The 56,753-nt window shown below is 63.8% G+C and carries 56 protein-coding genes (1 of these 56 running past the window's edge); 37 read left to right on the top strand and 19 right to left on the bottom strand.

Features of this window, described 5'->3' with window-relative positions:
- Window positions 1–260 precede the first annotated feature (260 nt).
- The gene (locus PI87_RS01840; protein ID WP_039595969.1) at window positions 261–443 is read right to left on the bottom strand and encodes a hypothetical protein; all 183 of its coding nucleotides are present in this window, start codon (window positions 441–443) and stop codon (window positions 261–263) included.
- Window positions 444–561: 118 nt separating this feature from the next.
- On the bottom strand, window positions 562–1,215 hold the full coding sequence (lexA, locus tag PI87_RS01835; protein ID WP_039595968.1) for a transcriptional repressor LexA: 654 nt from the start codon (window positions 1,213–1,215) through the stop codon (window positions 562–564).
- Window positions 1,216–1,458: 243 nt separating this feature from the next.
- Between lexA and PI87_RS01830 the strand changes: the two genes are divergently transcribed.
- The 9 genes from PI87_RS01830 (at window position 1,459) to PI87_RS01790 (ending at window position 8,300) form a co-directional block, all read left to right on the top strand.
- Entirely contained in the window at window positions 1,459–2,235 is a 777-nt protein-coding gene (locus PI87_RS01830) for a ferredoxin--NADP reductase (protein ID WP_039595967.1), read from the top strand.
- A 135-nt stretch (window positions 2,236–2,370) separates the two neighbouring features.
- Window positions 2,371–3,366: an asparaginase gene (locus tag PI87_RS01825; protein ID WP_198139497.1), complete on the top strand. Its 996-nt coding sequence runs from the start codon at window positions 2,371–2,373 to the stop codon at window positions 3,364–3,366.
- A gap of 93 nt (window positions 3,367–3,459) precedes the next feature.
- Entirely contained in the window at window positions 3,460–3,828 is a 369-nt protein-coding gene (gene rpsF / locus PI87_RS01820; RefSeq protein ID WP_039595966.1) for a 30S ribosomal protein S6, read from the top strand.
- 44 nt (window positions 3,829–3,872) lie between these two features.
- Window positions 3,873–4,199 carry a primosomal replication protein N gene (gene priB / locus PI87_RS01815; RefSeq protein ID WP_039595965.1) on the top strand — a complete coding sequence of 109 codons (327 nt, stop codon included), beginning with the start codon at window positions 3,873–3,875 and terminating at the stop codon, window positions 4,197–4,199.
- 12 nt (window positions 4,200–4,211) lie between these two features.
- Complete coding sequence (gene rpsR / locus PI87_RS01810) at window positions 4,212–4,490, top strand: 30S ribosomal protein S18 (protein ID WP_039596430.1); 279 nt, start codon at window positions 4,212–4,214, stop codon at window positions 4,488–4,490.
- A gap of 24 nt (window positions 4,491–4,514) precedes the next feature.
- Window positions 4,515–4,967: a 50S ribosomal protein L9 gene (rplI, locus tag PI87_RS01805; RefSeq protein ID WP_039595964.1), complete on the top strand. Its 453-nt coding sequence runs from the start codon at window positions 4,515–4,517 to the stop codon at window positions 4,965–4,967.
- 143 nt (window positions 4,968–5,110) lie between these two features.
- Window positions 5,111–6,499, top strand: coding sequence for a replicative DNA helicase (locus tag PI87_RS01800; protein ID WP_027677550.1), 1,389 nt, complete (start codon window positions 5,111–5,113; stop codon window positions 6,497–6,499).
- Between the two features lie 149 nt (window positions 6,500–6,648).
- Window positions 6,649–7,275 carry a DUF47 domain-containing protein gene (locus tag PI87_RS01795; RefSeq protein ID WP_039595963.1) on the top strand — a complete coding sequence of 209 codons (627 nt, stop codon included), beginning with the start codon at window positions 6,649–6,651 and terminating at the stop codon, window positions 7,273–7,275.
- A 14-nt stretch (window positions 7,276–7,289) separates the two neighbouring features.
- A complete protein-coding gene (locus PI87_RS01790) occupies window positions 7,290–8,300 on the top strand; it encodes an inorganic phosphate transporter (RefSeq protein WP_039595962.1) in 1,011 nt (336 codons plus the stop codon).
- Between the two features lie 70 nt (window positions 8,301–8,370).
- Here the strand turns inward: PI87_RS01790 and PI87_RS01785 are convergent, their stop codons facing one another.
- The 12 genes from PI87_RS01785 to PI87_RS01730 all read right to left on the bottom strand — a co-directional run bounded on the left by PI87_RS01785 (window position 8,371) and on the right by PI87_RS01730 (window position 20,171).
- Entirely contained in the window at window positions 8,371–9,087 is a 717-nt protein-coding gene (locus PI87_RS01785; protein WP_039595961.1) for a C40 family peptidase, read from the bottom strand.
- Between the two features lie 151 nt (window positions 9,088–9,238).
- Window positions 9,239–9,664, bottom strand: a complete 426-nt coding sequence (locus PI87_RS01780; protein WP_039596429.1) for a hypothetical protein — start codon at window positions 9,662–9,664, stop codon at window positions 9,239–9,241.
- Between the two features lie 119 nt (window positions 9,665–9,783).
- Complete coding sequence (locus PI87_RS01775; protein WP_039595960.1) at window positions 9,784–11,502, bottom strand: PhoH family protein; 1,719 nt, start codon at window positions 11,500–11,502, stop codon at window positions 9,784–9,786.
- 431 nt (window positions 11,503–11,933) lie between these two features.
- On the bottom strand, window positions 11,934–12,398 hold the full coding sequence (locus PI87_RS01770; RefSeq protein ID WP_039595959.1) for a peroxiredoxin: 465 nt from the start codon (window positions 12,396–12,398) through the stop codon (window positions 11,934–11,936).
- Window positions 12,399–12,491: 93 nt separating this feature from the next.
- On the bottom strand, window positions 12,492–13,385 hold the full coding sequence (locus tag PI87_RS01765) for a 4-deoxy-4-formamido-L-arabinose-phosphoundecaprenol deformylase (RefSeq protein ID WP_039595958.1): 894 nt from the start codon (window positions 13,383–13,385) through the stop codon (window positions 12,492–12,494).
- Between the two features lie 22 nt (window positions 13,386–13,407).
- Entirely contained in the window at window positions 13,408–14,466 is a 1,059-nt protein-coding gene (locus PI87_RS01760; RefSeq protein ID WP_052321361.1) for a bifunctional UDP-4-keto-pentose/UDP-xylose synthase, read from the bottom strand.
- A 16-nt stretch (window positions 14,467–14,482) separates the two neighbouring features.
- Window positions 14,483–15,412, bottom strand: coding sequence for a formyltransferase (locus PI87_RS01755; protein ID WP_039596427.1), 930 nt, complete (start codon window positions 15,410–15,412; stop codon window positions 14,483–14,485).
- Window positions 15,413–15,420: 8 nt separating this feature from the next.
- Window positions 15,421–16,416, bottom strand: coding sequence for a glycosyltransferase (locus tag PI87_RS01750; protein ID WP_039595957.1), 996 nt, complete (start codon window positions 16,414–16,416; stop codon window positions 15,421–15,423).
- The gene (locus PI87_RS01745; protein WP_039595956.1) at window positions 16,416–17,576 is read right to left on the bottom strand and encodes a DegT/DnrJ/EryC1/StrS family aminotransferase; all 1,161 of its coding nucleotides are present in this window, start codon (window positions 17,574–17,576) and stop codon (window positions 16,416–16,418) included. Before PI87_RS01745 ends, PI87_RS01750 begins: the two co-directional genes overlap by 1 nt.
- A 43-nt stretch (window positions 17,577–17,619) precedes the next feature.
- Window positions 17,620–17,991, bottom strand: coding sequence for an EamA family transporter (locus PI87_RS01740; protein ID WP_039595955.1), 372 nt, complete (start codon window positions 17,989–17,991; stop codon window positions 17,620–17,622).
- 124 nt (window positions 17,992–18,115) lie between these two features.
- Window positions 18,116–19,786 (bottom strand): glycosyltransferase family 39 protein, encoded by a 1,671-nt coding sequence (locus PI87_RS01735; RefSeq protein WP_039595954.1) that lies wholly within the window; start codon window positions 19,784–19,786, stop codon window positions 18,116–18,118.
- A gap of 4 nt (window positions 19,787–19,790) precedes the next feature.
- Window positions 19,791–20,171, bottom strand: coding sequence for an Mth938-like domain-containing protein (locus PI87_RS01730; protein ID WP_039595953.1), 381 nt, complete (start codon window positions 20,169–20,171; stop codon window positions 19,791–19,793).
- A gap of 92 nt (window positions 20,172–20,263) precedes the next feature.
- Here PI87_RS01730 and PI87_RS28940 point away from each other — a divergent pair, with 92 nt between their 5' ends.
- The 11 genes from PI87_RS28940 (at window position 20,264) to clpB (ending at window position 32,913) form a co-directional block, all read left to right on the top strand.
- The gene (locus tag PI87_RS28940; RefSeq protein WP_157003045.1) at window positions 20,264–20,479 is read left to right on the top strand and encodes a hypothetical protein; all 216 of its coding nucleotides are present in this window, start codon (window positions 20,264–20,266) and stop codon (window positions 20,477–20,479) included.
- Window positions 20,445–21,686, top strand: coding sequence for a pyridoxal phosphate-dependent aminotransferase (locus PI87_RS01725; protein WP_039595952.1), 1,242 nt, complete (start codon window positions 20,445–20,447; stop codon window positions 21,684–21,686). The genes PI87_RS28940 and PI87_RS01725 overlap by 35 nt, the downstream gene beginning before the upstream one ends.
- Window positions 21,687–21,789: 103 nt before the next feature.
- A complete protein-coding gene (locus PI87_RS01720; protein ID WP_039595951.1) occupies window positions 21,790–23,115 on the top strand; it encodes a homoserine dehydrogenase in 1,326 nt (441 codons plus the stop codon).
- 15 nt (window positions 23,116–23,130) lie between these two features.
- Window positions 23,131–24,576: a threonine synthase gene (gene thrC / locus PI87_RS01715; RefSeq protein WP_039596426.1), complete on the top strand. Its 1,446-nt coding sequence runs from the start codon at window positions 23,131–23,133 to the stop codon at window positions 24,574–24,576.
- 125 nt (window positions 24,577–24,701) lie between these two features.
- Window positions 24,702–25,319, top strand: a complete 618-nt coding sequence (locus PI87_RS01710) for a uracil-DNA glycosylase family protein (protein ID WP_039595950.1) — start codon at window positions 24,702–24,704, stop codon at window positions 25,317–25,319.
- Between the two features lie 81 nt (window positions 25,320–25,400).
- Window positions 25,401–26,660: a molybdopterin molybdotransferase MoeA gene (locus tag PI87_RS01705; protein ID WP_039595949.1), complete on the top strand. Its 1,260-nt coding sequence runs from the start codon at window positions 25,401–25,403 to the stop codon at window positions 26,658–26,660.
- 12 nt (window positions 26,661–26,672) lie between these two features.
- Window positions 26,673–26,930, top strand: a complete 258-nt coding sequence (gene moaD, locus PI87_RS01700; RefSeq protein ID WP_039596425.1) for a molybdopterin converting factor subunit 1 — start codon at window positions 26,673–26,675, stop codon at window positions 26,928–26,930.
- A gap of 16 nt (window positions 26,931–26,946) precedes the next feature.
- The gene (locus PI87_RS01695) at window positions 26,947–27,447 is read left to right on the top strand and encodes a molybdenum cofactor biosynthesis protein MoaE (protein ID WP_039595948.1); all 501 of its coding nucleotides are present in this window, start codon (window positions 26,947–26,949) and stop codon (window positions 27,445–27,447) included.
- A gap of 15 nt (window positions 27,448–27,462) precedes the next feature.
- Window positions 27,463–27,843 (top strand): fluoride efflux transporter CrcB, encoded by a 381-nt coding sequence (gene crcB, locus PI87_RS01690; protein WP_039595947.1) that lies wholly within the window; start codon window positions 27,463–27,465, stop codon window positions 27,841–27,843.
- A 145-nt stretch (window positions 27,844–27,988) separates the two neighbouring features.
- On the top strand, window positions 27,989–30,166 hold the full coding sequence (locus tag PI87_RS01685; RefSeq protein ID WP_039595946.1) for a 3-hydroxybutyrate oligomer hydrolase family protein: 2,178 nt from the start codon (window positions 27,989–27,991) through the stop codon (window positions 30,164–30,166).
- Between the two features lie 158 nt (window positions 30,167–30,324).
- Window positions 30,325–32,913 (top strand): ATP-dependent chaperone ClpB, encoded by a 2,589-nt coding sequence (clpB, locus tag PI87_RS01680; RefSeq protein ID WP_039595945.1) that lies wholly within the window; start codon window positions 30,325–30,327, stop codon window positions 32,911–32,913.
- Window positions 32,914–32,987: 74 nt separating this feature from the next.
- Here clpB and PI87_RS01675 read toward each other — a convergent pair whose 3' ends face one another.
- On the bottom strand, window positions 32,988–34,016 hold the full coding sequence (locus PI87_RS01675) for a helix-turn-helix domain-containing protein (RefSeq protein WP_039595944.1): 1,029 nt from the start codon (window positions 34,014–34,016) through the stop codon (window positions 32,988–32,990).
- A 210-nt stretch (window positions 34,017–34,226) separates the two neighbouring features.
- Between PI87_RS01675 and PI87_RS01670 the strand changes: the two genes are divergently transcribed.
- Genes PI87_RS01670 through PI87_RS01650 form a run of 5 tightly spaced genes read left to right on the top strand, consistent with a single transcriptional unit; the run spans window position 34,227 to window position 38,521 of the window.
- Window positions 34,227–34,571, top strand: coding sequence for a hypothetical protein (locus PI87_RS01670; RefSeq protein ID WP_039595943.1), 345 nt, complete (start codon window positions 34,227–34,229; stop codon window positions 34,569–34,571).
- On the top strand, window positions 34,561–35,214 hold the full coding sequence (locus tag PI87_RS01665) for a Dabb family protein (protein ID WP_039595942.1): 654 nt from the start codon (window positions 34,561–34,563) through the stop codon (window positions 35,212–35,214). Before PI87_RS01670 ends, PI87_RS01665 begins: the two co-directional genes overlap by 11 nt.
- A gap of 4 nt (window positions 35,215–35,218) precedes the next feature.
- Entirely contained in the window at window positions 35,219–36,097 is an 879-nt protein-coding gene (locus PI87_RS01660) for an SDR family NAD(P)-dependent oxidoreductase (RefSeq protein WP_039595941.1), read from the top strand.
- A gap of 17 nt (window positions 36,098–36,114) precedes the next feature.
- Window positions 36,115–37,092 carry a quinone oxidoreductase family protein gene (locus tag PI87_RS01655; protein WP_039596424.1) on the top strand — a complete coding sequence of 326 codons (978 nt, stop codon included), beginning with the start codon at window positions 36,115–36,117 and terminating at the stop codon, window positions 37,090–37,092.
- 49 nt (window positions 37,093–37,141) lie between these two features.
- Window positions 37,142–38,521 (top strand): DUF1329 domain-containing protein, encoded by a 1,380-nt coding sequence (locus tag PI87_RS01650; RefSeq protein ID WP_039595940.1) that lies wholly within the window; start codon window positions 37,142–37,144, stop codon window positions 38,519–38,521.
- Between the two features lie 60 nt (window positions 38,522–38,581).
- Here PI87_RS01650 and PI87_RS01645 read toward each other — a convergent pair whose 3' ends face one another.
- Entirely contained in the window at window positions 38,582–40,000 is a 1,419-nt protein-coding gene (locus tag PI87_RS01645) for a sensor histidine kinase (protein WP_039595939.1), read from the bottom strand.
- The gene (locus PI87_RS01640) at window positions 39,993–40,673 is read right to left on the bottom strand and encodes a response regulator transcription factor (RefSeq protein WP_039595938.1); all 681 of its coding nucleotides are present in this window, start codon (window positions 40,671–40,673) and stop codon (window positions 39,993–39,995) included. The genes PI87_RS01645 and PI87_RS01640 overlap by 8 nt, the downstream gene beginning before the upstream one ends.
- A gap of 169 nt (window positions 40,674–40,842) precedes the next feature.
- On the opposite strand from PI87_RS01640, the gene PI87_RS01635 reads away from it, so the two are divergent.
- From PI87_RS01635 to PI87_RS01625, 3 genes are read left to right on the top strand one after another with little or no spacing between them, the layout of a single operon-like run.
- On the top strand, window positions 40,843–41,988 hold the full coding sequence (locus PI87_RS01635; protein ID WP_039595937.1) for an efflux RND transporter periplasmic adaptor subunit: 1,146 nt from the start codon (window positions 40,843–40,845) through the stop codon (window positions 41,986–41,988).
- The gene (locus PI87_RS01630; RefSeq protein ID WP_039595936.1) at window positions 41,981–45,097 is read left to right on the top strand and encodes an efflux RND transporter permease subunit; all 3,117 of its coding nucleotides are present in this window, start codon (window positions 41,981–41,983) and stop codon (window positions 45,095–45,097) included. Before PI87_RS01635 ends, PI87_RS01630 begins: the two co-directional genes overlap by 8 nt.
- Entirely contained in the window at window positions 45,097–46,572 is a 1,476-nt protein-coding gene (locus tag PI87_RS01625) for an efflux transporter outer membrane subunit (RefSeq protein ID WP_052321359.1), read from the top strand. Before PI87_RS01630 ends, PI87_RS01625 begins: the two co-directional genes overlap by 1 nt.
- 356 nt (window positions 46,573–46,928) lie before the next feature.
- Here the strand turns inward: PI87_RS01625 and PI87_RS01620 are convergent, their stop codons facing one another.
- Together PI87_RS01620 and PI87_RS01615 are read right to left on the bottom strand one after the other, a co-directional pair.
- The gene (locus PI87_RS01620; protein ID WP_039595935.1) at window positions 46,929–47,882 is read right to left on the bottom strand and encodes a hypothetical protein; all 954 of its coding nucleotides are present in this window, start codon (window positions 47,880–47,882) and stop codon (window positions 46,929–46,931) included.
- A 524-nt stretch (window positions 47,883–48,406) separates the two neighbouring features.
- Window positions 48,407–48,646 (bottom strand): hypothetical protein, encoded by a 240-nt coding sequence (locus PI87_RS01615; RefSeq protein WP_157003044.1) that lies wholly within the window; start codon window positions 48,644–48,646, stop codon window positions 48,407–48,409.
- A gap of 213 nt (window positions 48,647–48,859) precedes the next feature.
- Here PI87_RS01615 and PI87_RS01610 point away from each other — a divergent pair, with 213 nt between their 5' ends.
- The 9 genes from PI87_RS01610 to PI87_RS01570 form a co-directional block, all read left to right on the top strand.
- The gene (locus tag PI87_RS01610; protein ID WP_039595933.1) at window positions 48,860–49,879 is read left to right on the top strand and encodes a sulfate ABC transporter substrate-binding protein; all 1,020 of its coding nucleotides are present in this window, start codon (window positions 48,860–48,862) and stop codon (window positions 49,877–49,879) included.
- A gap of 35 nt (window positions 49,880–49,914) precedes the next feature.
- Window positions 49,915–50,535 (top strand): NADPH-dependent FMN reductase, encoded by a 621-nt coding sequence (gene ssuE / locus PI87_RS01605; RefSeq protein ID WP_039596422.1) that lies wholly within the window; start codon window positions 49,915–49,917, stop codon window positions 50,533–50,535.
- 118 nt (window positions 50,536–50,653) lie between these two features.
- A complete protein-coding gene (locus PI87_RS01600) occupies window positions 50,654–51,658 on the top strand; it encodes a sulfonate ABC transporter substrate-binding protein (RefSeq protein WP_039595932.1) in 1,005 nt (334 codons plus the stop codon).
- A 5-nt stretch (window positions 51,659–51,663) separates the two neighbouring features.
- Window positions 51,664–52,686, top strand: coding sequence for a sulfonate ABC transporter substrate-binding protein (locus tag PI87_RS01595; RefSeq protein ID WP_039595931.1), 1,023 nt, complete (start codon window positions 51,664–51,666; stop codon window positions 52,684–52,686).
- A gap of 25 nt (window positions 52,687–52,711) precedes the next feature.
- Complete coding sequence (gene ssuD / locus PI87_RS01590) at window positions 52,712–53,887, top strand: FMNH2-dependent alkanesulfonate monooxygenase (protein WP_039595930.1); 1,176 nt, start codon at window positions 52,712–52,714, stop codon at window positions 53,885–53,887.
- An 18-nt stretch (window positions 53,888–53,905) separates the two neighbouring features.
- Window positions 53,906–54,712, top strand: coding sequence for an aliphatic sulfonate ABC transporter permease SsuC (gene ssuC / locus PI87_RS01585; RefSeq protein WP_039595929.1), 807 nt, complete (start codon window positions 53,906–53,908; stop codon window positions 54,710–54,712).
- A gap of 18 nt (window positions 54,713–54,730) precedes the next feature.
- Window positions 54,731–55,585, top strand: a complete 855-nt coding sequence (locus tag PI87_RS01580; RefSeq protein ID WP_039595928.1) for an ATP-binding cassette domain-containing protein — start codon at window positions 54,731–54,733, stop codon at window positions 55,583–55,585.
- Window positions 55,586–55,658: 73 nt separating this feature from the next.
- Window positions 55,659–55,874 (top strand): TOBE domain-containing protein, encoded by a 216-nt coding sequence (locus PI87_RS01575; protein ID WP_024975856.1) that lies wholly within the window; start codon window positions 55,659–55,661, stop codon window positions 55,872–55,874.
- Window positions 55,875–55,915: 41 nt separating this feature from the next.
- Window positions 55,916–56,753, top strand: the 5' portion of a protein-coding gene (locus PI87_RS01570) for an EAL domain-containing protein (protein WP_039595927.1). Its footprint extends 65 nt past the window's final position; the window shows 838 of its 903 coding nt (coding positions 1–838); it begins with the start codon at window positions 55,916–55,918; the stop codon falls past the right edge of the window.

Here is a 56,753-nt window from a genome sequence, read left to right as displayed (position 1 = left end):
CAATTGCCCCTGAGGGCACTAGCAATACTACTGTCACGCACGCCAAACAAAATCCGGGTAAACGTCCGTTTTGCCAGCGAAACACATCGCGAATGTGGCGCTGCGTCAACATGTGGACAGAAAAAACAGCCCGCTCAAATGGCGGGCCGAAAATCAGTTGAAGAAAGCCCTGTCCTCAGGGCCCGGCCAGTGTATGAAATCAGTTGCGGCGGCAGCATTGGGGAATGCCCTGATCGGTGCCACCATCTGATGCATTGGTGTCAACAACGCTCGGCACCCGCCGGGCGCGCGGCTGCTGGAATGGCGTCCAGCATGCGGCAGATCGCGGCCATGCTGCCGACCATCGTACGGCGTTGTTCCCCTTGATAGATGCGCACGCCTTGGGTTTGGCGATAGGGCACCGGATGTACCGGGCGGCGGGAAGACATCGATCCGAGTCGCATGGCAGACCTCGTGAGTTCAGGTGAAAAAGCGGGCGGCAAGACGCCGCCCCGGCGAGCCAATGGCTCACCTCCGGGTAGCACAAAACAGCGAAGGAAACGGCGCGGGTGCGCCTGAGACTTACGGGGCGGCTGGCCGGATCAGGCCAACAGCCAAGCCTTCCAGGTGGAACTCATCGCGATCCAGGTCGACGTGGATCGGCTCAAAATCCGGGTTCTCGGCAATCAGCTCAACATGACGGCCTTTGCGCTGGAAGCGCTTGACCGTGACGTCGTCGCCCAGGCGCGCGACGATGATCTTGCCGTTGGCGGCTTCGGTAGCGCGCTGCACGGCCAGCAGGTCGCCATCCAGAATGCCAGCGTCGCGCATACTCATGCCGCGCACCTTCAGCAGGAAGTCGGGCTGGGTAGAGAACAGCGACGGATCGACCTGGTACTGCCGATCAATATGCTCGGCAGCCAGGATCGGGCTGCCTGCAGCCACGCGGCCAACCAGCGGCAGCGTCAATTGCATCAACCCCATCGACGGCAGCGAGAACTGATGCTGGGTGGCATCGGCGCCTGTCGCCCGCAACCGGATGCCGCGCGAGGCCCCCGGTGTCAGTTCGATCACGCCCTTGCGCGCCAGTGCCCGCAGGTGTTCTTCGGCGGCATTGGCCGACGAGAAACCGAACTCCGCGGCAATCTCGGCGCGGGTGGGCGGAAAGCCGGTGCGCTGGATTGTCTGGCGGATCAGGTCGTAGATCTGTTGCTGGCGGGGGGTGAGGGTGGCCATGGATGCACTGTATATCTGAACAGGTGCTGTGATTTTATACAGTGATGCGGGAAGCGCAAGTGATTTCGTTGTGACGTGTTGCGCGAGCACGCCGTCACCTCTGATCCACGTCAAAACCTATGCGGCTGGTTAGAAGCTTATGCGCAATCGATGCAGGCGCAGGCGGAGCGAATCGCATAAAATCAAGGCCTTGACCGATTTTGCACCGCCATAAAGCCTCCTTGGGCTGGCCCGAACGTCACTATGTCCGCTTTCAATCAAGAGACCGTTCTGAGCGTCCATCACTGGAACGACTCGCTGTTCAGCTTCAAGACCACGCGCGACCAGGCGCTGCGCTTCCATAACGGCCATTTCGTCATGATCGGTCTGGAAGTCGAGGGCAAGCCGCTCATGCGCGCTTACAGTATCGCCAGCCCGAACTATGAAGAGCATCTGGAGTTCTTCAGCATCAAGGTGCAGAACGGCCCGCTCACGTCGCGCCTGCAGCACCTGAAGGTGGGCGACAAGCTGCTGGTGAGCAAGAAGCCGGTCGGCACGCTCGTGCTGGACGACCTGCTGCCTGGCAAGAACCTCTACCTGTTCGGCACCGGCACCGGTCTGGCACCGTTCATGAGCATCATCCAGGACCCCGACACCTACGAGCGCTTCGAAAAGGTTGTGCTGCTGCACGGCGTGCGCCAGGTGAGCGAACTCGCCTATGCCGACTTCATCACCAGCGAGCTGCCGAACAACGAATTCTTCGGCGACCAGGTGCGCGACAAGCTGATCTATTACCCGACTGTTACGCGCGAGCCGTTCCGCAACATGGGTCGCCTGACCGACCTTGTCGACAACGGCAAGCTGTCCGCCGACATCGGCCTGCCGCCGATGGACCCGGCCGTGGATCGCGCCATGATCTGCGGCAGTCCGGCTATGCTGGAAGACACCTGCAAGCTGCTCGACGCGCGTGGTTTCAAGATTTCTCCGCGCATGGGCGAAGCCGGTGACTATGTGATCGAACGCGCCTTCGTCGAGAAGTAAGCGACGCTGCTTGTGCTGCAAACGCCGGCCTGTGTGCCGGCGTTTTGCTTTGGTGCTCGCCCAAGGGCAATCCCGCGTCGGCAAAGGCGGGGCGCGCGGATACAATGCGCGCCTTGCCCACAACGCATGTCCGCAATGATGTCCTTGCCTACCATTGCCATCCTCGCCACCGGCGGCACGATCGCCGGATCTGCCGATGATGCCGGCTCCGCTGCCCGCTACCGTGCGGGCGCCGTGCCCATCGATCAGCTGCTTGCTGCCAGCAAGCTTGGCTTGGAGCGCATCGCCAATGTGCGTGCCGAGCAGGTCGCGCAGATCGACAGCAAGGACCTGACCTTCGATGTGTGGGAAAAGCTGGTCACGCGGATCCGTCACTGGATCGACGTTGAGCGCGTGGATGGCGTGGTCATCACGCACGGCACGGATACGCTCGAAGAGACGGCCATGCTGCTGCACCTGACGCAGCAGGGCGATACGCCCATCGTCGTGACGGCGGCGATGCGTCCGTCGACATCGCTGTCGGCGGATGGCCCGCTGAACCTGCTGAATGCTGTGCGTTTGGCGGCCAATCCGGGCTCGCGCGGGCGCGGTGTGCTGGTGGCGCTCAACCAACGCGTGCACGCGGCACGTGACGTACAGAAGGGGCATACCTACGCGGTGGAGGCGTTTGTCTCGCCGGACAGTGGCCCGGTGGGTTTTGTGCTGGACGCGCAGGTGCAGTTTTCGCGCGCGACTCAGCGTCCGGCTGCGGCCGATGTGTTACCGATGCCGTCGGCGGGTCAGTGGCCGTGGGTGGAAGTGCTGGCGAGCTACGCGCAGCCGGATGCGCGGCTGGTCGATACGTTGGTTGCGGCGGGCGTGAGGGGGCTGGTGATTGCAGCCACCGGTGCAGGCTCCATCCACGCGAATCTGGAGGCCGCGCTTGAGCGCGCCAGCCAGCAAGGTGTTTTTGTGCTGCGCTCGACGCGTACAGGCGCGGGTGTCGTGCCGGCGCAACCCGGCGGGCAGGGCTGGGCATCGAGTGGCGCGCTCAATCCGTATAAGGCGCGGGTGCTGCTGATGCTGCTCATCGCAGCTGGGCGTGCTCAGGCAGAAACTGCCTCCCTGCAGCAAGTCATTGATCGGTATTGAAAAAATCGTCCAAGCCTGCGTATAATGGCAGGCTAACCAACCTTGCTGCACCGGAGTGTGACGCCCGGGCGGCTTAATCCACAAGGAGCGTCAATGCGTCATTACGAAATCGTATTCATCGTCCATCCGGACCAGAGCGAGCAAGTGCCCGCGATGATCGAGCGCTACAAGAGCACGGTCACCACGCAAGGCGGCCAAGTGCACCGCGTCGAGGACTGGGGCCGTCGCCAACTGGCCTACATGATCCAGAAGCTGGCCAAGGCTCACTACGTGTGCATGAACATCGAATGCGGCAAGGAAACCCTGGCCGAGCTCGAGCACGCGTTCAAGTTCAACGACGCTGTGCTGCGTCACCTCATCGTTCAGACCAAGAAGGCTGAAACGGCTCCGTCGCCGATGATGAAGGAAGTGGCACGCGAAGAGGCCAAGAAGGCCGCCGCTCAAACCGAACAGGCCGCCTGATGTCGCGCGGTGCGGCGCGTAGCTAACCCACGCCCACCGCGAGCATGAACGGAAGTCACGGGGACAACGCCATCAACCATCTGCAGCTCGTCGCCACACTGGTCGAGCGTGAGGTGATGCGATACACCCCAGCCGGCGTGCCCATCGTCAATTGTCTGCTGACCTACAGCGGGCAGGCGATGGAAGCGCAGACAGCGCGACAGGTCGAGTTTTCGATCGAAGCGCTGGGCGCCGGCAAGATGGCCTCCGTTCTGGACCGCATTGCACCAGGCACTGTCCTGGATTGCGTCGGATTCCTGGCTCGCAAGCACCGCAGCAGCAAGACACTGGTCTTTCACATCTCCGGATGTAACGTATTCGTAAAGGATTGAATCATGGCATTCATGAACAAGAAGCAGCGCGACGCGAAGAACAAGAAGCGCTTCCAGCAGCAAAACCCGCTGTTCAAGCGCAAGAAGTTCTGCCGCTTCACCGTGGCAGGCGTTGAGCAAATCGACTACAAGGACGTCGATCTGCTCAAGGACTTCATCGGCGAGAACGGCAAGATCACTCCGGCCCGCCTGACCGGCACGCGCGCGATCTATCAGCGCCAGCTCGATACGGCCATCAAGCGCGCGCGTTTCCTCGCGCTGATGCCGTACACCGATCAGCACAAGAAGTAATCGGCGCGGATAAGGAGAAAAACGATGCAAGTCATTCTGCTGGAAAAAGTCATCAACTTGGGTAACCTGGGCGACGTGGTGCGTGTGAAGGACGGTTACGCCCGTAACTTCCTGATCCCGCAAAAGCAAGCACGCCGTGCAACGGCGTCGGCGATCAAGGAATTCGAAGCTCGCCGTGCTGAGCTGGAAAAGCTGGCCGCTGAAAAGCTGGCTGCTGCACAAGCCGAAGGCGAAAAGCTGAACGGCCTGACGCTGCAACTGTCGCAAAAGGCTGGTGTGGATGGTCGCCTGTTCGGCTCCGTCACCAACCACGACATCGCTGACGCGCTGAACGCACAAGGCTTCAAGGTCGAGAAGGCGCAAGTGCGTCTGCCGAACGGCCCGCTGAAGACCACGGGCGATCACCCGGTTGTCGTGTCGCTGCACACCGATGTGGCAGTCGACGTGAACGTGTCGGTGCAGGGCGAGACCGTCTAAGTACGTACGCTGCACCTCGCGGCTCCCGGGGCTTCCGGCTGGCGCGAGTCAAGAAGGCAGGGACGAAAGTCTCTGCCTTTTTTTGTTGTCCTTTGTGTCAGGGGTTCAGATTGAAGACCGAGCAGCGCCGCTATAATCCCGCCATGAATGCGCCCTCCGATCCCCAGCTCGATTCCCTCAAAGTGCCGCCGCATTCCATCGAGGCCGAACAATCGGTGCTCGGTGGCCTGCTGCTGGACAACGCCGCCTGGGATCGCATCGCCGACTTCATCAACGAGCACGATTTCTACCGCTACGACCACCGGCTGATCTTCCACAACATCGGCAAGTTGATCTCGCAGGCCAAGCCGGCCGACGTGATCACGGTGTACGAGCAGTTGCAGGCGGCGGGCAAGGCGGAAGAGGTGGGTGGCTTGGCCTACCTGAACGCACTGGCGCAGAACACGCCGAGCGCGGCCAACATCCGCCGCTATGCGGAAATCGTCCGTGACCGTGGTGTGCTGCGCCAACTGGTAACGATTGCCGACGAGATCTCCGCCGGCGCCTTCAACCCGCAGGGCCGTGACGTACGCCAACTGCTGGATGAAGCGGAATCCAAGGTGTTCGCGATTGCCGAAGAGGGCTCGCGCGGGCAGAAGGGCTTCCTGGAAATCCAGCCGCTGCTGACGCAGGTGGTCGAGCGTATCGACGAGTTGTACCACCGGGACAACCAGAGCGACATCACCGGTGTGCCGACGGGCTTCGTTGACCTCGACCGTATGACCAGCGGGATGCAGGGCGGTGACCTGATCATCGTGGCCGGCCGTCCGTCGATGGGTAAGACCGCGTTCTCGCTGAACATCGGCGAACACGTTGCGGTGGAGCAGGGGCTGCCGGTGGCGGTGTTCTCGATGGAAATGGCGGGCACGCAGCTCGCGATGCGTATGCTGGGTTCAGTCGGTCGGCTGGACCAGCACCGTCTGCGCACGGGCCGCCTGCTCGACGAGGATTGGCCGCGCCTGACGCATGCCATCCAGAAGATGAACGACGCGCAGCTCTTCATCGACGAAACGCCCGCGCTGAACCCGATGGAGCTGCGTGCACGCTCACGCCGGCTGGCGCGCCAGTGCGGTCAACTCGGCCTGATCGTCATCGATTACCTGCAGCTGATGTCGGGCTCGGGCGGTGGCGAAAACCGCGCGACGGAAATCTCGGAAATCTCGCGTTCGCTCAAGGGCTTGGCGAAAGAGCTGAATTGCCCGGTGATTGCGCTGTCGCAGTTGAACCGAAGCCTGGAACAGCGCCCGAACAAGCGCCCGGTGATGTCGGACTTGCGTGAATCCGGCGCTATCGAACAGGATGCTGACGTGATTCTGTTCATCTATCGCGATCAGGTTTACAACCCCGATTCTCCGGACAAGGGCACTGCCGAAATCATTATCGGTAAGCAGCGTAACGGCCCGATCGGTACTGTTCGGCTCACGTTCCTGGGCGAATATACGAAGTTCGATAATTTCACCGGTGGCAACGCCTTCTTCGACAACGACACGTAACGCATTTTCGTGTCGGCCTGCCACAACGTGCCACGCATGATGCGCGCTCGGTTCCGGTAAAATATTGCGTTTTGATGACAGCGCCCGCGGTGATCCCGTCCGGCGCTGTTTTTACGACTCTCCTGCGTTTTCCGTTTTCAAGGATCATCATGTTCGGTCGCTTCATGCCCACCGAAGGCAAGTTTTTCGAATACTTCAACCAGCACGCCGAGTGCGCCGTCAAGGCAGCCCATGCGCTCAAGGAGCTGGTCAACGACCTGCCCAATGCAGAAATGCATGCGCGCAACGTGCAGAACTTCGAGAAGAAGGCCGATCGCATCACGCATGACACGATCGAGCTGCTGCACAAGACTTTCATCACGCCGCTCGATCGCGACGAGATCCACAAGCTGATCACGACGATGGACGACATCCTCGACCTCATGGAGGACGTGTCGCTCACCATCTCGCTGTACGACGTCACCAACGTGACCGACGAATCGCGCCAGCTCGCAACGATCTGCGTGGCTTGCTGCGAGGAAGTCCGCAAGGCCGTGGCGCTGCTCAGCGACATGAACAATGGCCGCCAGATCCTGACCATCGCACAGGAAATCGACCGCCTCGAATCGGAAGCCGACCGCGTGATGCGCGCCGCCATGGCCAAGCTGTTCCGTACCGAAAACGACATCAAACTGCTGATCAAGTTGAAGGCGATCTACGAGCAACTGGAGAGCGTCACCGACCGTTGCGAGGATGTCGCCAACATCATCGAAGGCATCGTGCTCGAAAACGCCTGACGAGACGACGCCTCATGCATACGCTTCAGATCAGTCTCTGGGTGGTCGTCCTGCTGGTGGGGCTGGCCATCGTGTTCGATTTCATGAATGGCTTCCACGACGCGGCCAACTCCATCGCCACGGTGGTGTCGACCGGCGTGCTCAAGCCGCAGCAGGCAGTGGCAATGGCCGCAGCCTGCAACGTGATCGCCATTTTCATCTTCCACCTCAAGGTTGCCACCACGGTTGGGCGCGACACCATTGATCCGTCGATCGTCGACCACTACGTCATTTTCGGGGCGCTTGTCGGGGCCATCGCGTGGAACATCATCACGTGGTACTACGGCATCCCGTCGAGCTCGTCGCACGCGCTGATCGGCGGCCTGATTGGTGCGGCCGTGGCCAAGTCCGGTACGGGTTCGCTGGTGGCGAGCGGTCTGCTCAAGACGGTGGCCTTCATCCTGATTTCTCCGCTGCTGGGCTTTATTCTCGGGTCGATCCTGATGGTGGCGGTGTCGTGGTTGTTCTTCCGAACGCCGCCATCCAAGGTGGACCGGTGGTTCCGGCGGCTGCAGTTGCTGTCGGCCTCGCTGTATAGCCTGGGTCACGGCGGCAATGACGCGCAGAAGACCATCGGCATCATCTGGATGCTGCTGATCGCGGGTGGTTACGCTTCGGCCACGGCGGATGCACCCCCAGTGTGGGTCATCGTCTGCTGCTATGTGGCGATCGGCCTGGGCACGCTGATGGGCGGCTGGCGCATCGTGCGCACCATGGGGCAGAAGATCACCAAGCTCAAGCCGGTGGGCGGTTTCTGCGCTGAAACCGGTGGTGCGCTGACGCTGTTCCTCGCATCGGCGCTGGGTGTGCCTGTGTCGACGACACATACGATTACCGGTGCCATCGTCGGGGTGGGCTCGGCACAGAAGGCTTCCGCCGTGCGCTGGGGCGTGGCGGGCAACATCGTGTGGGCGTGGATTCTGACGATTCCGGCGTCCGCATTCATGGCTGCGATTGCCTGGTGGATCGGCCGGCACGTGCTGTAAGCCGATTCCCAACGCGGAAAGCGAAACGCCCACCAATCGGTGGGCGTTCTGTTTTGGGATTGCCGATGCGCTATTGCGTGGCGAAACGGGCGATAGGGTCGTCGTCCACAGGCATGGCGGCCGGCGTGTTGCGCGCGCGGGCGAGGGCGCCAAGCGGATCGTCGTCGAGCGTCCGGGCCGGTGCGGCAGGCGTTGCCAGGGCCGGGGTGACGGCGGGAGCAGGCTCATCCGGCAGGTTGCTGACGGCCACCACGCGGCGCGCGCCCATGTAACGACGGGCCCAGTACGACTTGGTCATGTCTTCCAAGCGCACCGTGCCGCCAGTCGCCGGTGCATGCACAAAGCGGTTCTGGCCAACGTAGATGCCAACGTGCGAGTTTGGTTGACCAGTGGTGTTGAAGAAGACGAGGTCGCCCGAGGCCACATCGCGGCGTTCCAGCGAGGTGCCGCGCCGCCCCATTTCAGCGGCAGTACGGGGCAGATTGACGGAGGCGGCGCGCTGTACGACGTAGCGCACGAGCCCGCTGCAGTCGAAGCCGGTGTCAGGCGTATTGCCGCCGTAGCGGTACGGCGTACCGACCAGCGCCATCGCCTCAATGGAGATTTCTTCCAGCCCCGCGCTCGGATCGTTGATCGTGGCGCCGCGCGTGCGCAGCCCAGTGGTGTCGCGCGAGGCGGTGGAGCGGGTAGGCGTTGACGAACAGGCGGACAGCAGGCACACCAGGGCCAGCAGGGCAGCGCCTGCCAGTCGGGTATTGCCATGAGGAAAGCTGTGCCGCGTCAGCATGCGCCATCAGGAAAGTCCGGATAGCTCGCATGCTATGCGCTCGGCGCCATAAAGCCAAACCAGGCCAGATGGCGTGTTGGTGAGGCGCAACGCCAAGCGGGGCGCGGGTCTGTGGAATTGGCCCCGATGGCGTCGCGGTTTGCGGGCGGTGTTACCAGCGCAACTGCACGTTACGCGTGCTGCCGGTCTGCACCGTAGCGCGCTTGGTCGTGCCTTCGTAGGTGGCGATGACGTTGTAGCTGGCCGGCGGCGCCTTGATCAGACAACGCGGACCATCAGCGCGGAAGCTCGCGACTTCCTTGCCGTGTCGGGTGATTTGAACGTCAACGTCGGCGAGGTATTCGCCGCGCGGCCCCTGTGTGAACAGCAGGGACAGGTTGTAGTTGCGCGCTTCGTCGTTCAATGCTTGTTGTTCATCCTGGGCAACGCCACCACAGACGTAGCTGATCTGACCGGCGGTCTGCGGCGTGAGGTTGTTGCCAAGCGCGGTGGACGCGCCGGCGGACAACAACATCGCCAGCGCGACCCAGGGGAGTGTCGAGCGCGTACGGAACTGCGGATTTCGCTGCATGAACATCATCGAGCCTCCGGCAGGTGAATGATCGGCAACGAGTACGCAGCAAGAAAAAGGCCGCGCAATCGCGCGGCCTTGTGGCACATCGGTTTGCGGCGGGTGAAACTGCCGCGGTGTGACGGTTACAACACGTCGGACGCGTGATCCGCGAGTCGCGAGCGCTCGCCGCGCGCCAGCGTAATGTGACCGCTGTGGCTCCAGCCCTTGAAGCGATCCACCACGTAGGTCAGACCGGACGAGCCTTCCGTCAGGTACGGCGTGTCGATCTGCGCGATGTTCCCCAGGCAGACGATCTTGGTGCCCGGGCCCGCACGCGTGACCAGCGTCTTCATCTGCTTGGGCGTGAGGTTTTGCGCCTCGTCGATGATGAGGAACTTGTTGACGAAGGTGCGACCGCGCATGAAGTTCATGCTCTTGACCTTGATGCGCGAGCGGATCAGCTCCTGCGTAGCGGCACGGCCCCATTCACCCGCGTTGTCGTCGGACTTCTGCAGGACTTCGAGGTTGTCGTCGAAGGCGCCCATCCACGGCTGCATCTTTTCCTCTTCCGTGCCAGGCAGGAAGCCGATGTCTTCACCCACGGGCACCGTTGCACGCGTGATGATGATTTCGTTGTAGAGCTTCTGGTCCAGCACCTGCTCCAGACCTGCGGCCAGCGCCAGCAGCGTCTTGCCCGTGCCGGCCGAGCCCAGCAGCGTGACGAAATCCACCTCCGGATGCATCAGCAGGTTGAGCGCGAAGTTCTGCTCGCGGTTGCGCGCGGTCACACCCCAGACGTTGTTCTTCTGGTGCGTGTAGTCCTTGAGCGTCTGCAGCACGGCGGTCTTGCCGTTGAGCTCCTTGACCTGCGCGTACAGCGGCAGGCTGCCGTCATTCGGCTCCAGGAAGACAAACTGGTTGACCAGGAACGACGGCACCAGCGGGCCCGAGAGGCGGTAGAACGTGGTGCCCGTCTTCGGATCCTGCCAGCTTTCGATGTTCTTGCCGTGCTTCTGCCAGAAATCTGCGGGCAGGGCCATCACACCGCTGTAGAGCAGGTCGGTGTCCTCCAGCACGCGGTCGTTGAAGTAATCCTCAGCCGGCAGGCCGAGGGCGCGCGCCTTGATCCGCATGTTGATGTCTTTCGACACCAGCACGACATGGCGATCCGGCCGCTGCTGCTGCAGCGCCGCCACCACGCCCAGGATCTGGTTGTCGGCCTTGCCCTGCGGCAGGCCGTCGGGCAGCTTGATGTCGTTCAGGCGCGTCTGGAAGAACAGGCGGCCTTGCGCATCGCGGTTGCCGAGTTTCTCGAGCGGCAGGCCGTCGTCCATCACGCCGTCGGTGCCGGCAACCAACTGGTCGAGCGTGCGGCTGACCGTACGGGCGTTGCGCGCGACTTCGCTCATGCCCTTCTTGTGGTTGTCCAGTTCTTCCAACGTCATCATTGGCAGATAGACGTCGTGTTCTTCAAAGCGGAAGAGGGACGACGGATCGTGCATCAGCACGTTGGTGTCGAGCACGAACAGCTTGGTCGGGCCGTCGTCGCGGCGGGCGCGCCGGCGAGCGGCGGTTTCAGTTGATTTGTCGGACGCAGGCACCTTGTCGACCGTCTTGGCGACAACGGTTGGGCGCTGGCGAGCGTCTTCCTTCGCCATCGGCGGGGCTTCGCCCGAGCGGGCGCGGGCCGTGCTGCGCTTGGGTTGTGCACGGCCGGTTTCGGACAGCGCCTCGCGCTCCAGCGCGGGCACCGGTTTTCGAGGTTCCTGACCCGCCTTCGGCTTTCCGGCTTTGCCGAAAGGCTTGAATTCAGCCGGGTCTAGCAATTGGGCTGGCTGGGTGGGCATGGTCGGCAGCGGCATGCTTCGATTACCTCTCTGGAGGGAACAACGACGAAACACCGCACCCGCTCATGGCGGGGCGATGCTGATGGAAAACGCTGAGGGACAGGCGAGCACGTCTTACGGACGACGGCCACAAAAAAGCCGCCATGACCTGCGAGAGGTGGGGCGGCCTAGATGAACGCCACGACAAGCTGCACGATTCGGGCGTTCTGCCCAGCCTGTTTGCCGGGAAAAACGCCGATGCGGTATCAGGCCAACTTGGCCGCCGGTACCGTCGTGGGCAATCGGAATGGCATCCGGATTTCGTACTCATCGGTTCCGACTTTATCGGAAGCTTTTGTGATTTGCAATCTGTCACATGTGACGTCTGGTGGCGCGTTGCTGTCACGCGAAACTGACAGAAAAGCAGGCGCCGGCGTGCCCTGCGCGGCGCTTTCGTGCTTGACTGGTTACAGCGCGCGCACTGCCGTCAGAACGTCATCCACATGATTAGGCACCTTCACGCCACGCCATTCCTTGCGCAGCACGCCCTTGCTGTCGATGAGAAATGTGCTGCGCTCGATGCCGCGCACGTCCTTGCCGTACATCTTCTTCATCTTGATGGTGTCGAAGAGGTTGCAGACGGCTTCGTCGGTGTCGGAGATCAGCTCGAACGGCATCTCGAGCTTGGCCTTGAAATTCTCGTGCGATTTCAGGCTGTCGCGCGAAATGCCGAATACCACGGCGCCAGCAGCTTCAAAGGCGTCGTACTGGTCGCGGAAGTTCATTGCCTCGGTGGTGCAACCGGGCGTGTTGTCCTTCGGGTAGAAATACAGCACGACGACCTTGCCGTGCAGCGACGCCGGCGAGAACGTGACGCCGCTGGTGGCCGGCGCGGAGAAATCGGGAAGGGGCTTGTCGAGAGAGACGGGCATGGTGGTGTTCCGGAAAACCGCGGAGAGAGACGGGGAACGCTTGAACGGGCAAAACGTGCAGCACGCCGCCCGTCGTACAACCGGGTCGGACGATCAAGCCGGCTGGACGATCAGGCTGCCGCTGCGGCCAGCAATTTCGCCCCACGTGACGGGCTGTACAGGCAGGGTGCTGCGGTCCAGCGTCGCGTAGTAGTCGCCCATCGACGCCAGTCGATGGCCCTGCGCGCGCCAGCCTTGCAGCAACTCGCGGAAGATCGGGGCGAGTTTCTGTCCTTCAAGCTCCGCATGCAAGGTAAACACCTGATCGCGGTCAGATTCGGTCATCTTCAGGATGTGCCGGGCGACGGTTTCTGTCGTCAGGCCATCCACGCCGATAAGTTCGTCCAGCGTCGGCAGCGTGGTCGGCAACTGCACGTGGTTCAGTGCCTGGCCATCAACGCTCGGGATGTATGGATGCGTGCCGCGGCCGTCAGAGGCGTAGGCCATGCCCCAAGCGTCGATCTGGCGGAAGGCGTGGTCGTTCATCTGCCAGCCGGCGGCGCCGTGCGTGGCAGGCGCGTGGCCGAATATTTCGGCAAAGCGCTTGTGCGAGGCGCCCATCTGGCGCGCGGTCCAGGCGGCATCGCGCTCGCGAACGTTGTCTTGCCAGAGCACGTGGTCCCACGTGTGGATGCCGGTCTCGAAGCCTGCCTCGGCAATGGCGCGCATTTCTGCGGCAGCTTTGCGGCCGATGTCGGGGCCGGGCAGCAGCACGCCGTACATCAGCGTGCGCAAGCCGTAATGCTCAACGACTGATGTGCGGGAAACCTTTTTCAGGAAGCCGGGACGGAACGCCCGGCGCAGCGCCCACCCGGTGTGATCCGGGCCGAGGCTGAAGAGGAAGGTCGCGCCTGCCTCGTGCTCACGCAGCATGCGCGAGAGATTGGGCACGCCTTCGCGAGTGCCGCGCAGGGTGTCGACGTCGATCTTAAGGACGATGAGGGCCATGAACCTGCGCGGGTATTGCTGCTTACTTGTTGCCGTTGCCTTCTTCGACCAGGCTGCGGGCGTCGGCCACGTGCGTGCGATACGCTTCGAAGATCTTTGCCAGCGCGTCCTTCATCACGGTGGTCGGCTTCCAGCCGAGCTCTTCCATGGTGTTGGCGATCTTCGGCACGCGGTTCTGCACGTCCTGGTAGCCGTTGCCGTAGTAGGCGCCCGAAGTGGTTTCCACCAGGTTGACTTGCTTGGCGGTGTCCTTGTACTCGTCGATGTTGGCAGCCTGCTCCAGCATCATGTTGGCGAGTTCGCGTACCGAGTAGTTGTTCGACGGGTTGCCGATGTTGTAGATCTTGCCCGACGCCACGCCATCCTTGTTGGCGATGATGCGCACCAATGCGTCGATGCCGTCATCGATGTACGTGAAGGCGCGCTTCTGGCTGCCGCCGTCGACGAGCTTGATGTTCTCGCCGCGTACGATGTGGCCGAGGAACTGCGTCACGACGCGCGACGAACCTTCCTTTGGGGTGTAGATCGAGTCCAGGCCCGGGCCAATCCAGTTGAACGGGCGGAACAGCGTGAAGTTCAGGCCTTCCATGCCGTAGCCCCAGATCACGCGGTCCATCAGCTGCTTCGAGCAAGCGTAGATCCAGCGCGGCTTGTTGATCGGGCCGTACACCAGCGACGAGGCTTCCGGATCGAATTCCGAATCGCTGCACATGCCGTAGACCTCGGAGGTCGACGGGAAGACCAGGTGCTTGCCGTACTTGGCAGCCGAACGCACGATCGGCAGGTTGGCTTCAAAGTCCAGCTCGAACACACGCAGCGGGTCTTTGACGTAGGTCGACGGCGTGGCGATGGCCACCAGCGGCAGGATCACGTCGCACTTCTTCACGTGATACTCGACCCACTCCTTGTTGATGGTGATGTCACCCTCGAAGAAGTGCATGCGCGGGTGGTTGACCAGATCGCCCAGACGCTCGGTCTGCATGTCCATGCCATAGACCTCCCAGTCGGTGGTCTCCAGGATGCGCTTGGACAGGTGGTGGCCGATGAAGCCGTTGACGCCGAGAATCAGTACTTTTTTCATGAAGGCAAACTCAAAATCAGGAGGTGGCGAGCTGGTTGGCGAGCTGCTGCGCGGTCACGGTAACCGTGCCGTTGGCAGCTTGGGGCTCGACGCGCCAGAGCTCGTGGATGGCGATGGCTCCCCCATCGCCGCACACGCCGAACATCGCATTATCCACGACGTGCAAGCCCGGGGGCAAATTCGTGAAGGTTTGATGCGCCAGACGGGCGCGCGCGACGATGTAGCGCGTGCTGCTGGCATCGGTAAAGGCGCCGGGGTAGGGTGGAGCGACGGCGCGGATCAGGTTGTAGACCTGCTGGGCAGGTTTCGACCAGTCGATGCGGCCGTCTTCGGGCTTACGGCCGCCGAAATAGCTGCCGTTGGCGAGCACATTCGGGTGCTGCGGGATCTGTCCGGCAATCATTGCGGGCAGTGCACGCCACAAGGTTTGCTCGGCCGCCACGGTGGTCTTCTCAAACACTTCGTGCGCGGTGTCGTCCGGCAGGATCGGAACGATGGTCTGGTCGACGATGTAGCCGGCATCCGGCTTTTCGACCATCTCGTGCAGGGTGGCGCCGGCTTCGGTCTCACCATGCAGCACGGCCCAATTGGTGGGCACGCGGCCGCGGTACTTCGGCAGCAGTGAGCCGTGCATGTTGAACGCGCCAAACTTGGCGAGGCTCAACAGCGACATCGGGATCATGTGCCGGTAGTAGAACGAAAAGATGAAATCCGGCGCGATGGCCGCGATGCGGGCGTGCAGGTCGTCACCGTTGGCGTTGTCCGGCGTGATGAAGGGGATACCCAGTTCTTGTGCCGTGGCGCGCACGCTGCCGAACCAGATGTTCTCGGTGGCGTTGTCCTCGAGTGTGACGACGAGTTCGACCTGGATGCCGCGCGCAGCCAGCACGCGCAGGCAGCGCACGCCGACGTTGTGATAGGCAAAGACGACAGCGCGGCGCTTGATGTCACCATTCATGCCACACCTCGCTGCGAGCCATTCTTCAGGTCAGCCGGGCCGGCTTCGTGCAGATGGGGTGTGTCTTCCAGCACGCCCTGCACCAGATAGCGCGGACGCTCGCGCACCTGCTGATAGATGCGGCCGATGTATTCGCCAAGCAGGCCGATGCCGAACAGCAGCACGCCCATCAGGAAGAAGGTGATGGCGAAGAGCGTAAACACACCCTGGACTTCCGCGCCCAGCACAAAGCGGCGCACCACCAGCAGAATGAACAGGATGGCCGAGGCCAGCGACAGCAGCATCCCGATCGCCGAGAACCACTGCAGCGGCACCACCGAGAAGCCCGTCACCAGGTCGAAGTTCAGACGCACCAGCTTGTACAGCGAGTACTTCGACTCGCCCGCAAAGCGCTCTTCGTGATCGACCTCGATTTCGGTCGGGTTCTTGCTGAAGGTGTAGGCCAGCGCCGGGATGAAGGTGTTGACTTCGCGGCAGCGGTTGATGGTGTCGACGATGGTCCGGTTGTAGGCGCGCAGCATGCAGCCCTGATCGGTCATCTTGATGTGCGTGATGCGCTCGCGCAGCGAGTTCATGGCGCGCGATGCGGTGCGGCGGAACCAGCTGTCCTGGCGGACACGGCGGATGGTGCCGACGTAGTCGTAGCCCTCGTCGAGCTTCTCGACAAGGCGGCCGATTTCTTCCGGCGGGTTCTGCAGGTCGGCGTCGAGCGTGACGACGCGTTCACCGCGCGCATGCTCGAAGCCGGCCAGGATGGCCATGTGCTGGCCGTAGTTGCCGTTGAACAGCACGACGCGCGTGCTGTCCGGACGCGCACGGAACTGCTCTGCCAGCATCGCGGCGGAGCGATCACGGCTGCCGTCGTTGACGAACACGACTTCGTACGAGATGCCCAGCGCATCGAGTGCGGGATACAGACGCGCAAACAGCGCGGCGAGCCCGTCTTCTTCGTTGTATACGGGGATGACGACCGAGAGAGCAGGTGTCTTCATTATTGGTATTGGGTGCAAAGTTGGCGGACCGCGTTAACCACGCGATCCACGTCGGAATCTTCCATGCCGGCGAACATCGGCAGCGTGACGATAGCGCGGCCGATGCGTTCCGCCACTGGGAACATACCCGGCTTCCAGCCGAGTTCGCGGTAGAGCTTGAACAGGTGGATGGGCGGATAGTGCACGCCCGCGCCGATGCCCAGCGCCTTCAGGCCGGCCATGAAACCGGCGCGATCGACCTTCAGGCGATCCAGCGGCAGCACGATCTGGAACATGTGCCAGTTGGTCTGCGTGAAGTTCTCCACCGGCAGCTCGACGCCGAACGATTCGATGTCGGCCGCGCGCATGGCGGCAAAGTAGCGGCGTGCGAGTGCAGCGCGGCGTGCGGTGACGGCTTCAAGCTGCGCAAACTGGCCCAGGCCGATGGCAGCGTTCACATCGGTCAGGTTGAATTTGCCGCCCACCAGGTCGACTTCCATGCCGTCGAAGCCGGTGCGCACGACGCCCTGCAGGCGGTACTTCTCGGCCAGCACGGCTTCTTCCGGCGTGTTCAGTACGAGTGCGCCGCCCTCGATGGTGGTGATGTTCTTGTTGGCCTGGAAGCTGAAGCTGACCAGATCTCCGATCTGGCCGATGCGCTTGTCGCCCCAGCGCGAGCCGATGGCCTGTGCGGCGTCTTCCACCACGCGCAGCTTGCGGCGGCGGGCGATGTCGTACAGGCGGTCCATGTCAACCGGCAGGCCGGACAGGTAGACCGGGATGATGGCCTTGGTGCGCGGCGTGATGGCGGCTTCGACCTTGTCCAGATCGATGTTGCGCGTGACTGGGTCGATGTCGACGAAAACCGGCTTGGCACCGACCGTCAGCACCACGTTGGACGTGGCCACCCACGAGATCGGCGTGGTGATGACCTCATCGCCGGGGCCGATGCCTGCGATGCGCAGTGCGACTTCCATCGTGGCCGTGCCGTTGGCAAAGGTGCGCACGATACGGCCGCCGAAATACTCGGACAGTGCCGCTTCGAATGCGGCGACCTTCGGCCCCGAGGTGATCCAGCCCGAGCGAAGCACGTCGGCCACGGCGGCGATGGTCGCCTCGTCAATGGTCGGGCGCACAAACGGCAGGAAGGGTTGTTCAGCAGTGGCGTTGGTTTGCGTCATTGTGGCAAAGGCGGACTTGAATTGGATGAGGGCGCCAAACCGCTTACGAGCGGGCCAGCACGAGCACACCGACGAGGATGATGGCGATGCCGACCAGGCGCTGGATCGACAGCACTTCGCCAAACAGATACCACGCCAGGAAGGCATTGACCACGTAGCCCAGCGAGAGCATCGGATACGCAATGGTCACATCCACGCGCGAGAGGCCAAGGATCCACACCACCACGGAAATTACGTAGCACGACAGGCCGCCGATGATGGGCAACTGTGTTGCAAGCTTGATGCCGATCGGCAGGATGTTTTCGGCCGAAAACGCAAAGCGGCCGATGTTGTTGACACCCGCCTTGAGCAGCAATTGGGCGCAAGCATTGAGCATGACGCCCGTCAGGATCAGCCCGAAAGTGACCAGATTCATGTGTTCTTTTAGTGTTTTACCAACTGCGGCGGTTTCCCCGTGACGCTGCCGCGGGGCGCATGTTACGACAATTCCGCTTGCACGCCCCTTTCGGAGGGGCCGGACAGTAACAAGCGGGTGGCACCTAGTTGCGCCGCACGATCACGCGGCGGGCGTCACGGGCGATCACGATCATCGGTACCCCCTGAGTTGCCAGCCGGTCATATGTGCCTGGCCCCATCATGGCGACCGCCTGGCCACCTTCCTTCCAGCGGGTCACGAAGACCTCGGTGGTCGGAATCCATTTGGCGGGCTCCTGCTCGACGCCGAAGGCCAGCTCGTCGGGCTCCTGCACCATCGTGGTTGGCGTGCCAAGGTAAAACGGCATTGTATGGTCCAGCCGCTCCACCGCATAGAACGGCACGCCCGGCTGCAACCACGGCTTGACGGCCGGCACGAGATCGATGCCCGACATCGAACGCCCGAACGCCTCGTGGCCGAGCAGGGCGGTCGTGAACGTCAGGAACCATGCGCAGGCGAACGCAACGAGACTTTCGAAGCGCTTGTCCGCCAAGCGCAGTGCCAGCCACGTGAATACCGCGCCGGCAGCGAAGGCTACTGCCAGGAATACTCCAAAGCGCGCGAACACTGCATTCGGGTACATGTCCGATGACATCGTCGCCATATAGCCGCTGGCCGCCAGGCCGACCACGGTCAGCGCCAGGAAGGCCTTGAGCTGCCAGCGCCAGGCACGCTCGCTGGTGTTCTCGAGCACGAGCGCAGCCAGAACCGCCAGTGCTGGGATGATCGGGAAGATATAGCCCGGCAGCTTCGAGTCGGAAATGCTGAAAAACGCGAAGATCAGGATGGCCCACAGACCAACAATCAACGTTGGTCGGAAGCCATTGGAGGCAGCTTCACCGCGGGCGAAGGTCAGCCGCGCAGCACTCGGCAGTTGCGCAAGCCAAGGCAGGAAGCCCGCCAGCAGCAGCGGTACGAAATACCAGAGCGGCGCATTGCGGTTGTGTACGGTGGAAGTGAAGCGCTGGAAGTGCTCGTGCACGAAGAAGAACCACGCAAATTCGGGGTTGCGTGCAGAAATCAGCACGAACCACGGCGCACCCACCGCAAAGAAGACGATCAGGCCGGTCACTAGGTGCAGCCGTTTCCACAGCGCCCAATCACGTGCGACGAGCGTGTAAACCACCAGCACAAAGCCCGGCAGCACCACGCCGATCAGGCCCTTGCTGAGCACTGCCAGCGCCATGGACGCCCAGCAGACCCACATCCAGTTGCGTTGCTGGCTGCGCGTGGCATCCGGATGCTGCGCCAGCAGCAGTGCCGCCAGTGCCATCGTCATGCAGCCGGCCACACCCATGTCGAGCGAATTGAAATGCGCGCCCACGTTCCACATCGGCGCGCTCACGAGTACCAACCCAGTGATGACGGCGGTCCGTTTTCCCCACCAGCGCCCTGCAGCCAGCACCGTGAAGACGAGGCCGGCGACGCCGGAGAGCGCCGTAAACAGCCGCGCCTGCCAGTCGCCCACGCCGAACAGCGTGTAGGCGAGTGCCGTGCCCCACATCTGCAGCGGCGGCTTCTCGAAATACTTCAGCGCGTTGTAGCGGATGGTCACCCAGTCGCCCGTGGTGAACATCTCACGGGCGATCTCGGCGTAGCGGCCTTCGTCGGTGGGGATCAGGTGGCGGTAGCCCAGCGTGCCCAGCCAGACGGCCAGAAAGGCAGCGGCCAGCAGCCACAGGGATGCATTGCGCCAGGGCAGGGCGGGCGCGTTGGCAGAGCGGTCGATCGGCATGCGGTCAGGTGCGCTCGATCAGCAATGCGGCCGCCGCTTTGCGGCCTTCCAACATCAGGATGTTGTACGTGCGGCCTGCGGCCTGCAGGTCCATCGCTTCCACGCCGATGCGCTTCTCGGTGAGCGGCGCGGTCAGGCGCGGGTGGGGGAATCGCAGCTTGTTGCCGGTGCCGAACACCACCACTTCTGCGCCCATTTCCAGCAGGCGGGCGAAGTGCTCGGGCGTGAGGTCTTCAAAACGCGCGACATCCCACGGTACGACGGCCCCTTCGGGCATCACCAGCACAGAATGCTCGTAGCGCACCTTGTTGATTTCGATATAGCCGTCGCCATAGCCGGTGACGGTATTGAGAACAGTGGACGGATCAGATGAATGGAGCTTCAAGGCGGAATCCCATCAGGCGCGATGGCTGCGGCGCACACAGCAGCGAGGCACTAGGTTTCAGACAAGCGGCGCGATCTCGCTGCGTTGCAAAAATGCCCGCCGAAGTCTGTCATAATGGGCTAAATTATATCTTTTTCTCTCCTTTGCCCGCCGCGCCACAAGCGACGCCCGGTAAGGAAGAGCGCAGCGCTTGCCTGTTGCTGCGCGGCACTACCTCCGCCGCCTTGCTGCAATACAAAATCATCCGCAATCCAAGCCCGCTCGACATCGCCCGTGAAAACGATCCAGAAATCCGCCAAGCTCAATAACGTCTGCTATGACATTCGCGGCCCCGTGCTCGAGAAGGCCAAGCAGATGGAAGAAGACGGCCACAAGATCATCAAGCTGAACATCGGCAACCTGGCCCCGTTCGGTTTCGATGCCCCGGAAGAGATCCAACTGGACATGATCCGCAACCTGCCGAACTCGGCCGGTTATTCGGATTCCAAGGGCATCTTCGCGGCGCGCAAGGCGGTGATGCACTACACGCAAGAGCAGGGCATCAAGAACGTCACGCTGGATGACATCTATCTGGGCAACGGTGCATCTGAACTGATTTCGCTGGCCACCAACGCGTTGCTCGACGCTGGTGACGAACTGCTGCTGCCGGCCCCCGATTACCCGCTGTGGACCGCTGTGACCAGCCTCTCGGGCGGCACGCCGGTGCACTACTACTGCGATGAGTCCAACGGCTGGATGCCCGATCTGGACGACATCCGCGCCAAGATTACGCCCAACACCAAGGGCATCGTCGTCATCAACCCGAACAACCCGACCGGCGCGTTGTATTCCGACGAGCTGCTGCGCGGCATCATCGCCATTGCGCGCGAGCATGGCCTGGTGATCTTCGCCGACGAGGTGTACGACAAGGTGCTGTTTGACGACAACAAGCACACCGCCCTCGGTTCGCTGTCGGAAGATGTGCTGACCATCACGTTCAATAGCCTGTCGAAGAGCTATCGCTCGTGCGGTTACCGCGCTGGCTGGATGGTCGTGTCCGGCGACAAGCGCCCGGCCAAGGACTACATCGAAGGCCTGAACATGCTGTCGTCGATGCGCCTGTGTGCCAACGTGCCGGGCCAGTGGGCGATCCAGACGGCGCTGGGTGGTTATCAAAGCATCAAGGACCTAGTGGCACCGGGTGGCCGCATGCGCCGTCAGCGTGACCTGGCGCACGAGCTGATCACTGCCATCCCGGGCGTGACCTGCGTGAAGCCGAAGGCTGCGCTGTACATGTTCCCGCGCCTCGATCCGGCCGTGTACCCGATCGAAGACGATCAGCAATTCATCCGCCAACTGCTGGAAGAAGAGCGTGTGCTGCTGGTGCAGGGCACGGGCTTCAATTGGCACTCGCCGGACCACTTCCGCATCGTCTTCCTGCCGCACGAAGACGACCTTCGCGAAGCGATTGGCCGAATTTCGCGCTTCCTGGAGCGGTACCGTCAGCGTCACGGTACTGGCATCCGGGCAGCATAGACTCGGTCATCCGCCAGATCAGTTGTTATTGCGGGGCAGACCGAAGTGTCTGCCCTGTGTGTTTTCTGCCTCTCCGCTTTTTCGTTTCTCTACGACACGTCTCATGAATCCCATCAAGATCGGCCTGCTCGGGCTCGGTACCGTCGGTGGCGGTACGCTCAAGGTTCTGCAACGGAACCAGGAAGAAATCCGTCGTCGCGCAGGGCGCGGTATTGAAGTCGCCATGATTGCCGTGCGCAATCTGGACAAGGCGCGCGCCATTGTGCAAGAAGCCGGTGCGACCGTGCCGGTGGTGAACGATCCGTTTGCGATTGTGGATTCGCCTGAGATCGACATCGTCGTCGAACTGATCGGCGGCTATGACCTGACGCGCGAGTTGGTGCTGCGCGCCATCGCCAACGGCAAGCACGTCGTCACCGCCAACAAGGCGCTGCTGGCCGTGCACGGCAACGAGATCTTCAAGGCAGCCCAGGACAAGGGCGTGATGGTGGCGTTCGAGGCCGCAGTGGCCGGCGGTATCCCCATCATCAAGGCGCTGCGCGAAGGCCTCACGGCCAACCGCATCGAGTGGATCGCCGGCATCATCAACGGCACCACGAACTTCATCCTGTCCGAGATGCGCGACAAGGGCCTGGACTTCGACACGGTGCTCAAGGAAGCCCAGCGCCTGGGTTACGCCGAGGCCGATCCGACCTTCGACATCGAGGGCTTTGACGCCGCACACAAGCTCACGCTGATGAGCGCGATCGCCTTTGGCGTGCCGGTGCAATTCGAGCGCGCGTATGTGGAGGGCATCACCAAGCTGGAAGCGGTCGACATCCGCTATGCGGAAGAACTCGGTTATCGCATCAAGCTGCTGGGCCTGACCCGCCGCACCGAGGCTGGTATCGAGCTGCGCGTGCACCCGACGCTGGTGCCGGCCAAGCGCCTGATTGCCAATGTGGAAGGCGCGATGAACGCCGTGGTCGTCAACGGCGACGCCGTGGGCCCGACGCTGTACTACGGCAAGGGGGCCGGCGCCGAGCCGACCGCCTCGGCTGTCGTCGCTGACCTGGTGGACGTGACGCGCCTGCATACCGCTGACCCGGAACATCGCGTGCCGCACCTGGCCTTCCAGCCAGACGCGCTGTCCGATACGCCCGTGCTGCCGATCGACGAAGTGCGTTCGAGCTACTACCTGCGCATTCGCGTGGCTGACCAGACGGGCGTGCTGGCCGATATCACGCAGATTCTGGCCAAGACCGGCATCTCGATCGACGCGATGCTGCAGAAGGAATCGCGCGAAGGCGAGCCGCAGCCGCAGACCGACATCATCATGCTGACGCACACGGCCGTCGAGAAGCACGTGAACGGTGCCATCGCCGCCATCGAAGCGCTGCCGACCGTGCTGTCGAAGGTCAAGCGTATCCGCATGGAAGAACTGAACTGAGTGCAGGACATGAGCATGCAATACCGATCCACGCGCGGCCATGCCGAGCCGCAGAGTTTCTCGCGCATCCTGCTGGGTGGCCTGGCGCCGGACGGCGGCCTGTATCTGCCCGAGCACTATCCGCAAGTCAGCATTGAAGAACTGACGCGCTGGCGCGACCTGCCGTATGCCGATCTCGCCTTCGAGGTCCTGCGCAAGTTCGCCACCGACATTCCGGAAGACGACCTGCGCACGCTGGTCCGCCGCACGTACACGCCAGAGGTTTATTGCAACACGCGCCAGGGCGACAACGCGGCGGACATCACGCCGCTGCACCGCCTGGGCGAAGAGGGCGGCACGCAACTGTCGCTGCTGTGCCTGTCCAATGGCCCGACGTTGGCCTTCAAGGACATGGCGATGCAGCTGCTGGGCAACCTGTTCGAATACGCGCTCGACCGCGAGCACGCCGAGCTGAACATCCTGGGCGCCACCTCCGGCGACACCGGCAGCGCGGCCGAATACGCCATGCGCGGCAAGCGCGGCGTGCGCGTTTTCATGCTGAGCCCGCATCGCAAAATGAGCGCGTTCCAGACCGCGCAGATGTTCAGCCTGCAAGATGCGAACATCTTCAACATCGCCATCGAGGGCGTGTTCGATGATGCGCAGGACATCGTCAAGGCCGTTTCGAATGACCACGAGTACAAGGCCCGCCAGAAGATCGGCACGGTCAACTCGATCAACTGGGCGCGTGTTGTTGCCCAGGTCGTCTACTACTTCAAGGGTTACCTGTTGGCTGCCCCGAAGATTGGCGACAAGGTGTCGTTCTGCGTGCCATCAGGCAACTTCGGCAACGTCTGCGCTGGCCACATCGCGCGCATGATGGGGCTGCCGATCGACAAGCTGGTGGTCGCCACCAACGAGAACGACGTGCTCGACGAGTTCTTCCGCACCGGCACCTATCGCGTGCGCAGCGCCGCGCAGACGTATCACACGTCGAGCCCGAGCATGGACATCAGCAAGGCTTCGAACTTCGAGCGCTTCGTATTCGACTTGCTCGACCGGGATCCGGCGCGCCTTGCGCAACTGTTCCGCGACGTGGACGAGAAGGGCGGCTTCTCGATGACCGGCAAGCCGGAATTCGACCGTATCGCCGAGTTTGGCTTCGTGTCGGGCCGCAGCTCGCACGAAGACCGCGTCGACACGATCCGCGACGTGTTCGCCACCTACGGCACGATGATCGACACCCACACTGCCGACGGCGTGAAGGTGGCGCGCGAGAACCTGACGCCCGGCGTGCCGATGGTGGTGCTGGAAACGGCGCTGCCGGCCAAGTTTGGCGACACCATCCGCGAAGCGCTGGACCGCGAGCCGGAGCGTCCGGCTGGCTACGCTGACATTGAATCGCTGCCGCAGCGTTTCGAAGTCATGCCGGCTGACGCTGACCGCATCAAGGGTTACATCGCCCAGCACACCGGCCTGTAAACCTGCCCATGATCCTACTGCGCGTCCCGATCTTGGTCCTGCGATGCTCGCCGTACACGTGTACGGCAGCGCTTCTCGGGCCAACCTCGGGCCGCTCGCTACGGATCATGAACAGGTTCTAAGCGATGGAAGCAGTGCCGGATGACGTAGCCGGGGCAGCATTTGAGCGCTGCTTGCACGACATCCGCGCCTGCCGCGAGTGCAAGGGTGCGCTGGCGCACGAGCCTCGCCCCGTTGTCGTGGCAAATCGCCGGGCCCGTCTGCTGATCATCGGGCAGGCGCCAGGGCGCATCGTCCACGAAACCGGCATCCCCTGGAATGATCGCTCGGGAGATCGCCTGCGCCAGTGGTTGCAAATTACGTACGACGATTTCTACGCCGACAAGCGCATCGCCGTGGTGCCAATGGGTTTCTGCTTTCCCGGTACTGGCGCGAACGGCGATTTGCCGCCGCGCCCCGAATGCGCACCCAAATGGCATCGCTCTTTGCTGATGGCCATGCCTGAAGTGAAGCTCACGCTACTGGTCGGCACCTACGCGCAGCGTCATTACCTTGACGTGCCGCGCGACTGGTCGCTCACCGATGTCGTCCGCAATGGACCCGTGCAGGATGGCGATGGCCGTGTGCTGTTTCCGCTACCGCATCCCAGTCCGCGCAACCTGGCCTGGTTCAAGCACAACCCGTGGTTCGACGTGAGCATCGTGCCGGCGCTGCGGGCGGCGCTGGCAAACGCATTCGCTTGATACGCCTGGGCTGATGCATGGCATCGGCCTGGAACCGATACAATCGAAATCTCCCTTTCGATTTCGTTTTCCCATTCCCGCATGTCTGCCAACGATGCTCCCGCCGTCAAACCGTCTTTGTTGACGCTCGATGCGGCGCTGTCGCAACTGCTTGCCGCCGCGCGTGTTCTCCATGACACCGAAACCGTGCCGACGCTGCACGCCAACGGCCGCATCCTCGCGCAGGCCGTGCACAGCGGCCTGAACGTGCCGCCGGCCGACAATACATCGATGGACGGCTACGCCGTGCGCGCAGCCGACATTACCGCGCCGGGTACACGCCTGAAGGTGGCGCAGCGCATTCCCGCTGGCCACGTAGGCCAACCGCTCAATGTGGGCGAGGCCGCGCGCATCTTCACCGGCGCGATGATTCCGCCAGGGGCCGATGCGGTGGTCATGCAAGAGCAATGCAAGGCCGACCCGGACACGGGCACCGTCACCATCGATCACGTACCGGAGTCGGGGGAATGGATCCGCCGCGCCGGTGAAGACATCGCCGATGGCGCCGAAATCCTGTCGCGCGGCACGCGCCTTGGCGCGCAGCAGTTGGGCCTGGCCGCTTCCGTTGGCTGTGCCAACCTGCAGGTGGTGCGCCGCCCGCGCGTAGCCGTGTTCTTTACCGGCGACGAACTCGCCATGCCCGGCGAGCCGCTCAAGCCCGGCGCCATCTACAACTCCAACCGCTTCACGCTGCGCGCGCTGCTGGAAAACCTTGGCTGCGAGATCACCGATTTCGGCATCGTGCCCGACACGCTGCAGGCCACGCGCGAGACGCTGCGCGAAGCTGCCGAGGCGCACGACCTGATCATCACCTCGGGTGGTGTGTCAGTGGGCGAGGAAGACCACATCAAGCCCGCCGTGGAAGCCGAGGGACGTCTGAACATGTGGCAGATCGCCATCAAGCCGGGCAAGCCGCTGGCCTTTGGCGAGGTGCGCCGCCCCGAGGGCATGGTGGGCGGGCCGACCGCGTTTTTCCTGGGGCTGCCGGGCAACCCGGTGTCGAGCTTCGTCACGTTCCTGCTGTTCGTGCGGCCGTTCATCCTGCGCCTGCAAGGCGTGACGGATGTGGCCCCGAAGCGCATCCCGATGCGCGCCGACTTTGCGCTGGCCAAGGGCGATCGCCGCAACGAATTCCTGCGCGCGCGCATCAACGCCAACGGCGGGCTGGACCTGTTCCCGAATCAGAGCTCGGGCGTGCTGACCTCCACCGTGTGGGGCGACGGCCTGATCGACAACCCGCCCAACCAGCCGATCGCGCAGGGTGACGTGGTCAGCTTCCTGCCGTTTGCGGGTTTGGTGTAAGGAGCGATGGCCATGCAGATCGAGCTGCGTTTCTTTGCCAGCGTGCGTGAGCAACTGGGGACCTCGCAAGAGGTGGTGATTGTGCCGGACACCGTCCGCACCTTGGGCGACGTGCGCCACTGGCTGGCCCAGCGCGGCCCCGTGTGGAGTGAAACGCTGGCCCAGGGCCGTGCGTTGCGCATGGCACTGGATCACCAGATCCTTCCGGCCGACACTGCGCTGCACGAGGGCTGCGAAGTCGCCATCTTCCCGCCCGTGACTGGCGGCTGAGCACAGGAGAGTGACCATGCCCGTCCGCGTGCAAGAGGCCGACTTTGATCTCGGCGCCGAAATCGCAGCGCTGCGTGCCGGCCGCCCGAACATCGGTGCGGTGGCCAGCTTCATTGGCACCGTGCGCGATATCAACGATGGCTCAGGTGTGTCCGAGATGGAGCTTGAGCACTATCCTGGCATGACCGAGAAGGCGCTGGCCAACATCGTGAGCGCGGCCATGCAGCGCTGGGAACTGATCGACGCGCTGGTCATCCACCGGGTCGGCAAGCTCAAGCCCGAAGACCAGATCGTGCTGGTGGCAGTGGCTTCCAAGCACCGCGGCGAATCCTTTGCCGCGTGTGAATTCATCATGGATTACCTCAAGAGCGAAGCACCGTTCTGGAAAAAGGAACAGACGCCCGAAGGTGCGCGCTGGGTCGATGCGCGCGTGACCGACGACAAGGCGCTCGCCCGCTGGGGAATCACCACCAGCAACGCGGCCAGCGTATCGGCGCAACCCAACGACTACGAATAACAAGGACGCGACCGCATGAGCGGAATGGGCTTTCTGGCAGTGGGGGTGGGGGCTGCGCTGGGAGCCTGGCTGCGTTGGGGGTTCGCCGTTCTGTGGAATGCGATCAATCCGGCCTTGCCGTACGGCACGCTGGCGGCCAATCTGGTGGGGGGCTACCTGATTGGCGTTGCGGTCGGCGTCTTCGATACGCATACAGGGCTGCCGCCGGAATGGCGCCTGCTGGTCATCACCGGGTTCCTGGGCGGTCTGACGACGTTCTCGACGTTTTCCAGCGAGGTTGTCGCCAACATTCTGGCTGGCGACTACGGCGTGGGTGTGCTGCACATCGTGGCGCATCTGGGCGGCTCGCTGTTCCTCACGCTGCTCGGTCTCTGGACGGTGCGCACATTCAGTTGATCGCAAGGCCGATTGTGCAAATGAGATTGCGAATGAGCAGTTTGATTCACATACTGGTGGTGCCTGCGGCGGCGTAGGGACGGCAGTATCGGAGGCTGCCGCGGGTTGTCTTGTGTTGTTCCATCCATAACGAGAAGGAGACGCAATGAAATCAACCCGAACCACGCGCCTGCGACGGCACGTGTCAGCAACCAACCTTGTCGCAGCCGGGGCCATGCTCCTGGCGGGTTGCAGTGTGCTGAGCGCCTGCGGCGGCGGCAACGACGGCAACAATGTGCCGGGCAACGTCAAGCCGGCCTTCGTCGGCAAGGTCACCACCAACCACTACGATGGCTCCACCGACGATCTGCTGACCGCCGGCCTGGGCGCCAGCGGTCTGGCATCGGCCACCGCGCCCACCATTGCCAACCCGACCGCGCCCACGGCGGCCGAGCTGCGCCGCCTGGCCATCTACGCCAACTACCGCGCACTGGTTGATACCGCTGCGAAGGGCGGCTACGGCACGCTGTATGGGCCGAATGTCGACGCCAGCGGCAATGTCACGTCAGGCTCGGGCATGATCGCCGGCAGCGAATACGTGGCCTATTCCGACGATGGCACCGGCCAGCAGAACGTTGTGCTGCTCGTGCAGATTCCGGATAGCTTCGACGTCAACAACCCCTGCATCATCACCGCCACGTCATCGGGCTCGCGCGGCATCTACGGCGCGATCTCCACCGGTGAATGGGGCCTCAAACGCAAGTGCGCCGTCGCCTATACCGACAAGGGCACCGGCGCCGGCCCGCACGATCTGGCCACCGACACCGTCGCCCTGCAGGACGGCACGCGTACGACGCGCACGGCGGCGGGTTCCAACGCGCAGTTTGCCGCGCCACTCACCAGCAGCCAGCTTGCCGCGTTCAATGCGGCCACGCCGAATCGGCTGGCGTTCAAGCATGCGCATTCGCAGCGCAACCCAGAGAAGGATTGGGGCCGCTTCACGCTGCAGGCCGTGCAGTTCGCGTTCTGGGCCATCAACGACAAGATCGCGCCCGCGGGCGGTGTGCAGGGCGGCAGCGCGTTGCCGGTGCGGCCCAACAACACCATCGTGATCGCATCGAGCATTTCCAACGGCGGCGGTGCAGCCATCGCAGCGGCCGAGCAGGACACGGGCGGTTGGATTGACGGCATCGCCGTTGGCGAGCCCGGTCTGAACCTGCCGTCCACCCCGAGCGTGCAGGTGGTGCGCGGCGGTGTTCTGCTGCCGGTGTCGGGCAAGCCGCTGTTCGACTATGTGAGCTATGCCAACGTGTACCGGCTGTGCGCAGCGTCATCGGCCAGCGTGTCGAGCGCGCCGGCGCAAGGGTTGTTCGCGTCGACGCCAACGTTCCCGACCAGCGTGCAAGTGAACCGCTGTGCAGCGCTCAAGGCGGCTGGCCTGCTCAATGCAAGCACCGCCGCTACGCAAGCTGACGAAGCACTGCAGAGAATGCGTGCCTATGGTTGGGAGCCCGAGTCGGACCTCGTACACGCGTCGATGGCGTTCTTCGAGATCGATCCGTCGGTGGCGACCACCTTTGGCAACGCGCTCTCGCGCTCCAGCGTGGCCGACAATCTGTGTGGCCTGAGCTTTGCCGCGACCGATGCGTCGTTCCACCCGACGACGGTGAACGCCACGGCGCTGGCGCAGATGGCGGCGCTGGGCAATGGCATTCCGCCCACCTCCGGTGTGCAGCTCGTCAACAACAACGCGCAGGGCGGGCCGACGCGCAGCAACCAGTCGGTTGATTCCACCGGCACACAGGCGGCCAACCTGGATGCCGCACGCTGCCTGCGCAACCTGCTGACCGGCGCGGATGCCACGTCGCAGGCGCTGCAGACCGGTATCAGCCAGACGCTGCGTACCGGCAACTTGCAGGGCAAGCCCGCGCTGATCGTGCAGGGGCGCAACGATGCGCTGCTGCCGGTCAACCATGGTTCGCGGCCATACCTGGGGCTGAATGCACTGGTGGAGGGCGGGTCGAGCAAGCTGTCGTATATCGAGGTGATGAACGCGCAGCATTTCGACGGTTTTATCGACCTGGTGCCGGGCTACGACACGCTGTTCGTGCCGCTGGTGCTGTATGAGCAACGTGCGCTGGATGCCATGTACGCCAACCTGAAGAACGGCACGCCGCTGCCGCCGTCGCAGGTGGTACGTACGACGCCGCGTGGGGGCACGGCAGGCTCGGCCCCGGCCATCAGCGCGGCCAATGTGCCGAATTTCACCAACACGCCGGCCGCGGGTGACCGCATTTCGGTGACGACCTCGGGCAGTGTGGCAACGGTCTCCGTGCCGAACTGACGCGGCGAAAGCAGCACATCAAGCGGCGACGCGCCCAAAAGCGCGTCGCCGTTTGATTTTGTACAAATCTGCATGAAAACCGGCGTTTCCATGCTTGAAATGCCACCGATGCTCCCTATCTTTCGGAACAGTGAAACATTTTCCGCAAGGGGTTTTTTATGCGTTTGGACAAACTGACCACCCGCTTCCAGGAAGCGCTGGCCGACGCGCAGAGCCTGGCGCTGGGCAACGACAATCCGTACATCGAACCGATCCACCTGCTGCTGGCGATGCTCCGCCAGCCGGATGGGGCGACCAAGAACCTGCTGGCCCGCGCCGGCGTGAATACGGGTGCGCTGGACACCGCGCTGGACCGCGCCATCAAGAACCTGCCGCAGGTGCAGGGCGGGCAACAGGTACAGGTCGGCCGTGACCTGGGCAGCCTGCTGCAGCAGACCGAAAAAGAGGGCATCAAGCGTGGCGACCAGTTCATCGCCAGCGAGCTGTTCCTGCTGGCCGCCGCCGATGACAAGGGCAAGGCCGGCCGCATCGCACGCGAACATGGCCTGGCGCGCAAGGCACTGGAATCCGCCATCGACGCCGTGCGTGGCGGCCAGACCGTCGGCAGCGCCGAGGCTGAAAGCCAGCGTGAAGCGCTCAAGAAGTACACCATCGACCTGACCGAGATGGCTCGGATCGGCAAGCTCGACCCGGTCATCGGCCGCGACGACGAAATCCGCCGCGCCATCCAGATCCTGCAGCGCCGCACCAAGAACAACCCGGTGCTGATCGGCGAGCCGGGCGTGGGCAAGACGGCCATCGTCGAAGGGCTGGCGCAGCGCATCGTCAACGGCGAAGTGCCCGAGAGCCTGAAGAACAAGCGTGTGCTGGTGCTCGACATGGCGGGCCTGCTGGCCGGTGCCAAATACCGCGGCGAGTTCGAAGAACGCCTGAAGGCCGTGTTGAACGACATCGCCAAGGAAGAGGGCCAGACCATCCTCTTCATCGACGAGATCCACACCATGGTGGGCGCAGGCAAGGCTGAAGGCGCGATGGACGCCGGCAACATGCTCAAGCCGGCGCTGGCGCGTGGCGAGCTGCATTGCATTGGCGCGACCACGCTGGATGAATACCGCAAGTACATCGAGAAGGACGCCGCGCTGGAGCGCCGCTTCCAGAAGGTGCTCGTGGGCGAGCCGAGCGTGGAGGCGACCATCGCCATCCTGCGCGGCCTGCAAGAGAAGTACGAATTGCACCACGGCGTGGAGATCACCGACCCGGCGATCGTGGCCGCGGCGGAACTGAGCCACCGCTACATCACCGATCGCTTCCTGCCGGACAAGGCCATCGATTTGATCGATGAGGCTGCCGCGCGCATCAAGATGGAAATCGACTCGAAGCCCGAGGCGATGGACAAGCTCGACCGGCGCCTGATCCAGCTCAAGATCGAGCGCGAGGCGGTGAAGAAGGAAACCGACGAAGCCTCGCAGAAGCGTCTGGAACTGATCGAGCAGGAAATCGAACGCCTGCAGAAGGAATACGCCGATCTGGATGAAATCTGGAAGGCCGAGAAGGGCGCCGCGCAGGGTGCCGCAGCGTTGAAGGAAGAGATCGAGAAGATCAAGCTCGAGATCGCAAAACTGCAGCGCGAAGGCAAGCTCGACAAGGTGGCCGAGCTGCAATACGGCAAGCTGCCTGAGCTGGAAGGCAAACTCAAGGCTGCTACGGCCGCTGAGACCGCCGGCCAGAAGCAGCCGAACAAGCTGCTGCGCACGCAGGTGGGCGCTGAAGAAATTGCCGAAGTCGTCAGCCGCGCCACGGGCATCCCGGTGGCCAAGATGATGACCGGCGAGCGCGAGAAGCTGCTCAAGATGGAAGACCGCCTGCACGAGCGCGTGGTCGGCCAGGACGAGGCCGTGCGTTTGGTGTCCGACGCCATCCGTCGCTCGCGTGCCGGCATTGCGGACGAGAACAAGCCCTACGGCTCGTTCCTGTTCCTGGGCCCCACGGGTGTGGGCAAGACCGAGCTGTGCAAGGCGCTGGCCGGCTTCCTGTTCGATTCGGAAGAGCACCTGATCCGTATCGACATGAGCGAGTTCATGGAGAAGCATTCCGTGAGCCGCCTGATCGGCGCGCCCCCGGGCTATGTCGGCTACGAGGAGGGCGGTTACCTGACCGAAGCCGTGCGCCGCAAGCCGTACAGCGTGGTGCTGCTGGATGAGGTGGAGAAGGCGCACCCGGACGTCTTCAACGTGTTGCTGCAGGTGCTGGACGATGGGCGTCTGACCGATGGCCAGGGCCGCACGGTGGACTTCAAGAACACGGTGATCGTGATGACGTCCAACCTCGGCTCACAGTTGATCCAGTCGATGACGGGCGAGCCGTTTGACGCGGTGAAGGGCGCCGTGTGGCAGGAAGTGAAGACGCATTTCCGCCCCGAGTTCCTGAACCGGATCGACGAGGTGGTGGTGTTCCACTCGCTGGATCAGAGCAACATCGAGTCGATTGCACGCATTCAGCTCAAGCGTTTGGCGGCACGTCTGGCGCATATGGACCTGACGTTGGAGATCAGCGACGAGGCTGTGGCCAAGCTGGCCTCGGCGGGCTACGACCCGGTGTTTGGGGCGCGGCCGTTGAAGCGTGCGATTCAGCAGCAGATCGAGAATCCGGTGGCACGGATGATTCTGGAGGGCAAGTTCAGCCCGAAGGATGTGGTGCCGGTGAGCTATCAGGATGGGAACTTCTCGTTTGATCGCGTCGTGCACTAAGCCCGGCGCACTCTGGTGAGCGGTATGCCGTTCAGCTTCGGCTGAGCGGCATTTTTTTTGCCCTGCCCACCCAGTCACGCCTCGGCTGTTGCGGTGGCGGCCTTTGCTTCGCGCCGGAATTGGCTGGGCGCGTGCCCGGTCCAGCGCAGGAACGCCCGCCGGAAGGCTTCGTCGCTGGCAAAGCCCAACTGCTCAGCGATTCTTCCGACCGACCAGTTTGTCGTGCTCAGGCAGCGCTCGGCGGCTTCGCGCAGGCAGTGCTCGCGCAGGACCGAGTAGCTGCAGTTGTCCGCAGCAAGGCGGCGGCGCAGCGTGGGTTCGCTCACATCAAAGCGCACGGCTAGTTCCGGCAGTGTCGGCAGTCGCGCGCCGTGCGCGAGCGCTGCATCGAGCACGGCGCGCACCTGCTGCGTGAGCGAGACCACCTCGGCTGGCGCCCCAATCAGCCGGTATGGGAAATCCTCCAGGAACGCGGCCAGCTCGCTGGGCTGTCGCACGACACGTCGATCCAGCAACGCCGCATCGAATTCAAAGCCATAGGTCTGGGCGCCTGTCGTCACGGTTGCATTGAACAGGCCGAGGAACGGCATCGCATCCTCGCGCTGCGGGTGCGCCAGAAACACATGCGTCGGGCGCAACGGCTGGCCGATGAGCCAGCCGAAGAGCTGCATGTAGTAGAAGAGCCCCGTCAGGTCGACCATGCACGCGGCCGAGGTTTTTACGCGGCGCAGCGAATCCATGCGGAAGACGGCCTGCCTCCCGTTCTGTCCGAGCGAGAGCGTGCCGGCGCGCGGATACAGCATCGTGCAGAACTCGGCCGCGCAGCCGATCGCCTGCCTGAGCGAGTCGGTGCTCAACACGCACCGGCACAGCAAGTCCACCTCCTGCTTGCGCATGGGCGGGTGGCCGTTGCCCTTGGCAACGAGCGCTTCCAACTGCTCGATGCAGGCCCGATACAGCGCAATGAACTGCGCCGGCTGCAGGAGCCCCGGCGTGCCGCCAGCGGACACGGGCGGGGCCTCGGTGCCTTGCCGCTTCAGCTCATCCAGCAGGCGCTGCTCCATACCGGGTGGGACGGTGCGTCCCGACAACTCAGCGTTCATGGATGTTCGTTCTGATTGCTTCGGTAGCGATTGTTGATCGGCCGGGTAGGGATCGGTCAGGGCCGGGCTTCCCATAATCAATCCAGCACTTCAGTCCGCGCCGGCGCCTGGTTCAGGGCGTGCACGGCAGGTATCGAAAAGAGTGCCAACGAATACAGCCACTGCCTATCCGGGAGTACCCATGACAGCCTTACCGCGCGAGGCCCGCCGATGATTCACGTGCTGGATGAAATCGTGCTGGCACCCACGCACCTGAACACGGTGCTTGGCCTGCTGGAAAACACGTACCTGCCCAATAGCGCCGCCAGGGGCCTGACGCTGCAGCAGCGCTGGGTCTGCCCGCCGGTGGCGCTGGACGACGCGCCCAATACGCTCTGGCTGCTGTGGCAAGTGCCCGACGCGCCTGCTTACTACGCGATGCGCGCCAGCATCGACGCCTCGGCGTTCGCGTTCTGGACGCAGGTGGATGCGCTCTGTGAAGACCGCCGCCGCCACGTCATGACGGATGCGTCACAGCCGCTGCCGCAACGCGGGGAGCAACGTCATGCCGCTTGAAACCGCACAGCTGGGTCTGTCTGCCGATGCACGTGCTCAGGCAGATTCCACCGCGCTCGAACAGGCGATCCTCTCCCGCGTGCGCGCGCTGCCCGGGGTGTACCACGCCTCACTCGGGCGCAACCTGCAAGGGTGCTGGGGCGCGGGCGACTACACGCTCGATGTGCACTACACCAACGCGGCACCCGATGCGTCCGGCCTGGCCGCCGCACTCACTGGCCTGGCCGATGTGGATGGCGTCGCGTACACGCCCATCGGCGGTGGACAGCGCGCGCAGCAACTGCGCGACGGCATCTGGCGCACGCTGATGTTCCGCGTCCGGCCCGAGGCTTCCGCGCAGCAGGTCGCCAGCCTGGAGCAAGACCTCCTGCGGATGCCCGACTACATGCCCAGCATCCGCAACTGGCGCCTTGCCCGCGTCGACCACGTTGATGCACCCGGCGCGTGGACCCACGTCTGGCAGCAGGAATTTGCCACCGTCGATGACCTGCTGGGCGAGTACCTGATGCACCCGTTTCACTGGGGCCGTGTCGACCGCTGGTTCGACCCCGAGTTTCCGGAGTGGACGGTCGATGCCATCTCCCACGCCTTCTGCCTGCTGCCCGCCAGCCTGATTTCACGCCAACCCGGTACCGAGGAGTAGCCCCATGTCCACACACGGAACACTGACTGGAAACATCGCGCTCGTGACGGGCGCCAGCCGCGGCATCGGCCGCGCCATTGCCCTGCGTTTTGCTGCGGAGGGCGCGCTGGTGGTCGTCACGGGGCGGCGCATGGGCCAATCCGGGGACGAGCCCAACACGCTGGCCGAAACGGTCGCGCACATCAAACGCCAGCGCGGAAAGGCGATCGCCCTGGCCGCCGATCTTGACGACCCCGCGCAGCGCGACAGCCTTGTTTCGCGCGCGGCAAGCGCAGCCGGCGGGCTCGACATCCTCGTCAACAACGCCGGCATTGCGGAGTACAGCCCCATTGAGTCGATGTCGCTCGACATGTTCGACCGCACGATCGAGCACTACCTGCGCGTGCCCTTCGTGCTGAGCCGCGCGGCCATCCCGTTGATGCGCACCCGTGGCGGCGGGGCGATCCTCAATCTTGGATCGGTGACGGCACTGTCGCCCACGCGCCCGTACAACGAATTCGACGTTGCTGGTGGCGTCACGGTGTATGCCGCCGTCAAGGCTGCCGTCAACCGGTTCACCGAAGGGCTGGCCGCTGAACTGCTCGCCGACAACATCGCCGTGAATTCCGTGGGGCCGAGCACGGCCATCCTCACGCCCGGCAGCGAGCGCTACATCCCCGAGGGCTATCCGACCGAACCCGTGGAGTACCTGGTGGAAACGGCGCTCGCACTATGCCGTGTTCCGGCGCGTGAGCGCACCGGCGCGGTGGCGCACAGCCTGCACTTTCCGCTGGAGCAGGGCCTGCAGGTCCGCACGCTCGATGCGCAAGGCACGCTGCCGGCCCCGGTGATTCCGCCGTATGCCCATCCGGCGCTGGGGCGCCCCGGCGCAGCACAGCAATGAACCGCGCGGAGACCAGCATGCGTGCCATGGTGATCGATCAAGTGGGCGGACCGGACGTGCTCAGGATGGCCGACGTGCAAGTGCCCGAACCCGGCGCTGGAGAGGTGCTGATCCGGGTGGTCTGTGCGGGCGTCAACCCCGCCGACTGGAAATGCCGCGAAGGCAGCCTGAGCCATTTCATGGAGTACCGCTTCCCCTTCGTGATCGGCTTTGATGCCGCCGGCGTGGTGGCAGCGGTGGGAGCAGGGGTCACCAGCTTCGTGCCGGGCGATCGCGTCTTCACGCAGACGGATGTCGGTGCCGGCAAGTGGGGCGCCTTTGCGGAGTACGTCGCCGTCAACCAGCATTCCGTGGTGCGCCTGCCCGACAACATCGCCTTTGCAGATGCCGCAGCATCGCCCACACCGGCATTGGCGGCATGGACCGGGCTCTTTGATGAAGGCGGGCTCGCGCCCGGCCAGACCGTTCTGGTGCACGGGGGCGGGGGCGCTGTCGGCACGTTCGCCATCCAACTGGCCAAGGCAGCCGGTGCGCGTGTGGCCGCCACGTGCAGCGCCGCGCGCCGCGAAGCGCTGATGCAGCTCGGCTGCGACCTCGCCATCGATTACCGCGGCAGCGACATCGCCGATGCGCTCAAGGCCTGGGCACCGGAAGGCGCTGACCTCGTCCTGGACGCAGTCGGCTGCGGTACCTTGCCCAACGGGCTGGACCTGCTCAAGCCGGGCGGCATCCTCGTGGCCATCCTCACGCTGGTCCCGGGCGACCCCGGCCCCGACGCCGCTGAAGCCGCCCGCCGCGGCCTGCGCACCGCGCTCGCGTTCAGCAAGATGCCCAGCGGCGCGCGATTGCAGGAAATTGCCGAGCGGCTCGGCGCCGGCCGGCTGCAACCGCCCCGCAACGAATGCCTGCCGCTGGCAGATGCAACACGCGCACTCGAACGGGTCCGCCTGGGCACGGCCGCGGCCAAGCTGGTGCTGCAAGTTGCGCAAGCCTAGGGCCGACAGGCCCAGACCAGGATCACCCAACAAGACTGGAGGAGAGACGATGAAGAACAGGACATTCCTGCTGTGCGCCATCGCCGGCGTGATGGCCGGCGCCCAACTGGGCGCACCATCCTTTGCCGCGATGACGCCGGATGAAGTGAAACGCCTGGACGGTTCGCTCACGCCCATGGGGGCCGAGCGCGCCGCAAGCAGTGACGGCGCCATCCCTGCCTGGAGCGGCAAATGGCAGGGCCCGCCGCCGGGCGTGGCATTCCGGCCGGGCGATGCGTATCCCGACCCGTATGCAGCCGACAAGCCGCTGGCAACGATCACCGCCCAGAACGTTGCGCAGTACCGCGCGCACCTGAGCGACGGCCAGCTCGCAATGTTCAAGCTGTACCCCGCAACGTTCAAGATGGTGATCTATCCGAGCCATCGCGACTTCCGCTACGACGGCGCCCTCTACAAGGCGATCCGTGAGCACGCGCAGAAGACGCAGCTCACGCCCGACGCGAACGGCCTCAAGGACTATCCGCCCACCGCGCCGTTCCCCGTGCCCAAGAGCGGCCTGGAGGTGATGTGGAACCTGCGGTTCTCTTCGGCCATTGCCGACGAAGCGGCCGTGTATGACCAGGCGGTCGTGTACCCCGACGGCAAGATCGCCTGGGGCAAGTGGAAGTACGAGATCTGGTCGCCGATGAACGGCAGCACCTTCGACAACGCGCCGTCGCTCATCAACCGGACCTTCGCCCGTGTCGAGACCGAGCTGCCGCTGCGCGAGCGGGGCAACATCATCGTCTCGCAAACCTACTGGGACCGCGAAGGCTCCGACACCGCCAAGACCTGGGCATACAACCCCGGCACGCGGCGGGTGCGACAGGCTCCGGAGTTTGGGTTTGACCAGCCGCAGGGCCCGGGTGGTTTCCGCACCGTGGATGACGACCGCCTGTTCAACGGCTCCGGCGAGCGCTATGACTGGAAGGTCATCGGCAAGAAGGAAATCTACATCCCGTATCACGACTACAAGCTGGCCGAACCCAGCGTCAAATACGCGGATCTGCTGCAACCCAACCATCCCAACCCGGATGTCATCCGCTACGAACTGCACCGCGTCTGGGTGCTGGAAGCGACGTTGAAATCGGGCTTCCGCCACCAGTACGCCAAGCGCGTGCTGTACCTGGACGAAGACACCTGGATGGCTGCACTGGCCGACAACTACGACGCGCGTGGGCAGTTGTGGCGCACGAACCTGCAGTCCTCGTTCTATGCCTATGACGCGCATCGGTACTACCCGGCGGTCACGTTCTATCAGGACCTGATGGCGGGGTCGTATCTGGCGGATCGGTTGACCAATGCGGGGAGGCCGGCGCGGTTGAACAACAGCGCTCAGTTCAATGAGGCGTATTTCTCGCCGGATTCGATTCGCGGGGCGGGGAGGTGATTGGTTGAGTGGTTTTCCTTGGGAGTCGCTCTGGAGGGGTCCGGGGCGGCTTTTTTTTGATTAGAAGCCGAGGGCCACGGTGGCTAAGGGCAGGCTGATGCGGAAAATCAGGCCGCCTTCCAGGGCATTGGCTACGTCGATTCGCCCGCCATGCGCCTGCACGATGGCTTGCGAGAGTGCCAGCCCCAGGCCAGTGCCTGGTGTATCGCTGGCCCGCGCTTGGGCGGTGCGGTAGAAGCGCTCGAAAATGTGCGGCAACTCTGCGGGAGCCACGCCGGGGCCATGGTCGCTGACCTGGAGGATGGCATCGCCGTGCTCGGTCGACCACGCAATCTCAACCGCTGTGTTTGCCGGTGAAAATTTCACAGCGTTATCCAGCAGGTTGGCCAGGGCCAGCGTTGCAGGGGCCTTGGCAATCCAGATCGGTTGATGTGTCCCCGCCTGGGTGTTCAGCACGATGCCGCGGTCTTGGGCGGCTGGGGTGACGCGCTGGATGCACTCCTGCACGAGATCGGTCATCAACACTGCATCTTCGCTCTCCTGGCCCTGGCCTGCATCCAGGCGCGCGAGCATCAGCAGCTCTCCCACCATTTGCGTGAGCCGCCCGACTTCGTCTACGCAAGAGTGCAGGGTCTCAATGTAGTCTTCTCGGCTGCGCTCGCGCCGCAGCGTCACCTCAAGCTCGGTGCGCAAGCGCGAGAGCGGCGAGCGCAACTCGTGCGAGGCGTCGGCCGTGAAGCGGCGTTGCATGTCGAAGGCGTGTTCGAGGCGGTCGAGCATGTCGTTGAGCGTATCCACGAGCTTGCCGATGTCGTCGGAGGTGCCGGGATGGGGCAGGCGTTCATCAAGGTTGTTGTCGCCGATCCTGCGGGCCTGCTTCACGACGTTGTCGATGGCGCGAAAGACCCGTTGCGTGAGCATGGCACCGGCCGTGCCGACGGCGAGCAGCAGCGCAGCGGCCAGGCCGACGAACAGCACGACGGCCGAGTCCAGGATGCGATTGACGTCATCGAGCGATCCGGCAACCTGGACGACCAAGGGCGGCGTACCAGGTTCGGTATGCACTGGCAGCGACACCATGCGCAGCGGCTCCTCGCTGAAGTTCTGCAGGGTCTCGAATACCGTTTCGCCTTGTGCAAGACGGCCGAGCAATACGGGGGACGATGGCAGGCGGGTCGTGCCCAGGTTGGCACTGCGCGCGAGCACGTCGCCCTGTGCATCGACGATCTGCACCAGACGGTCCAGGCGCACCAGCGAGGGCGGTGCCGTACCGGTCGGTTTTTCATGCACGCGGATCGGCTGACCACTGCTGGCGTGCAGCATGCCGGCCTCGGTTTCCGCCAGCGCCAGCAGTGCCGCATCCAGTTGCCGATGCGCGATACGCGAAAGCTCCCACCACGCGGCGGATGCCACACCGGTCACGATCACGACGATCACGGCCCAGTGCGCAAGGATCAGGCGCCGCTGAAAGCTAAACATGGGAATGCGTTTGTGCGCTCAGGCGAAAACCTTGTCCGCGCACCGTCTGGATGAGCGTCGGCAGGCCCGGCGGGTCGATCTTGCGGCGCAGGTTTTTCATGTGCGTGTCGATCAGGTTGTCGATGGCGATGAGATCGGCGTGCCAGATGTGCTCAGCGAGTTGGGCTCGACTCACCACCTCACCGGCATGGCGCATCAGTAGCTCCAGCAGGGCGTATTCCTTGGGGGTGACGTCGATGGCGCTGTCTGCGCGCCTGATGGAGCGCGTGGCCGGTTCGAGCCGCAGGTCGCCAATGGCGAGCACGGGCAACGGCGCCAGCTTTGCCCGCCGCAAGAGGGCGCGCACGCGGGCCAGCAGTTCGTCAAACACGAAGGGCTTGGTCAGATAGTCGTCGGCGCCAGTATTGAGGCCGGCGATCCGGTCGGCGTGTGCGTCCCGTGCGGTCAGCATCAGGATCGGGGTCTGGATGTCACGCTGGCGCAACTCTGCACAAAACGTCACACCTTCTTTGCCCGGCAGCATCCAGTCGAGGATGACCAGATCGGCCGACCGGACCAGCGGTTCGGCCTCTTCCGCCGCGTGTGCCGTGGCCACCTTAAAGCCTTCTTCTTCAAGGCCTCGCGCCAGCAGCCGAGCGGCTTTTCGGTCGTCTTCGATCAGCAGGATGTTCATCGGATGGCCGGGAGGAGGGTCCAGGAAACGGCGGGATTCTAGCAATGCGACCTGCGCGAGTTCCTGAAGAAGAATTCAGGTTGCACTGCAGCATGAATACGTAGCATAGCGCCCGCATCCACATCGAACGGGTGCCCACAACATCAACATGCATGTATTGGAGCACGCCATGCAGGCCTCCTCGAATTCTTCTAAACGATTTCTCTACAGCGTCATTGCGGTTGCTGTGGCGGGCGTGTGCACGTGGGGTGCACTGTCCCTGCATGCCAAGGAACCTGGTGCGCCCACCGTGGCGGCGGTGCTGCACAAGAATGACCGCATCGTCGTGCCTGAAACCTCGCCGCTGCGGCGCTCGCTGGTGGTGACGCCGGTGTCTGAGGATGCTGTTTCCGCGGCGTTCGTGCTGCCTGCGTCGGTGGAGGCGGACCCGGGCAAGCTTGTGAAGGTGCTGCCGCCGTTGGCGGGCCGCATCGTCAGCCTGAACAAGCAGTTGGGCGATGAGGTGAAGGCTGGTGATGTGCTGTTCACGCTCGATTCCGCCGATCTGGCCGAAGCGACCAGCGCGGCAGCCAAGGCGCAGGCGGCGCTGGTGCTGGCCAGGAAGAACCTGGATCGCTTGCAGGATCTCGACAAATCGGAAATCACGCCGCGGCGCGATCTTGAGCAGGCGCAGAGCGAGCACGCGCAGGCTGCTAGCGAGGCGGACCGCGCTAACAACCGTCTGGCGCAGCTTGGTGCCAAGGGTGGCGCCAAGGTGTCGGGCGGGCACATCCTGTCGGTGCGCTCGCCGATTTCGGGCCGCGTGGTCGAGCTCAATGGCGCCACGGGCGGGTATTGGAACGACAACAACGCATCGGTGATGACGGTGGCCGATCTCTCGCGCGTGTTCGTGACCGCGAACGTGCAGGAGAAGGATGTCGCGAAGATCCATGTCGGCCAATCGGCCGTGGTCAAGCTGGATGCCTATGCCGAGCCGCTGGATGCCAAGGTGCGCTACGTGGGCGAAATGCTCGACCCCGACACGCGTACGGTCAAGGTGCGCATGGTGTTCGACAACAAGGATGGGCGTCTGAAGCCCGGCATGTTTGCTCAGGCGACGCTGTATGCGCAACCGCACACGGGCACGGTCGTGCCGATGTCGGCGCTGGTGCAGTCGGGTTTCAACACACGCACTTTTGTCGAGGTCGCGCCGTGGCAGTTCGAAGCCCGTGTCGTCAAGACGGGCGCGCAAGTGGGCGACCGGATCGAGGTGCTCGCAGGGTTGAAGGCCGGCGAGCGTGTGGTGACCAAGGACGGAGTGTTGCTCAATGATTGAACGTCTCGTCACCCTGTGCTTCAACCGGCGCGGCATTGTCGTGCTGGTCTTCCTGCTCGCGGCGCTGTACGGGTGGGTTTCGTGGAAGCAATTGCCGCTGGAAGCCTATCCCGACATTGCCGACACCAGTTCGCAGATCGTGACGCAGGTGAATGGGCTGGCAGCGGAAGAGGTCGAGCAGCAGATCACCATTCCGCTCGAGCGCGCGGTCATGGGCACGCCGGGCATGCATGTGATGCGCTCCAAGAGCACCTTCGGGCTGTCGCTGATCACCGTGGTGTTTCAGGATGGCGTGGAAGACTACTGGTCGCGCCAGCGCCTGCAGGAGAGCATCAACGGCGTCGATCTGCCCTACGGCGCCAAGCCAGAGATGGACCCGCTGACCTCGCCCATCGGCGAGATCTACCGCTACACGCTCGAATCCAAGACGCGCGATCTGCGCGAGTTGTCCGAGCTGCAGTTCTGGAAGGTCATCCCGCGCCTGAAGCAGGTGCCCGGTGTGGTGGATGTCGCCAACTTTGGCGGCCTGACCACGCAGTTCATGCTGGAGTTCGATCCGGCCAGGATGACCAAGTACAACGTGTCACTGAGCCAGATTTCACAGGCCATCCAGGCCAATAACGCCAACGCGGGCGGCAGCATCATGCAGCGCGGTGAACAAGGGCTGGTGGTGCGCGGCGTTGGCCTGATCCGCAACCTGGATGATCTCGGCAACATTGTCGTGAGCCAGAAGGCGGGTGTGCCGGTGCTGGTCAGGGACATCGGCCAGGTGGTGCTTGGCAACCACGAGCGCAACGGCATTCTCGGCAAGGACCATAACCCGGACACCATCCAGGGCATCACACTGCTGTTGCGCGGCCAGAACCCGTCGCGCGTCATGAAGGGTGTGCACGAGGCGGTGCGTGACCTGAACGAACACGTCCTGCCCAAGGACGTGAAGGTGGTGGCGTACATCGACCGCAGCAAGCTGGTCGACGCCACCGTCCACACGGTTGGCAAGACCTTGATCGAGGGCATGGTGCTGGTGTCGCTGGTGCTGCTGCTGTTCCTGGGCAGCCCGCGCGCCGCGCTGATCGTGGCGGTGACGATTCCGCTGTCGTTGCTGGCGGCCTTCATCCTGATGCACCACTTCAAGATTCCGGCCAACCTGCTGTCGCTGGGCGCCATCGACTTCGGCATCATCGTTGACGGTGCGATCGTGATGATGGAGAACATCCTGCGCAAGCGCGAAGAAGATGCCGGGCGCGAGCTGGAGGGGGCTGACATCCTGGCCGCCGCACGCCAGGTCACGCGCCCGATCTTCTTCGGCATGCTCGTCATCATCGTGGCCTACCTGCCGCTGCTGGCCTTCCAGCGCATTGAGTACAAGCTGTTCTCGCCCATGGCGTTTGCAGTCGGGTTTGCGTTGCTGGGTGCGCTGCTGGTGGCGCTGCTGCTGATTCCCGGCCTGGCGTACTGGGCGTATCGCAAACCGGCCAAGGTGTTCCACAACCAGGTGCTGGAGTGGCTCACGCCGCGCTACGAGGGTTTGCTCAACCGCGTGGTGGGCAAGTCGCGTGCCGTGATCGGCCTGGCCGTGGCCACGCTGGCCGGCGTGGTGATCCTGGGCGCGACCATTGGGCGAGACTTTCTGCCGTACCTGGACGAGGGCTCGATCTGGCTGCAGGTGACACTGCCGCCCGGCATTTCGCTGGAGAAGGCATCGGAGATGGCCGGCCAACTGCGCGAGGCCGCGCTGGAGTTTCCGGAGGTCGAGCACATCGTTACGCAGGTGGGGCGCAATGACGAGGGTACCGACCCGTTCACGCCGTCGCATATTGAGAGCGCGGTGACGTTGCACCCGTACAGCACGTGGAAGACCGGCCGAGACAAGCAGCAGCTGATTGCCAAGATGGACGCGCGCTTCCGGCAGTTGCCCGGCATTCAGGTGGGTTTCTCGCAACCGATGATCGATGGCGTGCTCGACAAGCTGGCCGGCGCGCACAGCGATCTGGTGGTCAAGATCTACGGCAACGACTTTGCGCAGACCCGGCAGTTGGCCACGTCTATCGAGCGTCTGCTCAAGACAGTGCCCGGCGCTCAGGACGTGATCATCGATCAGGAGCCGCCGTTGCCGCAGGTGCGTATTGACGTGGACCGCGCGGCCGCTGCCCGCCTGGGCATCAACATAGCCGACGTGATGGACCTCGTTCAGACCGGTATTGGCGGCAGCCCCGTCACGAAGGTGTTTGCGGAAGACCGCAGCTACGACGTGGCCGCGCGCTTTGTCGGCACCTCGCGCAACAACCCCGAGGCGATCGGCAACCTGACGCTGACCGCAGCCAACGGCGCACATGTGGCGCTGGCCCAGATCGCGCGTGTCGGCTTTGCCGAGGGCGAAACCACCATCACCCGTGAGATGAACAAGCGTCACCTGACCGTGCGCCTGAACCTGCGTGGCCGCGATCTGGCCTCGTTTCTGGAGGAAGCCCGGCAGCGCATCGATCAGGAGATCCAGTACGACCACACCCGCAACCAGATCGCGTGGGGTGGCCAGTTCGAGAACCAGCAGCGTGCGCAGGCTCGCCTGGCGCTGATTCTGCCGATGGTGCTGGCGCTGATGTTCGTGCTCCTGTTTGCCGAATTCAAGAACCTGCGCCAGCCGGCGTTGATCCTCTGCGCGGTGCCGCTGGCGGCGCTGGGTGGCCTGGTTGCGCTGCACCTGCGCGGTATGACGTTGAACGTGTCGTCTGCCGTGGGCTTCATTGCTCTGTTTGGGGTGGCGGTGCTCAACGCCATCATCATGGTCTCCAACCTGAACCGTTGGCGGCAACAGCCGGGTATTGGCTTGAAGGATGCGGTGATGGGCGGTGCACGCGAGCGCATGCGTCCGGTGCTGATGACGGCCACCGTGGCGGCGCTCGGCCTGATCCCGGCAGCGCTGGCGCATGGCCTTGGCAGTGACGTGCAACGGCCGCTGGCCACCGTGGTGGTGGGCGGGCTGGTGAGCGCGACCGTGCTCACGCTGGTGCTGCTGCCCGCGCTGTATTACCTGATTGAGGCGTACGCCGCTCGACGCCTGCACGCGGCAGGTCCAGCCGTCCGTGTCGCAATGGAAGGGGAGTTGTAATGCATCAGATCACGCGTATCGCCGCAGGCGTATTGCTGTCGGCAGCGGTGGCAGGCTGTGCCGTGGGGCCGGACTTCAAGCGCCCTGATGCGCCTGACGTGCCTGGGTACACGGCCAACACGCCCGCGCCCACCGTAGCGACACCCACAGAAGGTGGGCAATCCCAGCGGGTGAACCAGGGGCAGGCCGTCTCGGCAAAGTGGTGGACGCTGTTCGGCTCCGATGCGTTGAATACGCTGGTGGAAGAGGCGCTCAAGGCGAACCCCGACCTGCAATCGGCCAAGGCTGCGCTGCGCGCCGCACGGGAGACGCTGGCCGCGCAGAAGGGCGGCTTCTTTCCCGCGCTCGACGCTGAACATGGGTCCAAGCGTGCGCAAGAGGCCAACGCCATCGCCAGCCCGCTGTCATCTAACGCCAATCTCTACACGCTGCATACGTCGCAGTTGGCCGTGTCCTATACGCCGGACGTGTTTGGTGGGGTGCGGCGGCAGGTGGAATCGGCAGCAGCCCAGGCAGAGGTCGCGCGCTTCGAGTACGAGGCGGCCTACCTGACGCTGACTTCCAACGTCGTGAACGCGGCGATTACCGAGGCCTCGCTGCGTGCGCAGGTCAAGGCAACGCAGGAGGCCGTGCGGGTGGCCACCCAGTTACTGGAGACCACGCGCAAGCAGCAGCGGGCCGGGCTGCAGGGCGGTGCTGATGTGGCCGCACAGGAAGCGGAGCTTGCGCAGGTCGAGGCCACCTTGCCGCCGCTTGAAAAACAACTGGCGCAACAGCGCAACCTCATCACCGTGCTGGCGGGGCGCTACCCGAGCGAAGAGATTGCGCAGACGTTCGAGCTGGACACGCTACACCTGCCGGCAGCATTGCCATTGAGCCTGCCGTCGGAACTGGTCGAGCAGCGGCCTGACATTCGCGCCGCGCAGGCACAGCTGCATGCGGCCAGCGCGGAGATTGGCGTGGCCAAGGCGGCACGCCTGCCGAGCATCACGCTCACGGGCAACATCGGCAGCTCGGCGGAGGGGCTGCGCAGCTTGTTCACCACGGGGACCGGGTTCTGGAGTCTCACGGGCGGCTTGGCCATGCCGTTGTTTCGCGGCGGCAGTCTGATGCACCAGCAGCGCGCGGCAGAGGCCACCTATGACCAGGCCGCCGCGCAATATCGCAGCGTCGTGCTGGCAGCATTCCAGAACGTATCGGATACGCTGCATGCGATTGCCGCCGATGCGCGTTCCCTGCAGAGCGCGCACAAAGCCGAACAGGCCGCCCGCAAGAGTCTGGGCATGGCACAACGCCAACTGGCAGCTGGCATGGTCGGCTCGCCCGCCGTGTTGCAGGCCCAGCAGGCGTATCAGCAAGCGTTGGTGACGGTTGTACAGGCACGCGCCGATCGCTTGACTGATTCTGTTGCGCTGCTGCAGGCGCTGGGCGGTGGCTGGTGGAATCGTGATGAACAGCTCGCGGGTAACGACTAGGCCACGTCGCCTGTCTCGCGGCCATTGAAATGACGACGTTCACCCTACGCGTGGATCTCGCTCGTAGGGTGTTTTTCATTCTGAAATCCAAATCCATAAGGCGTAAGACACGGAGCCAGCAAGATGATTGGCATGTTTGTGTCCACCGCTATCGCGGCTGCCATTGTGGCGAGGGGACCTTGAGCGCGTGGTGCACTGAGTGGTGCGGTAAAGGCTGAAAAGCCGCTCTGGCGTGATCCAGGGCGGCTTTTTATTGTGCGATTGTTGCTGGTGTCTCCTTGCTTCATCCCCTCGCGCAAAGCGCAGATTGCCGATGGCCGGCGGACCCTGCCTCCCCAAGGTCAATTGCCCGCCATCTAACGCAACGTCCAGACGATAGCGGTGTTCGTGCTGTCGTTCACTACCGCGAATTGCTGTTGGCCACTGCTGCTCAGTCCAAATGCGAGGCCAAATGCAGAGCCCGCAGACGGATCAACCTGCATCTCTGCGACGAACTGCCCCTGGGGTGTGAACTCGATGATTTCGCTGGGTTGATTCTGACCCGAGGCAATCGCGTCGCCGTTTGCTGTCACCAGATCTCCATTGGGCGCCAAGGCCAATGCCAACGGCCCGGCGAGGTAGTTCGCGTCTGCAAAGATGACCGTTCCCCTTCCATTTGCATGTGCGATTGCCGACGCGCTCGATAGGCCATACACCTTGTTGTCGTTCGTTGACGCGACATACAGCACATCGTGGCCCGCGTCATAGGCCAATCCCGTTGGGCCGACCACCAGCGCTGCCGAATCGGGTCGGAACGTGTAGCCATTCGCGATGATGTGCGAGCTTTGCAAGAGCGTGGCGCCGCCCGCGCCGATGTTGAGATCGATCCTGGCCACCGTGCCGTTCAACACGTTCGATACGAACACGGAAACCTGCGGGCCGTTATCAGTGAGGACGGTCAGGTCCCACGGGCCGTCCAGAAGGACTGGATCTTTCAGCTCGGTGAGCAGCTTGCCTTGCGGGGTGATGACCAATAGCGAGCCGGATGTGGTCACCACCGTGCCATTCGTCGTCGGTAGGTTGCCCACCAGCACATACCCGCTCTTGAGCACAGTCAGCGCGGTGGTCAGTCCTAGATTCGGTCCCTGGAAAAAGGTGACGGGCTTGCCGTCTGTCACCAGTTTCACGATGGTCGATCCCGTGCCCTGTTTGTTGGAGGCCGCGTTGAAATTCGACACCACCACGTCCCCAGGCTGCAGCATGTTCCCCGCAGGTACGCCGGCCGGCACGAAGGCAATGCCGTACGGATTGACGTCGTGGTTGCTCGGCACCGTCGACGCAACCGTGGATGTGGGTGGAAGGATGGTTTGTCCGCCGGCAAGGGGGGATCCCAATACCAGCGCTACGAGGCCGATGCCGCATAGGGCGCCGCGTAGATGCCGGGGCATGAACTGGGTTGGGGGAGGGATTCTGGTTTGAGGAATCACCCGTGAGGGTGATTCGACGGCAGACAGCAGACGCGAGGTTTTCATTGGGCACCTCCTTCTTTTTGCAGAGCGCCCCGGCCGCGTGAGCCGCTGGGGAACACTCTGAGCGTCTGCAAGCTTGAGCGCGAAAGCTACCGAGGCAAACGTTGCAGGCGCCGCACTGGTTCCCTGGGCGATTCGCTGCGCATCTGAAGTCGTACCTACCCCTGCGCAGTGAACTGTGCCCAGGGCGTTGGCCGCCTCAGAACAGAGGCGACTGTTATTCAGTCTAGCCTATGGCGCCTATTTTTCAGGCACTTCAACCGGTTCAACACTCCGGGCGTGCTTGGATTTCTCGGCCCGGGCAGGGAACGAAAGGGTGGTGTCCCTCAAACACTCAAACGTGAGCTCTCACGCATGACGGCCTGAGGTTCAATGGTGAGGGGTAAACCGTCATCCATGACAGTCAGAGGTTCAACGGTGAGGGGTAAACCGTCACGCATGACCGTCTGAGGCTCAGCGGTGAGGGGTAAACCGCCATCCATGACGGTCAGAGGTTCAACGGTGAGGGGTAAACCGCCATCCATGACGGTCAGAGGTTCAACGGTGAAGGGTAAACCGTCACGCATGACCGTCCGACACTCAACGACGAGGGTTTGACACACAACCACGACCTTCGAACTCTCACCCCTGAGGGTTTGCCTCTCACCAGAGGCGCTCCCACGCCTTCTTATGCAAAAAACGATGAACATTCCCTGAAACCATTCGTTCCCCGTACAAGGCCCGCTCGGTAGTCTTGCTCCTATCCAAATCCATAAGACGTAAGAAACGGAGCCAGCAAGATGATTCGCAAGTTTGTGTTCAACGCGATTGTTCGTACGACGGCGGCTGCCATCGTGGCGGGGGGAACCGTAGGCGCGCACGCTGCTACGACGCTGCTGAATGTGTCGTATGACCCGACGCGCGAGCTGTACAAAGAGATCAACACCGAGTTCGCCAAGAAGTGGAAGGCCGAAACGGGTGAAGACATCACCCTGCGCGCCTCGCACGGCGGCTCGGGCAAGCAGGCCCGCTCGGTCATCGATGGCCTGGAAGCCGACGTGGTGACGCTGGCACTCGGCTACGACATTGACGCCATTGCTGAGAAGGGCCTGACCGCCAAGGACTGGCAGAAGCGCTTGCCGAACAACGCCTCGCCGTACACGTCCACCATCGTGTTCCTGGTGCGCAAGGGCAACCCAAAGGGCATCAAGGACTGGAACGACCTCGTCAAGCCGGGCATTGCCGTCATTACGCCCAACCCGAAAACCTCAGGCGGCGCACGCTGGAACTACCTGGCCGCATGGGCCTATGCGCTCAAGCAGCCGGGCGGCTCGGACGCAACGGCCAAGGATTTCGTGCAGAAGCTCTACAAGAATGTACCGGTACTCGATTCGGGCGCACGCGGTGCAACCACCACGTTCACCGAGCGTGGTATCGGCGACGTGCTGATCGCGTGGGAAGACGAGGCGTTGCTGGCCTCGCGCGTGGAAGGCAAGGACAAGTTTGATGTGGTGGTGCCGTCTGTCTCCATCCTGGCCGAGCCGCCGGTGGCGGTGGTGGACAAGGTGGCCGACAAGAAGGGCTCGCGCAAGGCCGCAGAGGCTTACCTCAAGTTCCTGTACACGCCGCAAGGGCAGGAAATTGGCGCGAAGAACTTCTATCGTCCGACCGACCCGACGGTGGCCAAGAAGCACGAGAGCGAGTTCCCGAAGGTGAGGCTGGTGACCATCGACGACACGTTTGGAGGCTGGCAGAAGGCGCAGAAGACGCACTTTGCCGATGGCGGCCAGTTTGACCAGCTCTACCAACCGGGCAAGTAAGGCCCAAGCCAACACGACATCGGGTGATCCGCATCATGCAAATCCTGACCATCTCCGGTAGCCCTTCGGCGCAATCGCGGTCTGCGCGCCTGCTGGGCCACGTGCGCGCGCAGCTTGAGCGCGCCGGCGAGCGGGCGGACCACCTGGACCTGCGCAGCCTGCCAGCCGATGCGCTGCTGGGCGCGCAGGTGTCCGACCCCGCCATCGCCGATGCGGTGGCGCGGGTGGAGGCTGCCGGGGTGGTGATTCTTGCCACGCCGGTCTACAAGGCTGCGTACAGTGGCCTGCTCAAGACCTTTCTCGATCTGCTGCCGCAGAGCGGGCTGCGCGACAAGGTCGTGCTGCCGATCGCCACCGGCGGCAGCCTCGCCCATACGCTGGCGATTGATTACGCGTTGCGCCCGGTGCTGACGGCACTGGCTGCGCGCTCGATCCTGCCCGGCATCTTTGCCGTCGATTCGCAGATCGTCGTGGCCGATGACGGCGTGGTGGTCGACCCATCGCTGCAACAGCGTCTGGACGACGGCGTGGAGCGCGTGCATCAGGCGTTGGCGCTGGCACGGCATCCGACTGTGGCGCAAGTGATCGTCTCCAGCCGCAGCGCCGCACGTGCGGCCGCACAAGCTGACGCCCAGCGAATGCGATGTCTGGCGTGATGCGCTGAACGCGCGTCGCCTTACACCAGCAGCTCAACGCTTTCCCGTTGTTGTCATGCCGCGCAGCACCTGCGCGCGGCGCGTGCCGCCCCTACATCCCGCATCGACTGAACTCGCCATGAAAAACCATTCGCCTTTGCGCAGAACCCTGACTATCGCCGCTACGCTGCTCGCCACGCTTGGCGCGCCCGCCGCGTTTGCCAACAGCGATGCACCGCCCCCGACCGCCGCCAAGCAACTCCGTATCGGCTATCAGAAGTACGGCACGCTGACGGTGCTCAAGGCGCGCGGCACGCTGGAAAAGCGCCTTGCCGCGCAAGGCATTGAAGTGAAGTGGACCGAGTTTCCTGCTGGCCCGCAGTTGCTGGAGGGGCTGAACGTGGGCGCCATCGACTTCGGCACCACGGGTGAAGCGCCGACCATCTTCGCGCTGGCTGCCGGTGCGCACCTCGTCTACGTCGGCAACCAGCCGCCCGCACCGGCCGGCGAGGCGATCATCGTGCCGAAGAATTCGCCGCTCAAGAGCGTGGCCGATCTGAAGGGCAAGCGCGTTGCCTTCAACAAGGGCTCGAACGTGCACTACTTGCTGGTGAAGCTGCTGGAGAAGGCCAACGTGCCCTACAGCGATATCCAGCCGGTCTATCTGACTCCCGCTGATGCGCGTGCCGCCTTTGAGCGCGGCGCGATCGATGCGTGGGTGATCTGGGACCCGTTCTTTGCCGCAGCAGAGCATCAACTTGGCGCACGTGTGCTGGCCGACGGCACGGGCGTGGTGAACAACTCGCAGTACTTCCTTGCATCGAAGGGCTATGCGACTGCGCGTCCCGACGTGCTGAACATCGTGCTCGATGAACTGAAGAAGACCGACACGTGGGCGGCGGCCAATCCGAAGGACGTGACGGTCATCCTCGGCCCGCAACTGGGGCTGGACCCGGCCGTGGTGGCGCGTTCGGTTTCGCGCATTGCATACGGCATCCAGCCGGTGGGGCCAGAAGCGCTGGCCGACCAGCAGCGCATTGCCGACACCTTCCACACGCTCAAACTGATCCCGCGCCAGGTGAAGGTGGCGGATTCCGCCTGGAACCCGAGCGCACAGTCTGCCTCGCAACAAGCCGCACGCTGATCGCCATGACCATCGATATTCAACGCCGCCGCTGGCTGACGGCTTCAGCTGCAGGTGCATCGCTGGCCGCGCTCGGCCCTGTTGCCCACGCTGCCAACGCGGCGGGTACACCCGCCAGCCTGCCGAAGATCACACCGCCCGCGCAGTTGCGCGTGGGCTTTCAGAAGAGCGCGGTCAACCTCGTCATCGTCAAGGAGAGCCGTGCGCTGGAGCAGCGCTTTCCTGACACCAAGGTGAGCTGGCTGGAGTTTCCGGCCGGGCCGCAGCAGTTGGAGGCGCTGTCTGCCGGCAGCCTGGATCTGGCCATTACCGGCGATACGCCGCCCGTGTTTGCACAGGCAGCGGGCAAGGACCTGCGCTACGTGGGTGTGGAGCCGCCCAAGCCGGACAGCTCGGCCATCCTCGTGCCGCAGGGCTCGCCGCTCAAGACGCTGGCGGACCTGAAAGGCAAGCGCGTCGCATTGCAGAAGGGTTCGAGCGCGCATTTCCTGATCGTGCGCGGGCTGCAGAAGGGCGGGCTGACGTTTGCCGACATCCAGCCCGTGTACCTGACACCTGCCGATGCACGCGCCGCCTTCGAGCGCGGCGCGGTAGACGCCTGGGGCATCTGGGACCCGTACTACGCCGCCACCGAACTCGCCATCAAGCCGCGTGTGCTGGCCACGGGGCGCGGGCTGACGTCCAACAACTCGTTCTACTTCGCACCGACGCCCTTTACCGAGCGGCACGGCGACACGCTGGCCGCGATCTTTGCCGAGCTGTCGCGTGCGGATCGTCTGGTGCAGGAGAACCGCAAGGAAGCGGCGCAGCGCATTGCGGACTTTTCTGGCCTGTCGCTGGCGACGGTACATCTGTTCCTCTCGCGCCGGCCGCCATCACCGGTGCGACCGCTCACGCCCGAGGCGATTGCCGAGCAGCAGCGCGTGGCCGATGCCTTCCATGGGCTTGGGTTGATCCCGCGTGCGGTCAAACCGGTGGAGATCGTCTGGCATCCGAGCGCTGCACAACAGGCCATCGCCCGAGCCTGATCCGCACATATTCCAAGGAGCTGTCATGCAAGTCTTCTGGTTCATTCCGACTCACGGCGACAGCCGCTACCTCGGTACCGCCGAGGGCGCACGCCAGGTGGATCACACCTATCTGCAGCAGGTGGCCGTGGCCGCCGATACCCTCGGCTACGAGGGCGTGCTGATCCCCACAGGCCGCTCGTGCGAAGACCCGTGGATCGTGGCCGCGAGCCTGATTCCGGTCACCAAGCGTTTGCGCTTTCTGGTGGCAGTGCGCCCAGGCCTGATGGCGCCCACGCTGGCCGCACGCATGGCCGCCACGTACGACCGCCTGTCGCAGGGCCGTCTGCTGGTGAACCTCGTCACGGGTGGTGACCCGGCTGAGCTGGCAGGCGATGGCTTGTTCCTGAACCATGCGGAGCGCTATGAGGCATCGGAAGAATTCATCCGTATCTGGCGCGAGACGCTGGCCGCCAGCCACGAAGGCGCTGCGCTCGATTACACCGGCAAGCACCTGAGCGTGAAGGGCGCGAAGGTGCTGTATCCGCCGGTGCAGAAGCCGCATCCGCCGGTGTACTTCGGCGGCTCGTCGGAAGCTGCGCATGAACTGGCGGCCGAGCAGGTCGACACCTATCTCACCTGGGGCGAACCGCCTGCCGCTGTGGCCGAGAAGCTTGCCGACGTGCGCAAGCGTGCGGCCAAGCATGGCCGCACGGTGCGCTTCGGCATCCGTTTGCACGTGATCGTGCGTGAAACGGACGAGGAAGCATGGGCCGCTGCCGACAAGCTCATCAGCAAACTGGATGACGACACCGTGGCCCGCGCGCAGGAGGCTTTCCGCAAGATGGATTCCGCCGGCCAGCAGCGCATGGCCGCGTTGCACGCCAACGGCGTCAAACGCAGCCGAGCCGACTTGGAAATCAGCCCGAACCTGTGGGCCGGTGTGGGCCTGGTGCGCGGCGGCGCGGGCACGGCACTGGTGGGCGATCCGCAAACCGTGGCCGCACGCATGAAGGAGTACGCAGACCTGGGCATCGATACGTTCGTGCTTTCCGGCTATCCGCATCTGGAAGAGGCGTACCGCTTTGCCGAGCTGGTGTTCCCGCTGCTGCCGCGCTCAGTGCGCGGGGGTGATCACACTCGGTTGCCTGGCAACGTGCTGAACGGGCCGTTTGGCGAAGTGATTGCCACCGGCATCGTGCCGCGCGTGGCCGCAAGCTGAAACGAGAGGAGCAGGGCAATGGCATCCGAATCGAAACCCAAGGCAAACGCCTTCCTGCGTGCGGCCCGGCAACGGCTTGCACCGTGGATCGTGCCGCTCGTGCTGCTGGTGCTCTGGCAGGCATCCGCCCAGTGGGGCTGGCTGTCGAACCGCATCCTGCCGGCGCCGCTGGACGTGGCCAAATCCGCCGTTGCACTGGCGCGTTCGGGCGAGCTGTGGACGCACGTGGCCGTGAGCACGTGGCGCGCGCTGCTGGGCTTTGCGATTGGCGGTTCGTTGGGGCTGGCGCTGGGGCTGCTGACCGGCACCTTCCGCACGGCGGAAACACTGCTCGACACGACCTTGCAGATGGTGCGCAACATCCCGGTGCTGGCGCTGATTCCGCTCGTCATCCTGTGGTTCGGGATTGATGAATCGGCGAAGTTGTTTCTGGTGTCGCTGGGCGTGTTCTTCCCGATCTACCTGAACACGTATCACGGCATCCGTTCGGTGGACCCAGCGCTGGTGGAGATGGCGCGTAGCTATGGCTTGTCGCGTGCGCAGCTTTACCGCGAGGTGATCCTGCCCGGTGCGTTGCCGCAGATCCTGGTGGGGGTGCGGTTCTCGCTGGGGCTGATGTGGGTGACGTTGATCGTCGCGGAGACAGTCTCCGCGCAAGCCGGCATCGGCTACATGACCATGAATGCGCGCGAGTTCCTGCAGACCGATGTGGTGCTGCTGGGCATCCTGCTCTACGCGCTGCTGGGCAAGCTGGCCGATCTCTTGTCGCGTGCGCTGGAACGCTTCTGGCTGCGCTGGCACCCCGGTTATCAAGCGGCTGCTTAAGCTGAATTGGAGAAACACATGCAAAGCAACGCGACCGAGCAGGCTGAGCTGGAACGCGTGGAACACCACGGCACGGCGCTGCATATCGAACACGTCGTCAAACGCTATGGCGACCGCGAAGTGCTGCACGGCATCGATCTGGAGATCACGCCGGGCGAGTTTGTCGTCATCGTCGGGCGCAGCGGCTGCGGCAAGAGCACGCTGCTGCGGCTGATTGCGGGGCTGGAAGGCATTGACGATGGACACCTGCGCCGCGACGGCGAGACCGAAGGCGGGCTGCACGACGATGCTCGTGTGATGTTCCAGGATGCCCGCCTGCTGCCATGGAAGAAGGTGCTCGACAACGTCGCGCTGGGCCTGCCGAAAGCGCAGCGCCCGCAGGCCGCCGAAGTGCTCGCGCAAGTGGGCCTGGCCGAGCGTGCAGGTGAGTGGCCGGCACGTCTGTCAGGCGGACAGCGCCAGCGTGTTGCACTGGCGCGCGCATTGGTGCACCGCCCACGTCTGCTGTTGCTCGACGAGCCACTGGGCGCGCTCGATGCGCTCACCCGCATTGACATGCAGAACCTGATCGAAGGCCTGTGGCAGCGCCTGGGCTTTACCGCCGTGCTGGTCACGCACGACGTGGCCGAGGCGGTGGCGCTGGCCGACCGTGTGGTGCTGATCGAAGACGGCCGCATCGCACTGGATGAGCGCATCGATCTGCCGCGTCCGCGCCACCGGGGTTCGCCCGCGTTTGCACGCCTGGAAGAGGCCATCCTCAACCGCGTGATGCAGCGCAAGATCGATCCGAATGAAGTGACCGATGTGCGTTCGCACACGGCGTGGGCATCACCCTTTGATGTGTCGGCCACCGCCGTGCGCTGGGCCGTGTAAGCCGCTGTAGAAGTTTCTCCCGAAAACATTCATTGGCACGTAGTGCCGTTGTCATCTAATAAGGATCATCATCATGAGTATTCAAGCGATCAACGTACGCAATCAATTTCGCGGGCAGATCAAGGAGATCATCCGGGGCGACGTGCTCTCGGAGATCGACGTGGAGACCCCGGCCGGCATCGTCACTTCGGTCATCACCACGCGCTCGGTCGACAACCTCGGCCTCAAGATCGGCAGTGAAGTGGTTGCGCTGGTGAAGGCGACTGAAGTATCGATCGCCAAGTTGTAAGGACGGGGAGGAGGCGGCGACCCAACAAGGAGCCCAATCCCATGAGTCTCATGCACACCACCGCACTCGCACAATTTCTCGGCACCCTGCCGAGCGCGCCGACGCCCGACCGCCAACTGTGGCGCGACGCCGCCGGCCGCGTGCAGGGCCAGTTCTTCCACTGCGCGCTCACCAGCCTGTTTGAACCGGTCTGGCAGCTTGCCGCCGATGGCTCCCTTGCCCCCGCCGGCCACGAGGCGCTCATGCGCACGTGGGCGCGCGATGGTGATCTGGGCTTGAACCCTTGGAAGCTGTTTTCGCTGGCGTCGGACGACAGCACGCTGGTGGAACTCGATCGCCTGTGCCGGCTGGTGCATACGCTCAACTACTTTGCCCGTACCGATGCGCGGCGGCTGGTTCTCAACGTGCACGGCCGCCTGCTGGCAGCGGTGGCGGCCGACCACGGCAAGGCGTTTCATCGTGCGGTGACAGCGCTGGGGCTGTCGCCGGAGCAGTTCGTCATCCAGGTGCCGTCCACGGCCAATGACGATCTGGGCCTGTTGCTGTTCGTGGTGGACAACTACCGGCGCAACGGCTTTGCCGTGGCGGTGCAGGCATCCGACCCGGCGGAAGCAGGCGCGCTGCTGGTGCACGCCAAGCCGGCGTATCTGAAGCTCGATGCGCGGCGCGATTGGGTGACGCGGCATGTGGTGTCGCTGGCCGATTCGGCACGCGAGCTGGGTGTCACGCTGACCCTGCGCCGCTGCGAGCGCCCGAGCGATCTCGAGCTGGCGCGCGCTGCCGGTATCACTTACGTGCAAGGGAGCGTGCTGCCCGGTGCCGAGCCAGAACCGGAACCCGCGGCAGCGCCCGAGCCACTGGTGATGACATCGCCGACGC

Origin of the sequence: Ralstonia sp. A12, from assembly GCF_000801955.1 — a bacterium.
In the GTDB taxonomy this organism is placed as follows: domain Bacteria; phylum Pseudomonadota; class Gammaproteobacteria; order Burkholderiales; family Burkholderiaceae; genus Ralstonia.
Note: the sequence above shows the minus strand (reverse complement) of the source record. Positions and strands in the feature narration are given on the sequence as shown.

Coding starts and splice junctions, on each gene's coding strand:
- PI87_RS01735 (WP_039595954.1), bottom strand. CDS start 19,786: ATGCCGATCGACCGCTCTGCCAACGCGCCCGCCCTGCCCTGGCGCAAT.
- PI87_RS01630 (WP_039595936.1), top strand. CDS start 41,981: ATGATTGAACGTCTCGTCACCCTGTGCTTCAACCGGCGCGGCATTGTC.
- PI87_RS01695 (WP_039595948.1), top strand. CDS start 26,947: ATGCCCGTCCGCGTGCAAGAGGCCGACTTTGATCTCGGCGCCGAAATC.
- PI87_RS01780 (WP_039596429.1), bottom strand. CDS start 9,664: ATGTTCATGCAGCGAAATCCGCAGTTCCGTACGCGCTCGACACTCCCC.
- PI87_RS01625 (WP_052321359.1), top strand. CDS start 45,097: ATGCATCAGATCACGCGTATCGCCGCAGGCGTATTGCTGTCGGCAGCG.
- thrC (WP_039596426.1), top strand. CDS start 23,131: ATGCAATACCGATCCACGCGCGGCCATGCCGAGCCGCAGAGTTTCTCG.
- PI87_RS01660 (WP_039595941.1), top strand. CDS start 35,219: ATGTCCACACACGGAACACTGACTGGAAACATCGCGCTCGTGACGGGC.
- priB (WP_039595965.1), top strand. CDS start 3,873: ATGAACGGAAGTCACGGGGACAACGCCATCAACCATCTGCAGCTCGTC.
- rplI (WP_039595964.1), top strand. CDS start 4,515: ATGCAAGTCATTCTGCTGGAAAAAGTCATCAACTTGGGTAACCTGGGC.
- PI87_RS01720 (WP_039595951.1), top strand. CDS start 21,790: ATGAATCCCATCAAGATCGGCCTGCTCGGGCTCGGTACCGTCGGTGGC.
- PI87_RS01595 (WP_039595931.1), top strand. CDS start 51,664: ATGACCATCGATATTCAACGCCGCCGCTGGCTGACGGCTTCAGCTGCA.
- PI87_RS01840 (WP_039595969.1), bottom strand. CDS start 443: ATGCGACTCGGATCGATGTCTTCCCGCCGCCCGGTACATCCGGTGCCC.
- PI87_RS01775 (WP_039595960.1), bottom strand. CDS start 11,502: ATGCCGCTGCCGACCATGCCCACCCAGCCAGCCCAATTGCTAGACCCG.
- rpsF (WP_039595966.1), top strand. CDS start 3,460: ATGCGTCATTACGAAATCGTATTCATCGTCCATCCGGACCAGAGCGAG.
- PI87_RS01615 (WP_157003044.1), bottom strand. CDS start 48,646: ATGCGTGACGGTTTACCCTTCACCGTTGAACCTCTGACCGTCATGGAT.
- PI87_RS01575 (WP_024975856.1), top strand. CDS start 55,659: ATGAGTATTCAAGCGATCAACGTACGCAATCAATTTCGCGGGCAGATC.
- moaD (WP_039596425.1), top strand. CDS start 26,673: ATGCAGATCGAGCTGCGTTTCTTTGCCAGCGTGCGTGAGCAACTGGGG.
- PI87_RS01580 (WP_039595928.1), top strand. CDS start 54,731: ATGCAAAGCAACGCGACCGAGCAGGCTGAGCTGGAACGCGTGGAACAC.
- PI87_RS01640 (WP_039595938.1), bottom strand. CDS start 40,673: ATGAACATCCTGCTGATCGAAGACGACCGAAAAGCCGCTCGGCTGCTG.
- clpB (WP_039595945.1), top strand. CDS start 30,325: ATGCGTTTGGACAAACTGACCACCCGCTTCCAGGAAGCGCTGGCCGAC.
- PI87_RS01790 (WP_039595962.1), top strand. CDS start 7,290: ATGCATACGCTTCAGATCAGTCTCTGGGTGGTCGTCCTGCTGGTGGGG.
- PI87_RS01705 (WP_039595949.1), top strand. CDS start 25,401: ATGTCTGCCAACGATGCTCCCGCCGTCAAACCGTCTTTGTTGACGCTC.
- lexA (WP_039595968.1), bottom strand. CDS start 1,215: ATGGCCACCCTCACCCCCCGCCAGCAACAGATCTACGACCTGATCCGC.
- PI87_RS01770 (WP_039595959.1), bottom strand. CDS start 12,398: ATGCCCGTCTCTCTCGACAAGCCCCTTCCCGATTTCTCCGCGCCGGCC.
- PI87_RS01825 (WP_198139497.1), top strand. CDS start 2,371: ATGATGTCCTTGCCTACCATTGCCATCCTCGCCACCGGCGGCACGATC.
- PI87_RS01800 (WP_027677550.1), top strand. CDS start 5,111: ATGAATGCGCCCTCCGATCCCCAGCTCGATTCCCTCAAAGTGCCGCCG.
- PI87_RS01740 (WP_039595955.1), bottom strand. CDS start 17,991: ATGAATCTGGTCACTTTCGGGCTGATCCTGACGGGCGTCATGCTCAAT.
- PI87_RS01795 (WP_039595963.1), top strand. CDS start 6,649: ATGTTCGGTCGCTTCATGCCCACCGAAGGCAAGTTTTTCGAATACTTC.
- PI87_RS01635 (WP_039595937.1), top strand. CDS start 40,843: ATGCAGGCCTCCTCGAATTCTTCTAAACGATTTCTCTACAGCGTCATT.
- PI87_RS01650 (WP_039595940.1), top strand. CDS start 37,142: ATGAAGAACAGGACATTCCTGCTGTGCGCCATCGCCGGCGTGATGGCC.
- PI87_RS01750 (WP_039595957.1), bottom strand. CDS start 16,416: ATGAAGACACCTGCTCTCTCGGTCGTCATCCCCGTATACAACGAAGAA.
- PI87_RS01745 (WP_039595956.1), bottom strand. CDS start 17,576: ATGACGCAAACCAACGCCACTGCTGAACAACCCTTCCTGCCGTTTGTG.
- ssuC (WP_039595929.1), top strand. CDS start 53,906: ATGGCATCCGAATCGAAACCCAAGGCAAACGCCTTCCTGCGTGCGGCC.
- PI87_RS01665 (WP_039595942.1), top strand. CDS start 34,561: ATGCCGCTTGAAACCGCACAGCTGGGTCTGTCTGCCGATGCACGTGCT.
- PI87_RS01710 (WP_039595950.1), top strand. CDS start 24,702: ATGGAAGCAGTGCCGGATGACGTAGCCGGGGCAGCATTTGAGCGCTGC.
- PI87_RS28940 (WP_157003045.1), top strand. CDS start 20,264: ATGCCCGCCGAAGTCTGTCATAATGGGCTAAATTATATCTTTTTCTCT.
- PI87_RS01785 (WP_039595961.1), bottom strand. CDS start 9,087: ATGCTGACGCGGCACAGCTTTCCTCATGGCAATACCCGACTGGCAGGC.
- ssuD (WP_039595930.1), top strand. CDS start 52,712: ATGCAAGTCTTCTGGTTCATTCCGACTCACGGCGACAGCCGCTACCTC.
- rpsR (WP_039596430.1), top strand. CDS start 4,212: ATGAACAAGAAGCAGCGCGACGCGAAGAACAAGAAGCGCTTCCAGCAG.
- PI87_RS01645 (WP_039595939.1), bottom strand. CDS start 40,000: ATGTTTAGCTTTCAGCGGCGCCTGATCCTTGCGCACTGGGCCGTGATC.
- PI87_RS01670 (WP_039595943.1), top strand. CDS start 34,227: ATGATTCACGTGCTGGATGAAATCGTGCTGGCACCCACGCACCTGAAC.
- PI87_RS01765 (WP_039595958.1), bottom strand. CDS start 13,385: ATGGCCCTCATCGTCCTTAAGATCGACGTCGACACCCTGCGCGGCACT.
- crcB (WP_039595947.1), top strand. CDS start 27,463: ATGAGCGGAATGGGCTTTCTGGCAGTGGGGGTGGGGGCTGCGCTGGGA.
- PI87_RS01675 (WP_039595944.1), bottom strand. CDS start 34,016: ATGAACGCTGAGTTGTCGGGACGCACCGTCCCACCCGGTATGGAGCAG.
- PI87_RS01685 (WP_039595946.1), top strand. CDS start 27,989: ATGAAATCAACCCGAACCACGCGCCTGCGACGGCACGTGTCAGCAACC.
- PI87_RS01600 (WP_039595932.1), top strand. CDS start 50,654: ATGAAAAACCATTCGCCTTTGCGCAGAACCCTGACTATCGCCGCTACG.
- PI87_RS01655 (WP_039596424.1), top strand. CDS start 36,115: ATGCGTGCCATGGTGATCGATCAAGTGGGCGGACCGGACGTGCTCAGG.
- PI87_RS01610 (WP_039595933.1), top strand. CDS start 48,860: ATGATTCGCAAGTTTGTGTTCAACGCGATTGTTCGTACGACGGCGGCT.
- PI87_RS01830 (WP_039595967.1), top strand. CDS start 1,459: ATGTCCGCTTTCAATCAAGAGACCGTTCTGAGCGTCCATCACTGGAAC.
- ssuE (WP_039596422.1), top strand. CDS start 49,915: ATGCAAATCCTGACCATCTCCGGTAGCCCTTCGGCGCAATCGCGGTCT.
- PI87_RS01760 (WP_052321361.1), bottom strand. CDS start 14,466: ATGAAAAAAGTACTGATTCTCGGCGTCAACGGCTTCATCGGCCACCAC.